A 57,671-nucleotide genomic window follows, 5' to 3' on the forward strand; every position below is an offset into this window, starting at 1 on the left:
GATGTTCCGCGCGCTGCTGCGCCAGCGCCGCGACCCCGAATACTACATCCGCAAGGAACTGCCCCCCACCGCGAAACCCTACCGCGAGGAGTTCCACGACCTTCACATCGCAAGACCGGGAGTATGACCGATGGCTGAATGGATTGCCGTTTGCCCCCTCCACGAGATCGACGAAGAGGACGTTGTCCGCTTCGACCATGACGGCCGGACCTTTGCCGTCTACCGCGCCCCGGACGACAGCGTCTGGGCGACCGACGGGCTGTGCACCCACGAGCACGTCCACCTCGCCGACGGGCTGGTGATGGACGAGACCATCGAATGCCCCAAGCACAACGGCCGCTTCAACTACCAGACCGGCGAGGCCATGCGCGCGCCGGTCTGCGTGAACCTCAATACCTATCCCGCGCGTCTGCGGGACGGGACAGTCGAGATCGAGATTTGACATGCCCGCCAAGAGACTGACCGTCGCCGACATGCGTGCCCTCAAGGGCGAACGCCAGCTGACCATGCTGCGCGTCACCACGATGGAAGAGGCCGAGGCGGCGGACGCCGCGGGCATCGACATCGTCTCGGTTCCGCCCGAGCTGCTGTGCCGACCGGATTACCGGGATGCGGCCCCCACCCTGTTCTCGATGCCCGGCGAGAATTACTACGACATCGGCACCTCCGACGATTTTGTCCGCTGGGCGTTCCGGATGCTGCAGCACGATGCGGATGCGGTCTATTGCTCGGCCTCGCTGAAGACGATCAAGGCGATGGCGGACGAGGCTGTGCCGGTGATCGGCCACGTGGGCCTGATCCCCTCGCGCCGCACCTGGACCGGCGGGTTCAAGGCGGTCGGCAAGACCGCCGACAGCGCGTTCAAGATCTGGGAGGCGGTGCAGGCGCTGGAGGCCGCGGGCGCCATCGGCGCCGAAATCGAGGTTGTCCCGGTCGAAGTCGCGCAAGCGATCTCCGAGCGGACCCCGCTGATCATGCTGTCCATGGGTGCGGGCGCGGGATGTGATGCGCAGTATCTCTTTGCAGAGGACATCCTGGGCGCCCATCGCGGACACATGCCGCGCCATTCGAAGGTCTACCGCGATTTCGCCGGAGAGTTCGAACGGCTCCAGCAGGAGCGGATCGCCGCCTTCAGCGAATACCGCACCGACGTGGAGACGGGGGCCTTCCCGACCGATTCCTATGTCCTCCGGATGGACCCGGACGAGATGACGAAGTTCAGGTCGAAACTCGGCTGACGACCGTGCCGGAGTTGGTCCGGCACGGCCCTGCACGAAGGTTCAGGCCGGGCGCGGCGGGCCTTCGCCCGCGCCGGTCTCTTCGATGGCGACGGCGATCGCCTCCATGTCGCCCGCGTCGAGCCGCATGCTGGCGGCCGGAAGCCAGCCGTCCACCTGCTCGGGCGAGCGGGCCCCGACGATCGTGCCGCTGAGCCCCGGCCAGGCCATGCACCAGCCCAGCGCGATGGCGCCTTGCGAGACCCCGTGCTTTTCGGCGATCGGCTTCAGCGCCTCGGCCAGCGCCAGGTTCGCCGCCAGCGCGTCACCCTGGAAATCGGGGTTTTCGCGCCGCCAGTCGTTCTCGTCCAGCGCGGCCGCGCGCTCGGCGGTGAATGCGCCGGTCAGCAGCCCCGCCTGCATCGGGCTGTAGCAGATCACGCCGGTCTGCCGCATCTCGCACCAGGGCAGGACGGTGTTGCCCGCGGTCCGCTTGATCGCCGAGAACGGCGGCTGCAGGGTCTCCACATGGCCGATCTGCTCGGCCTCGGACAATTGCTCCACCCAGTGGTTCGAGAGGCCGACATGGGCGGCGAGCCCGTCTTCCTTGAGCTTCAGCATCGCGCCCCAGCTCTCCTCAAGCGAGACGTCGTCCGCGGGCCAGTGCAGCTGATAGAGGTCGAGCTGCTCGACCCCGAGCCGACGCAGGGACTCCTCGCATTGCGCCCGGATGTTGGCGGCGATCCTCTGCGGGTTCTTGCCCTCGGAATCCCGGATGATCCCGCCCTTGGTAAAGACATAGGGCCGGTCGTCGGTGCCGTAGGGCTCCAGCGCGGCGCGGATCACCTCTTCGGAATGGCCGTTGCCATAGACCGCGGCGGTGTCGATCCAGTTGATGCCGGCCTCGACGGCGTGGCGGATGGCGGCGATGCTGTCGGCATCGACCTGCGGACCCCACATGTTGCCCCCGATCGCCCAGGCGCCGAAGCCGGTGCGCGTGATGTCCATTCCCGTCCGCCCGAAGGCGCGGGTGGGCAAATCTGTCTGCATGTCGTTCCCTCCTTGCCGGCCCTAGCCGGTGAACCGGAAGGCCGTTCTTGTCTCCTCGCGGATCTCGATTGAAAAGCCGGGCGCCTCGGGCGCAAGGTAGGCCCCATTGGCCACGCGGCACGGATCCGTGAAATGTTCGTGCAGGTGATCGACGTATTCCGTCACCCTTCCGTCACGTGTACCGGAAATCGCGACAAAGTCGATCATGCTCAGGTGTTGCACGTATTCGCACAGGCCGACACCCCCCGCGTGGGGCCAGACCGGCAGTCCGGCCTTGGCCGCCATCAGCTGCACGGCGAGCACTTCGTTCAGACCGCCAAGGCGGCAGGCGTCGACCTGCACCACGTCGATGGCGCCGGCGGCGATGAATTGCTTGAACATCACCCGGTTCTGGCACATCTCGCCGGTGGCGACCTTTACCGGGGCGACCGCCTCGCGGATCGCGCGGTGGCCGAGGATGTCGTCCGGGCTGGTCGGCTCCTCGATGAACCAGGGCTCGGCGAAGGCCAGCTGCCGGACCCAGTCGATGGCCTGATCCACCTCCCAGACCTGGTTTGCGTCGATCATCAGCGTGACCTCGGGCCCCAGCTCCTTGCGGGCGATGGTCAGGCGGCGGATGTCGTCGTCGAGATCCTGGCCGACTTTCATCTTGACGAAGCCGAACCCGTCGGCCTTGGCCTCGCGGCACAGGCGGCGCAGCTTGTCGTCGGGATAGCCCAGCCACCCGGCGGAAGTGGTGTAGCAGGGATACCCCTCTGCCCGCAGCGCCGCGATCCGCGCGGCCTTGCCGGGCGCGGCCTCCTGCAGCAGCTCCAGCGCCTCGCCCCGGTCGAGGTAGTCGGTCATGAAGCGGAAGTCGGGGATCCGCACGATCTCTTCGGGCGGCATCTCTCCGACGAGGCGCCAGACGGGCAGGCCCGCCTCGCGCGCCATCAGGTCCCAGACCGCGTTGACCAGCGCCCCCGCGGCCAGATGGATCACACCTTTTTCCGGGCCGACCCAGCGCAGCTGGCTGTCGCCGGTCACGGCCCGCCAGAAGCCTGCCGGATCGGCCCGGATGTCATCCGTGTCCCGGCCCACCACCTGGCCGCGCAACGCCTCGATCGCGGCAACGCACAGCTCGTTGCCCCGGCCGATGGTGAAGGTCAGGCCGTGGCCTGACTGCCCCCCGTCAGTCTCCAGCCGCAGGTAGGCGGCGGAATAGACCGGGTCGGGGTTCATCGCGTCGGACCCGTCGAGACCGCCCTCGGACGGAAACCGCAGGTCCCAGGTGGACAGGCCGGTGATGCGGCTCATGTATCGGCCACCACGTCCTGGCGCTGCTGGCCCAGCCCCTCGATCCCAAGCTCCACGACCTCGCCCGGCTTGAGGTAGCGCTGAGGCTTCATCCCCATGCCCACGCCGGGCGGGGTGCCGGTGGAGATCACGTCGCCGGGATGCAGCGTCATGAACTGGCTGAGGTAGCTGACAAGGTGCTTGACGCCATAGACCATGGTGGTGGTCGAGCCGTCCTGCATTGTCTCGCCGTTCAGGGTCAGCCACATCTTGAGGTTCTGCGGGTCGGGGACCTCGTCCTTCGTCACCAGCCACGGGCCCAGCTGGCCGAAGTTGTCGCAGCTCTTGCCCTTGGTCCATTGCCCGGCGCGCTCGATCTGGTAGGCGCGCTCGCTGACGTCGTTGGTGACCGCGTAGCCGGCGACATGGTCCATCGCCTCGTCCTCGGTGACGTATTTTGCGGGCTTGCCGATGATCACGCCCAGCTCGACCTCCCAGTCGGTCTTCTCGGAGCCGCGCGGGATCACGATCGGGTCGTTCGGGCCGCAGATCGCCGAGGTGGCCTTCATGAAGATCACCGGCTCGGGCGGCACGTCCATCCCGCTCTCGGCGGCGTGGTCGGCATAGTTGAGGCCGATGCAGATGAACTTGCCGGTGCCCGCGACGCAGGGGCCGAGACGCGGAGTGCCCGCGACAATGGGCAGGGCGTCGATGTCGGCGGCGGCGATGGCGGCCAGCCCCTCGGGGTGCAGCGCGGCGCCCGCGAGGTCGGGCACGATGCCGGTAAGATCGCGGATCGTGGCGTCGGTGTGCAGGATACCGGGCTTTTCGGCGCCCGGTTCGCCATAGCGAAGCAGTTTCATGTCTCTTCCTTCAAATGGTCCAGCCGCCGTCGATACAGACGGCTTGCCCCGTGGTATAGGTCGCGCCTGCAAGATACACGGCGAGATCGGCAATTTCCTCGGCCTCGCCGATGCGCCCCATGGGCTGACGGGCGATAAATTCGGCGCGGGCCCTGTCGTAATCCCCGGTCGCCGAAAGCCGATCGTCCAGCGAGGGCGATTGCACCGTCCCCGGGCAGATCGCGTTGCAGGTCACACCCCCGGCGACATAGTCGGTCGCCACGGATTTCGTCAGGCCCAGCACCGCCGCCTTGGACGCGGAATAGACGAAGCGGTTGGGCACCCCCTTCACGCTGGAGGCGACGCTGCTCATGTTGATGATCGCGCCCCGGCGCCGCTCCAGCATCCCCGGCAGGACGGCGCGGATCATCCGGATCATCGCCTTGAGGTTCAGGTCGAGAGCGAAATCCAACTCTTCGGGCGCGGCCTCCAGGATGGTCCCGCCGTGCACGACGCCCGCGCAGTTGAACAGCACGTCGACCCGGCCGATCTCGGCCACGAGCGCGGTCACCGCGTCGTCCTCCAGAACGTTCAGCCGATGCGTCGGGCAGTCGAGACCGGCCAGGCCCTCCGCGTTGATGTCGGTCGCGTGAACCGTCGCGCCCGCCCGCAGGAACGCCTCGACCGAGGCGCGGCCGATCCCCTGGGCCGCAGCCGTCACCAGCACCACTTGACCCGTCAGGTCGCTCATGCGGCGGCCTCCTTCTTCTTCTGGACGATGTAGATATGTTCGCAGGCCAGCACGACCTCGTCGCGCTGGTTCAGCACCTCGACGGTCTCGAACAAACGCCCCGAGGCCGGCCGCTTGGGGTCATCCTCCTTGCGGGCGGCGGTGACCCGGGTGCGTATCGTGTCACCGATGAAGACCGGCCGGACAAAACGCAGCCGGTCGTAGCCATATGAAAAGGCGAGCGGATTGATCTCGGTCGCGGTCAGGCCGATGCCGATGGCGAAGATCATCGTGCCGTGGGCGATGCGGCCGCCGAACTCGGATTTCGCCATGAACTCGGCATCCATGTGATGCGGAAAGAAATCGCCGGTGTGGCCCGCGTGGACGACGAAATCGGTCTCGGTGATCGTGCGGCCGTAGGTCTCGCGGGTCTCGCCGACGGCGATCTCTTCGAAAGGGCGTGGGCGTTCGGTCATGGGGCCTCCGGGATCGGTGTCATCGGCGCGGCGGAGGAGGCATAGCAGGCCTCGACCAGCGCCATCGTCCGCCAGCCGTCGGCGACCGGGGCGATCAGCGCCTCCTCGCCGCCGGCGGCGCGTTGCAGGTTGTGCATGCGGCCGGTGAAGCTCTCGGTGAACCAGGAACCGGCGAGCGGGACAGCCTGCCAGCCGCCGCCGGTGTTGACCTCCAGCACGTCCGGTTCCCCACGCGGATAGTCGAGGTTGACGCCCAGCTTCATGTAGGCCGCCCCCTTGGTGCCCGCGACGCGCATCTCGCAGGCCTGGTGCGGGCGGCCGAAATCCCAGTCGTGATTGACCGACAGCACGCAGCGCAGGTCCTCGCCGTAGTCCAGGATCGCGGCCGTGCGGGTCTGCGCCACCTCGTGCGACGGGTGGCCGATGGTCTTGGCGTGCACTCCCTTCGGGTCGCCGACCAAGTGGCGGATCAGATCGAGGTAATGGATCGAGTGCATCGCGATCTCGATCCGCGGCAGACCTTCGAGGAACTTCCAGAGCCCCCAGGGCGTGGCCAGCACGCCATGCATCTCGATATCCGTCACCTGCCCCAGCAGACCGCGGTCGATGGCGTCCTTGAGCGCGACGGCCATGGGCGCGAACCGCAGCTGAAAGTTGACCGCGGCCAGCAGCTCCCTTTCCTGGCAGACGCGCATGATCTCCGAAGCGCCGTCAAGATCCGGGCCCATGGGCTTCTGGATCAGCACGGGCGCCCCATGGGGCAGACCGCGCAGCACGCCCGCATGTGCCGCGGGCGGGGTCGCAAGGTCGAAGACCGCGCCCTCGACGGCGACGGCCTCGTCCGCCGAGAGGGCGGGCACCCCGTGCGCCCCAGCCAGGGCACGGGCCTTGTCCGCGTCGGGATCGCAGATCCCCGCGACCTCGTAGCCGCCGGCGGCCCAGGCCGGCAGGTGCGCGTCGCGCACGATGGACCCCGCGCCGAAGATCACGATCGGCCGGCGCACCTTGGGTGCCGGCCAATCCTGCTTCAGGTCAGTCGACATGGAAGACCTCTTCCATTGGCGCCCACCATTCGCCCTCGGCGCGGGTGTCGAGCGGGGCCTGCTTGGGCTCGTTGATCGCCCACCAGCGCTGGGTCTCGGGATCGGCGGCCATCTTCGCCTGGTCGGCCTCCCAGTCGTCGCCGTGATATTCCATGTAGGCGAACATCAGCATTTCGGGCTCGCGCAGGAAGATGGAGTAGTTGCGGATCCCGCAATCGTGGATCTTGGCCAGCACGCCGGACCAGACATCGGCGTGCAGCCTTTTGTATTCCTCCATCTCCTCGGGCTTCAGCCCGATCACCTGTGCCATTCTGATCATCATCCATCCTCCCCGATGCGCGTGGTGAATTCGGCCACCGCGCGGCGGTCGATCTCTTTGTCGTCCCAGTCGATCCCGATGCCCGGTGCCCCGGGCGCCCGCGCCTCGCCGTTCTCGATTGTCAGCCCGGATCCGGTGATCTCGTCAAGCTGAGGAATGTATTCGACCCAGGCACCGTTGCGGACGGCGCAGACGAGGCTCGCGTGCAGCTCCATCAGGAAATGCGGCGCGACGGCCAGACCGTGGCACTCGGCCATATGCGCGACCTTGAGCCAGGGAGTGATCCCGCCGATCCGGCCCGCATCCACCTGGATCACGCTCGCCGCCCCCCGCGCGACATACTCGGCGAAGTGCCGGATGGAATAGAGCGACTCGCCCACCGCGACCGGCATCGGCGCAATGCGGGCAAGCTCCGCGTGGCCCTCGATGTCATCCGCCGCAAGCGGCTCTTCGATCCAGGCGAGGTCGTAATCCGCAAGCGCCAGCGCCCTGCGGCGGGCGGAATCGCGCCGGAAGCCCTGGTTGGCGTCGGTCATGATCTCGTAGGACGGTCCGACCGCATCGCGCAGCGCCCCGATACGGGCGGCATCCTCGGCCGCCGAGGGCTTGCCGATCTTCACCTTGGAGCCGCGAAAGCCCCGTGCCTGCGCGGCGAGCGCATCGTCGACCAGCGCCTCGGCCGGCAGGTGCAGCCAGCCGCCCTCGGTCGTGTAGCAGGGGGCCGAGTCCCGCGCCCCGCCCGCCAACCGCCACAGCGGCAGCCCCGCCCGCCGGCAGCGCAGATCCCACAGCGCGATGTCGATGGCCGCCAGCGCGATCGAGGTGATCGCCCCCACCGTGGTCGCATGGGTCGCGAATTCGAGGTCGTTCCAGATCGCCTCGACCTCCTCGGCCTCGCGGCCGATCAGCCGTGGCACCAAGTGGTCGGACAGCAGACGCATCACAGACGAGCCGCCGGTCCCGATGGTATATGAATACCCCTGACCGACCGCGCCGTCGGTGTCGGTCACGGTGACGATGGGGGTTTCCTGGCTGACAAAGGACTGGATCGCGTCCGTCCGCACCACCTTCGGTGCCAGATCCACCATCCGCAGCCGGACATGTGCGATCCTGGCCATTATTCCGTCCTCAGCGACCGGCCGGTTTCGGCATCGAAGAGATGCGCACGGGACAGGTCCATGTGAAAGCCCAGCACCTCTCCGCGCTTGACGATGCGCGGGTTCAGCATCCGCGCCGTCCAGCCCTTGCCGCCGAAATCGACGAACAGAAGCGTCTCGTTGCCCAGCGGTTCGCTCAGTTTCACGGTCAGGTCGCGGGGTTCGACCGCATCGCCGCCCTCGGTATGGATGCCGTGGCCCTGGGGATAGATGTCGTCGGGGCGCAGGCCCAGCACGACGTTCTGCCCGTCCTGCGCCGCGACGCCCGGCGGTAGCGGCAGCTCGGCCTCGTCCGACAGACGCAGATTGCCGCCCACGACCCGCGCGTCGGCCATGTTCATCGGCGGCGAGCCGATGAAGCCGGCCACGAACTGCGTCGCGGGCCGGTTGAACACCTCGTCCGGAGAGCCGACCTGCTCGATCCGGCCGTCCTTCATGATGACGATCCGGTCGGCCAGGGTCATCGCCTCGACCTGGTCGTGGGTCACGTAGACGATCGTCGACTCAAGCCGCGCGTGCAGCTCCTTGATCTCGGTCCGCATCTGACCACGCAGCTTGGCGTCCAGGTTCGACAGCGGCTCGTCGAACAGGAACACGTCGGGGTCGCGCACGATGGCCCGACCCATGGCGACCCGCTGGCGCTGACCGCCGGACAATTGCGCCGGGCGCCGGTCCAGCAGCGCCTCGATCTCGAGCACGCGGGCCGCCTTGGCGACGGCTTCAGCGATCTCGGCCTTGCCGCGGCCGGCGATCTTGAGGGTGAAGCCCATGTTTTCGCCCACGGTCATGTGCGGGTAGAGCGCGTAGGACTGGAACACCATCGAGATGTTCCGGTCGCGCGGCGGCAGGTCGTTGACCACGCGGTCGCCGATCCGGATGTCGCCCGAGGTGATGTCCTCCAGCCCCGCGATCATCCGCAGGGTCGTGGACTTGCCGCAGCCCGATGGCCCCACCAGCGCCACGAACTCCCCGTCGGCGACGTCGAGGTCGATCCCCTTCACCGCGTGGAAACTGCCGTAATTCTTGTCGAGCCGGGAAAGCGAGAGCGTTGCCATGGTCAGCCTTTGATTGCGCCGGACGTCAGCCCGGAGACGAGGTGTTTCTGCACTGCATAGGTCAGCAGCAGGGCCGGAATGATCATCACGACGGCGAGGGCGCACATGCCCCGCCAGTCAATGGTGAACTCGGCGGTATAGTCGAGCAGCCCCACCGGCAGCGTCTTGCTCGACGTCGAGCGGGTCAGCTGCGAGGCCAGGGCAAACTCGTTCCACGAGGTGAGGAAGGCGAAGATGCCCGCGCTCGCGATGCCGGGGCGGGCCAGCGGGAACTCCACCTGCCAGAACGCCTGCCAGCGCGTGCAGCCGTCGATCTGCGCGGCCTCGGCCAGGTCCTTCGGCACCTGGCGGAAGAAGCCGTCGATCAACCAGATCGTGAACGGCACGTTCAGGGCGGTATAGGCCAGGATCATGCCCGCATGGGTGTCGATCAGCCCGACCCGCGCGTAGAGGAAGAAAAGCGGCAGCGACAGCGCGATGCCCGGCACCGCCCGCGTCAGCATCAACCCCAGGAACCAGCCGCCCTTGAACCGGAACCTGTAGCGGGCGAAGGCGTAGCCACCCGACATCCCGATTGCGAGCGAGATCACCGTCGAGGTGACCGCGATGATCATCGAGTTGCGGAAGTATTGCAGAACCGGGATGCCGCCCTGCCCGATGCCCGAGAACATGTCGCGGTAGGCGTCGAACGACAGCTGGTTGGGGATCCAGACCGGGGGCTTGGCCATGATCTCGACCGTTGGCCGCAGGGAGTTCAGCACGATCCAGAGGCCGGGCAGGCAGATGATCGCCATCGCGATGAACAGCGCGATATTCAGCGCCCAATTCGTGGCGCGTCGTTTCAGGCGGGCGGTCTTGTTTGCGTCCATCACCAATCCGCCGCGACCTGGGCCCGGGCCTTGCCGAGCTGTGCGAAGAAGAAGGCCGTGAAGGCAATCGACAGCAGGATCGCGACATAGGCCATGGCATTGGCCATCCCCATCCGCGCGTCCGAATAGGCGGTGCGCGCGATCAGCGTCCACAGCACCTCCGTCCGGCCGGCGGGGCCGCCGTCGGTCATGATCTTGATGATGTCATAGGCCCGCGCGACGTCCAGCGACCGGATCGTCATCGCGATGAACGCGAAGGGCATCAGGAACGGCCAGGTGACATAGCGGAAGGTCTGCCAGGGGGTGCAGCCGTCGACCCTTGCCGCCTCGATCGGTTCTCGCGGCATCGCCATCAGCCCGGCGAGGATGAAGATCGCGAAGACGGCCGTGGACGACCAGACCTCGGCGGTGGTGATCGCGATGAAGGCCAGCCGGCCGTCGATCAGCCACGGGATCGCCTGGTCGGTGAAGCCCAGCGATTGCAGGGCGTTGTTCACCAGGCCGATGTTGTCGTTGAACATGAACTTGAACTGGAAGCCCACCAGGATCGGCGAGAACATCATCGGAAACATCAGGATGGTCCGCAGCATCCGCTGACCGCGGCTCGCCCGCTCGACCAGCAGCGCGAGGCCCAGGCCCAGCACCATCTCGAGGTTCAGCGCCACCGTCAGCAGCAGCACGGTGCGCCCGAAGGCGACCCAGAAATCCCCGTCGGTGAAGATGCGGCGATAGTTCCGCAGGCCGATGAAGTCATAGATCGTGTCCGGCCGGGTCAGCCGGAACGGCGTAAAGCTCGACCACAGCGACAGCAGCAGGGGCAGCAACACAACCGCTGCAAGCACGATCACGGCCGGAAGCAGCAGCGCGACGTGCGGCGGCAAACGCCAGGCTTTCATCGAAGGCTCCGTTCAGAAAGAGCCGGTGGGCGCCCGTAAGGCGCCCCCCGGCAGGGAGGAAAGGGAGATCAGAGCTCGCCGGCGTCTTCGAGGATCATCGTCGCCTCGTCGGCCGCTTCATCGAGGGCTTCCTGCGGGGTCTTGTCCCCCAGGATCGCCGCCTGAAGCTCCGGGTAGAGCACGTTGGTGATCTCGATCCAGCTCGGCGTCTGCGGCACCGGGAACGCGGTCTCGGCCGCGGTCTGGAAGGCGGCCAGCACTTCGGACCGGTAGGGGTCGTCGGCGGCCTCTTCGATCACATGCGCCCAGACCGACTGCCGGGAGGGCAGCGGGCCGGCGGCGCTCTCGAGCATCTGGCTTTCCTCGTTGGTCAGGAACCAGACCAGCGACGCGGCCGCCTCGGGGTTGGCGCAATCCTCGGTCACGCTGAAGCCGTGGAACCCGGACCAGCCGGAGCGGATGCCGGCGCTGCCGGTCGGTGGCGGCGCGACGCCCACGTTGCCCGCGACCTTGGACGCCTCAGGATCGTTGAAGAAGCCCGCCCAGCCGGGCCAATCGAGGTTGAGCGCGACGGTGCCAGAGGCGAAGCCCTGCCCGAGGTCGTCCCAGAGGTAGTTCGGCACGCCCACGGGCACCGCATCGGCGGCATAGAGGTCGACGAACCAGTTCAGCGCCTCGACCCCGGCCTCGGAGTTGAAGGCAGGCTCGCCCGCGTCGTTGAGGAATTCGCCGCCGTTGGCGATCAGGATCTCGTAGAACCGGCCGGCGATGGCCTCTTCCTTGCCGGCATATTGCGTGCCGTAGAAATTCGGCGCGTCGGCGAAGAACATCGCCTGGTCGGAGACCTGGTCCCAGGTTTCCGGCACCGTCAGCGGATAGCCGTATTCGGCCTCGAACGCGGCGGCCTGCTCGGGGTCCTCGTAGAGGTCCTTCTGGTAATAGAGCGCCGAGACGTCGAACTGCGCCCGCGGCAGCATCACCAGCCGGTCATTGAGCGTGGCCGAGGCGAGGTTGCCCGGAACGAAATCGCTCAGCGCCTCTTCGGGCAGGTATTGCCGCAGGTCGACGTAGATGCCGGGATATTGCGGCGCGAAGGACGAGTGATTCGACCCCACGCACCAGTTCAGCTGACCGGTGGCGATGTCGGACTTGATCTCGCGGTCCAGCTCGAAGTGGTTCTTCTTGCTGATGACGTTGACCGTGGCGCCGGTGGCCTCCTCCCACTCGGCGATGCGGTTGTAGAGCGCCTCGTATTGCTGCCCGCCGATCAGCTTGGCGTCGATGGTCACGCCCTCGAAGCTGCCCGGCAACTCCTGCGCGGCAAGACCTGTCGCGGCAGCGATCAGCGCCGCGCTTGCGGTCGTCAGATATCTCATTGTCGTCCTCCCTGAACTCCGCAAGGACGCCTTCGCGTCCTCACTTGTGGATAATATCTTCATATGCAAATCAACATTGGGGGGCGTGTCAAGGATTTCCGCTGGAAACCGTCGCGGTATTTGCCCATGAAAGATCATCTTCATCGAGGACGACATGGCACAGACCGAAGACCGCTATCGTGCGCCCGCCCTGGACAAGGGCCTCGATATTCTGGAGTTGCTGGCCGGGATCGAGGGGGGTCTGACCCAGGCCGAGATCGCCAAGCGCCTCGGCCGCAGTCCCAATGAGTTCTACCGCATGCTCGACCGTCTCGCGCGGCGCGGCTATGTCGCCCGGGTCGACGGCGACCGCTATGCCCTGACGCTGAAGCTGTTTGGGCTGGCGCAGATGCACGCCCCGCCGCGGCGCCTCGCCTCGCTGGTCACGCCGCTGATGCGTGACCTCGCGGCGCGCACCCGGCAAGCCAACCAGCTCGTGGTGTTCGACCGGGGCCACCCGGTCGTGGTCGCCCAGCAGGAGGCGCCGGGCTACTGGGGCATCTCGATCCGCGTTGGCTCTCATATCGGGCTGTTCGACACCGGGTCGGGCCATGTCCTGCTGGCCTTCGCAAGCCCCGAGCGGCGGCAGGCGATGGTGGCCGAGAACCGCGACACCGGCGCCCCGGCCCGCGACATCCCCCCCGCGCTGGAGGCCCGTTTCGAAAAGATCCGAGCGGAAGGCTTCGAGGCGATGCCCTCGGCGCAGACCGCCGGGGTGACCAACCTCTCCGCCCCCGTGCTGGCCCCGGACGGCGAGGCCATGGCCGCGGTGACGATCCCCTACCTGCCCCTCGTGGACCGGGCCGAGGCGCCCGGCGTCGAAGAGGCCGTGGCCGCCCTGCTCGAAACCACGACGGCCATGTCCGGGGTCACCGGCCATGGGACCGAGGACGAGGGGGCCTAGGACAGGGGGCAAGACCGGGGCGCCAGGCCTCGGGCCAAGATGGGGAGACATTTGCATCTGAATGATTCATTCTCGGGTGAATGCAATTCGGAACCGCCCGGAGGAGGACCAGATGCACCCCGATATCCTCGACACCCACCTTCACCTCATCGACCGTGCGCGGCTCGACTACCCCTGGCTTTCGGACGCCCCGCCGCTCGACCATGACTGGCCGCTTGCCGATTACGCGGCCAAGGCGCGCCGGGTCGGCATTTCGGGGGCGCTGCACATGGAGGTCGACGTCGCCGACGGCCGGATCGAGGATGAGACGAGCTGGATCGAGGATCTGGCCGCCGAGGGCAGCTTTCCGATCCGCGGCATCCTCGCCGCCGCGCGGCCCGAATCCGCCGATTTCCCCGCCTGGCTGGAGCGGACTGCCGAGCGGCCGCTGGTGAAGGGCGTGCGCCGGCCGCTGCACGTGGTGCCCGACGACACTTCCCGGTCGGAGCTTTTTCGCGGCAACATCCGCCGCCTGGCCACCGCCGCGCTGCCCTTCGACATCTGCGTCGCCGCGCGACAATTGCCGCTGGCGATCGAGCTGGCCGACGCGGCCCCCGAGGTAAGCTTTGTCCTCGACCACTGCGGCGTGCCCGATATCGCCGGCGGCGCGTGGGACAGCTGGGCCGGCGATATCGCCCGGCTGGCCGAGCGGCCGAATGTCTGCGCCAAGATCTCCGGCGTGGTGGCCTATGCCGGCACGGATTGGGCCCTGCCGGGGCTGTCGCGCTGGGTCGATCACGTGGCCCGAAGCTTCGGCCCCGATCGTCTCGTGTGGGGCGGGGATTGGCCGGTTTGCACGCTCGGGGGCGGGCTCTGCACCTGGGTCGCGGCCACCCGGGCCATCGTCGCGGACTGGAGCGCCGACGACCGCGCCGCGCTGTTCGCCGGCAACGCCACGCGGATCTGGTCGCTCTGACGGCCGCGGGACCCGGTCAGCCGGCCCCGAAACTTTCGACGAACAGCCGGTCGAGGTCGTCGAGTGCCGCGTCGATCCGGCCGTCCTTCAGCGCGGCGCCGACACGCTCCGACGCCGCTTGCTGGAACGGCATGTAGCCGTCGTGGCGCGGTCGCATCCACGCCATGTCCAGCGTCGCCAGCGTGCCGGAATAGAACCCGCCCGCCTCGGCATCGACCCCCGGCAGCGTCCAGGCACCGCGATGCCCGGCCTGCCCGCCCGCGAAAGGCCAGGGACCTTCCTGCGCCACCGGGCCAGCAGCGTGCCGGGCAAAGGCCACGGCCGCCTCCGGCGCCTTGCAGCGGGCCGAGACGGCAAGCCCCGTTCCGCCCAGCGCACTGCCCCTCGGGCCGGCGCCCTTCGTCGCTTCGGGAATGTCGTGGAACGCGATCCTGTTCGGGCGGGTGCCGGCGATGGCATAGCTCACGTAGCCATAGATCAGGGGGGCGCAGCTCAACCGGTTCCCCTCGGCCATCTCCTCGAGGACGGCGATCGGGTCCTGGTCGTTGCAGACCGGATCGACCGCCCCGGCCAGCGCCGCCAGAAGCTCCAGCGCCCGGACCGCGCCTCTCCGGTCGCAGAACGGGGCGTCGCCATCCACCCGGCAGGGGGTCCCGAGATTGGCGCAGAGCGTGTAGAAACTCATCAGGCTGTGCGGCGGCCGCAGCGGGATCGCCACGCGCCCCTCGCCCGCAAGCCGCAGGACCTCATCCCAGTCTGACGCCGGCCCGCCCAGGTCCGGGCGCACGGCCTGGACCTGGGCCGCCGCATCGACCGGCCAGGCCCATTGCCGACCTTGCCAGGTGTAGCTCTCGAACGATTGCCCCAGCGATCCGGCCGCGATCTCGGGCGCGTCGGGCAGCGGCAGCAGGCAGCCCTCGGCAGTGATCTGGCCGACGTGGGGATGGTCGATGATGATCAGGTCGTATCGCGCGGCGAGCTCCTCGACCGGGTAGCTCTCGAAATCCTGCAGCGAGCGGCGATCCCACGTGATCTCGACCCCGTGTTCGCTGCGCCAGGCCTCGGACAGGGCCACCAGCGGATCCACTCCCCTCGGGTGGTCCCAGGTCATGCCGCGCAGCCGGATCACAGGCCGAACTCCGCCCGGATCGCATCCGAATGCTCGCCGACCTGCGGCGCGGCCCGGCCGCCGCCCGGCCTTTTGCCGTCGATCGTAAGCGGCGAACGCGTGGTCTCGATCACCACGCCGTCGTCCCGCCTTACCGTCTGCAGCATGTCCAGACGGCGGAAGGCATCGGCCCCGGTCAGCCCGTGCCAGTCCAGCACCTCCGAGCACCAGATGTCGGCCGGCTGCAACACGGCCAGCCAGTCCGCCACCGGCCTCTCGGCCACCCGCGCCCCGACCAGCGCCTTGATCTCGTCCCGGGCGCGAAAGGCGTCGGCCGGATCCCGGTCCGCGAGGGCCGGCAGCTCCAGCAGCGCCGCGAGCTTGTCGAGCGGGGTCATCGCGAGCGCCAGATAACCGTCGGCCGCGGCATAGACGCCGTAGGGCGCCCCCAGATAGGCATGGGCCCCGTTGGTGGCTGACCGCGACGGGGTGCGCCGGCCATCGTTGAGCCAGGTGGTCAGCACCTCGAATTGCAGATCGACCAGCGCCTCCAGCAGGCTTGTTTCCACGTGCCGCCCCTTGCCGTCGATCCCGCGCCGGACCAGCGCCGCCAGGATGCCCTGGCTCAGCGCTACGCCGGCGAACATGTCACCCACAGCAAGGCCGAAGGGCACCGGCCCCTGGGTCGCATCGCCCGACAGCCACATCAGCCCCGACCGCGCCTGCGCCAGCAGGTCCTGCCCCGGCAGTTTGACCCAGGCGCCATCAGTGCCGTAGCCCGAGATCGAGCCGTAGATCAGCCGCGGGTTCAACGCGTGCATCGCCTCCCAGCCGATCCCGATCCGCTCCGCGACACCGGGGCGGAAGTTCTGGATCAGGACGTCGGCCTGCCGCACCAGCCGCCCCAGCGCCGCCAGGTCGGCCGGGTCCTTGAGGTCAAGCGCCAGGCTCTCCTTGCCGCGATTGATCGCGTGAAAGATCGTCGAATCGCCCCCCAGCTCGGTATCGGAGAGATACAGCTGGCGGCTGAGGTCTCCCTGCCCCGCCCGCTCGACCTTGATGACCCGCGCCCCGAGATCGGCCAGCCGGAGCGAGCAATATGGGCCGGACAGGAACTGGCTGAGGTCGACCACCAGAAGTCCCTCTAGCGGCCGTTCGGGGGCGGCGTCCTGCGCAGATCGGAGGGTATGCGTGTCGGTCGATGTCATGGCAATTCTTCTGTGAAGGCTCTCATCACATATGAATGATGCGCAAGAGGGCCATCCGTCAAGTCCGCGGGCGAGAATCGCCCGCCGAACCCTGACACCGGGCGCCTGAACGCGGCGCTGATCCTTAGCATTGTTCCGATTTTGTTAGGAACTTGCCGGTAGAAAGCAGTTGGAAAAAGCCACGATCGGTAACCAAGACCCGTGCGAGCCATGCAAAGCCCCCGGACATGCAACATTTCGCGACGAGGATGGCGCGACCGGCCGGATGGCCTGCCCGGTCCCGGCCGGCGCAGGTACGCGATGGGCGGGCCCGTGGCGGCCCCGCCGGTATGGCGTGAACCGCCCCTGACAGGAGCGTTGCTCTGATGTTTTCGCAAGGAATAGGCTCGATCTTTCGCCCGACGGTGATGCTGGCACTGGCGCTGATGGCGATCATCGCGATGATGATCCTGCCCATGCCCGCATGGGTCCTGGACATCGGGCTTGCGGCGTCATTCGCGCTCGCGATCCTGATCTTCACCGTCACCCTGTTCATCGAACGGCCGCTAGACTTCTCGGCCTTTCCGACGATCCTGCTCGCCTCGCTGATGCTGCGGCTGTCGCTGAACGTGTCGTCCACGAAACTGATCATCGGCAACGGCCACACCGGCACGGGCGCGGCGGGCGACGTTATCCAGGGGTTCGCCAATTTCGTCATGGGCGGCAGCGTCTTCCTGGGCCTCGTGGTCTTCTGCGTCCTGCTGATCGTGAACTTCATGGTCATCAACAAGGGCGCGACCCGGATGGCCGAGGTCGGAGCGCGCTTTGCCCTGGACGGGATGCCGGGGCGGCAGCTTGCGATCGACAGCGACATGAATGCCGGCGCCATCGACCACGAGGAGGCCAAGCGCCGGCGCGAAACCGAACTGGCCGAGACCACGTTCTTCGGCTCGCTGGACGGCGCGTCGAAATTCGTGAAAGGCGACGCGATCGCGGGCCTGCTGATCACCCTGCTGAACCTGGTCATGGGCCTCGTGATGGGCACCGTCGTTCACGGCATGCCCCTGGGCCAGGCCTTTGAAACCTATGCGATCCTGACCGTCGGCGACGGCCTGGTCAGCCAGATCCCGGCGGTCATCATCTCCATCGCCTCCGCCCTGCTACTGGCCCGCGGCGGCGCGACCGGAGCGACCGACCTGGCCATCGCCGCCCAGCTTGGCCGGCACCCGGCGGCTCTCGGCACGGTCGGCCTTCTGATGGCGCTGTTCGGCCTGGTTCCCGGCCTGCCGATGTTGCCCTTCCTGCTGGGCGCGGCCGTCCTGTTTTGCAGCGCGTACCTGATCTCCAAGAGCCAGAAGAAGAAGCTCGACGAAGAGGCGGCGGCAAAGCAGCAGTCCAAGCCCGCGGAGAAGGTCAGCTCGTCGCTCGGCGACATGCTGGACCTCGACGATATCCACGTGGAATTCGCCCCCGACCTGGTCGAGATGGTGCTCGACCCAGGGACCGGGCTGGATGCGCGAATCGCCAACATGCGCAACCATGTCGCGACCCAGTTCGGCGTCCTGCTGCCCGAGATCCGGCTGACCGACAACGCGGCCCTGGCGGCGGGCCAGTACATCATCAAGGTCCAGGGGGTGGAGCAGGCCAAGGCGATGCTTCGGCCCGACCAGGCGCTGGCCCTGCTACCCTCGGCCGAGCTCAGCGACATTCCCGGCGAGGACGCCAAGGAGCCGGTCTATGGCGCTCCGGCGCGCTGGATCGACCATTCGGTGCAAGAAGCCGCCGCGCTGGAGGGGCTCACCGTCGTCAACCCCGCCGAAATCCTGGCCACGCACCTGCTGGAGGTCATCAAGTCCAATTTCTCGCGCCTGATGAGCCACAAGGCCCTGCGGCGTCTGCTCGACGAGATGACCAACCTCACCGATACCAACCGGGCCGAGGCAAACAAGCGGATGCTGGACGAGCTCATTCCCGACAAGGTGCCGATGGACGTGCTGCTGACCGTGCTGCGCCTGCTGCTGGAGGAGCGCGTCTCGATCCGCAACCTGCCCCTGATCGTGGAAGCCGCCGCCGAGGGCCGGCAGCTTCACGCGACCGCAGAGGGCATCGCCGAACACGTCCGGCAGCGCCTGGGCTTTCAGCTCGTGGCGGAGTTCAGGCGCGCCGACGGCACCATCCCGCTGATCCAGCTCGCGCCCGAGTGGGAAGAAACGTTCATGACCTACCAGCTGGGCGGCGAACGGGGCGGCGGGGACGTGGCGCTGCCGCCGGACGAGTTCAACCGGCTGGCCGGCGCCATTGCCGCCAAATGCGCCGAAGCCGGTGAGGGCGGGTCCTTCCCGGCGCTCGTCACCTCGATGCGGCGGCGGCGGTTCCTGCGCACGGTCCTGGCGGCGAAAGGGATCCAGAACCCGGTCCTGTCGTTCGAAGAGATCGGCGTCGACGCCCGCCCGTCCCTCGTCGGGCTCGTCGCCGCATGATGTCCGAGCTCGCCAGCGTCCTTCCCATCGCCGAGGCCGGCCTTTGGGGCATCTGGTGGGTGTTTTTACGCGTGGGCGCGATCATGGCGATGCTTCCGGCCTTCGGTGAACAATCGGTGCCGTTGCGGATCCGGCTCGGCCTTGGTGTGGCGTTTACCCTGGTGATCTTTCCCGCGGCCGTGACGCTTTCGACCGGGATGACGAGCGCCCCGAGCTTCGTCGCGACCATATCGGAGCTTCTGGTCGGGCTGATGTTCGGCCTGTTCCTGAGGTTCTTCGTCATGGTCCTGCAGATCGCCGGCACCATCGCCGCCCAGTCGACCTCGCTCAGCCAGATCTTCGGCGGATCCGCGGGGTTCGAGCCGCTGCCGGCCATGGGCCATGTGCTCGTCGTCGCGGGGCTCGCGCTCGCGACGATCCTGGGCCTGCATGTTCATGCGGCGGAATACATGCTGCTGTCCTACCAGCTGGTCCCACCTGGCGTCATCCCGTCAGCCGACGTGGTCGCCGAGATCGGCGTCCAGGAGGTGGGGCGGACCTTTGCGCTGTCCTTCACGCTCGCCGCGCCCTTCGTGATCGCGTCTCTGCTCTACAACGTGACGCTCGGCGTCATCAACCGGGCCATGCCGCAGCTCATGGTGGCCTTCGTCGGCGCCCCGGCGATCACCGCGGGGGGCCTCGCGCTGCTCGCCATCGCGGCGCCGATCCTGCTCGGGCTCTGGAGTGACAAGCTCTTCGCCTTCATGGCCAATCCGTTCGGAGGCCCGCCATGAGCGAGGAAGACGCCAGCGAAAAGTCACACGAGCCGTCTCAGAAAAAGCTAGACGATGCCCGCAAGAAGGGCGACGTCCCCAAATCCGTCGACCTGACGACCGCCGCGGCCTACGGCGGGCTGCTGATCGCGGCGATGGTCTTCGGCGCGACCTCGATCACGGACCTCGGCAGCGCCCTGATGAGCCTGCATGACCGCTCGGCCGAAATCGCCGCGGAGATCTTCGACGGCGGCGCCCCCTTCCAGGGAGAGCTCACCAGACAGGTCGCGGCCAGCATGGCGCCCTGGTTCGGGATCCCCGCGATACTCGCGCTGCTCTCGGTCATCGTCCAGAAGGGGCTGGTCTTTGCGCCGGTCAAGCTGCAGCCCAAGCTTTCGCGGATCTCCCCGATCTCGACGGCAAAGCAGAAATTCGGGCGGAGCGGGCTGTTCGAATTCTTCAAGAGCTTCCTGAAGCTGTCGATCTACTCGGTCGTGCTGTTCATCTTCCTGTCGACCAAACTGCCTCGGATCATGGCGACCATGAGCCTGGAGCCGACCCTTGTCGTCGCCGAATTGTCCAGGCTCACGCTCGAGCTCATGCTGATCGTGCTCGTGGTCGCGATCGCGATCGGCGGGCTCGACGCGCTGTTCCAACATGCCGAGCACATCCGCAAGAATCGGATGAGTCGCAAGGAGATGACCGACGAGCACAAGCAATCGGACGGCGACCCCGCGATGAAGCAGCAGCGCCGGGACCGCGCCGTCCAGATCGCCATGAACCAGATGCTCGCCGACGTGCCGGACGCGAGCATCGTCATCGTCAACCCGACCCACTTCGCGGTCGCCCTGAAATGGGATCGCATGTCGCCGGGTGCGCCGCTCTGTGTCGCGAAGGGGGTGGATGAGGTGGCCCTGACGATCCGCCGGATCGCGGTCGAGAACGGCGTGCCGATCCACTCTGATCCGCCGACGGCCCGCGCACTTTTTGCGGATGTGGAGATCGGGGCCGAGATCCACCCGGACCATTACCGCGCTGTGGCGGCCGCCATTCGGTTCGCCGAGAAGATCAGGCAGAGGGCTGGCCGCACATGACCCATGACCTCAAGAAAATCGCGGTCCTTCGCCGCATCTCGCAGGCCTCCTGGGAGATGGAGCAGGCCCGGTTGGGCGCCCTGAATGCCGAAGAGGCCGCCCTGCGCGAGAAACTGGACAGCCTCGACCGGGGCCGCAAGTCCCGCGCGGCGGAACTCAACGCCGGGCCCGACGCGGCGCGGCTGGCTGGCGCCGACCCGCTCTGGGAGAACTGGATCGACAGCCGCCGGGCCGCGATGATGTCGGAGCTCGCGCGGATCAGGGCAAGAAAAGAGGCCGCCCGGGAAAAATTCGGGCGGGCCTACGGCCGCAAGGAAGCGATCGCCGAGATCGAGGCCCGGGTCCGTGCGCAGAACGCACGGAAACCGCCCTATTCCTGAACGTCCTGCCGGACGATGTCGATCACCAGAACGTCCCGAATCTGCGGCCCGAGCGTCGATTGCGCCGCGTCCCGCAGGGCGGTCCGCAGGACGTTCATGTTGCTGATGCTGGTGAAATTCCCGGCGAAACCGCCGATGTTGGCATGGTTGAACAGGACCTGGAGAAAGGCGTCGCGCAGCTTGGGCTCGTGCGCGAAGACCGCCTCCCGCGTGCCCGCATCGACTTCGACGCTCAGAGACAGCACGACGAGCGCACCGACCTGCCCACCTTCGACCACCGGCACGACGAACTGATTGTTCAGCCTGACATATTCCCGCTCTTCCTCGGCTTGGCCGCCCGAGGAATCCTCGTGCCCCGCGACCTCGGCCGCGGGGGTGTGCGTGATGTCTCCGCAGGGGCCGACGGTGTCAGGCAGCTCCGCCTCCGACGGGGGCTCGGTCGGCTCTGCGGGGGCCAGAAACTTGCCCACGCCAATGCCGGTCCCCGAACCGAGGGCCAGCAGCGCGAGGGGCAGCAGAATAGCTTTCATGTCGAACCTTTCAGAAAGGCAGGAGGGCGTCGGCCACCTGCTGGCCATACCGGGGTTGCTGGACGTCCGAGATCAGGCCGCGCCCGCCGTAGGAGATCCGGGCCGAGGCGATCTTGTCATAGGCGATCTCGTTCTGACGGGTGATGTCCGCGGGGCGGACGAACCCGGAGACGAGCAACTCCCGCAATTCGTGATTCACGCGCACCTCCTGGCTGCCCGAGATCGCGAGGACCCCGTTCGGCAGCACGTCCAGGATCGTCGCGGCGACGCGCAGCTCCAGCCGTTCGTTGCGCCGGACGGAGCCGTCGCCATCGGAGGCGCTGGACGAGGTGATCGACACCGCGTTCTCCAGCCCCGCTCCCTCGGGCAGGCGCGAGGCCTGGCGCTGGGGAAAGCCGAAGAGCTGCGGGATCCCCATCTGCTCGGAGCCTGAGCGCGACCGCGAGGTGGAGTTGGAAATCTCGGCCCGGTCATCAATCTCGATCGCGACCGTGAGGATATCGCCTCGCTCCATTGCGCGCCGGTCGCCCAGCAGCGAGCCACGCTCGCCGGTCCAAAGCGATGCCGGCGCCAGCGGCGCGGCGACGGGGGCCGTGACGTCGCGCAGCGGCAGGCCGTAGGTCATCATCGCGTTGTGCTCGTCGGTGGCACGGGTCGCGGTGATTTCCGGCGGGCGGCCGAGATGTTCGAATTGGGTGCAGGCCGACAGGGCCGCAATGGAAACCAGGATCAACGAACGCATCTGAATATCCTTAATACGAGACATAGGCGGCCCCATCCGGTCCGATTCTGGCGGACACGGTGGTGCGCGAGGAGAGGTTCATGACGCGAATGATCTCACCTGGGCCGGCGCGATCGAGCGCACGCCCCTCGGTCGAGATCACCACGCCGCTCTGGGAATAGATCAACGGAACGACCGCGTTCCGTTCGACCGTTGCCGGCGGCCTGACATCACCGGGGCGGACCGGGCGGCCGGCATAGAGGGCGACCCGCGCTTCCTGGCCGATGAACAGGTCGAGGTCCGCGGCCCCGCCGGCGACGTCCATCGGCTGGATCACGACGTCGCCGGGGCCGATGACCTCCTGGGCGCGGATCGTGCGCGCCGCGACCACCGTCTCTGCGGCGGCGGGCCCGGCGAGAAGAAGGAGGGCGAGCGCGAATTTCATCACCGGATCTGCACCATCGAGCCCATCATCTGGTCCGCCGCGCTGATGACCTTGGAATTGAGCTCATAGCCGCGCTGCGCCTCGATCAGGTCGGTCACCTCCTTCACGGGATCGACCGAGCTGTCCTCGAGATAGCCCTGGCGCAGCACGCCCAGACCTTCCTGCCCCGGCGTCGCGACCAGCGAGGGCCCGGAGGCCTCGGTTTCGACGAAGAGGTTGGACCCGATCGCTTCCAGCCCACGGGGGTTGGTGAAGCCGGCGAGCGTCAGCTGGCCCAGCACCTCGGGCTCGACCCGGTCGGCGAAATAGGCGTAGACCTCGCCCTCCGCGTTGATCGAGATCGAGCGGGCATCGCGCGGAATGACGATTTCCGGTGAGACCGGGTAGCCGTCGGAGGTGACGATCAGCCCCTCGCCCGTCCGTTTGAGACCACCGTCGCGGGTGTAGGCCGCGCGCCCGTCGGGCAGGGTCGCCTCGAAATACCCGTCGCCCTCGATGGCCATGTCGAGATCGCCGCCGGTGGCCGACAGCGCCCCCTGGGACAGCATCATCGCCACCGAGGTCGGCCGCACGCCTAACCCCAGCTGGATGCCGGTCGGAAGGATCGTGCCGTCCGAGGCGTTGATCGTCCCGGGGCGGGCCAGCTGTTGATAGTGCAGGTCGGCGAACTCCGCGCGGCGCGCGTTGAAGCCGGTGGTGTTCATGTTCGCGAGGTTGTTCGAGATGACTTCCACACGCATCTGTTGTGCGGACATCCCCGCGGCGGCGATCTGTAGGGCGCGCATTGGGCTACCTCCTTACCTTGTCATGGATTGCAGGGCCGCACGGATGCGGGAGTCTTCCTTGTCGAGGAAGGACTGGCCGAGCTCGTAGGCCCTCTGCACTTCGATCATCCGGGTGATCTGTTCGATCGGATTCACGTTGGATTCCTCGAGAAAGCCCTGGAGCACCCGGGCCTCGAACGCGGGCTCGACCCCCTCGTCGGCGCGGAACATCACCCCGTGCTCGCGGATCATGGCCTGGGGGTCGATGGGGCGGACCACGCCGATTTCCCCGACGGGCTGGCCGTCGGCGCTGAGCGTGCCGTCCGCCGAGATGCCAAGGCTCGCGACACCCTGCGGCACGAAGACCGGGGCCCCGCCCGGGCCGAGGACCGGATAGCCGTCCGCGGTGACCAGGTCGCCCTGGGCGTTGGGCATGAAATGCCCCGCCCGGGTCAGCCGCTCGCCCTCGGGGGTCTGGACCATGAAGAACCCGTCGCCCTCGATCGCGAGGTCGAAAGTGCCGCCCGTGGCGGTCATCCCGCCCTGGACGAGATCGGTCACGCGGCCGGCGGCCCGGCCCATCGAGACGCTTTCGAACCCCGGGCCGAGTGCTGCGACATATTCCGAGAAGACCACGCCCTCGGCGCGATACCCGGTTGTCGAGGCGTTCGCGATATTGTTCGCCACCACCCGCATCTGGGACATCAGCCCCGATTGCCGGGACAGCGAGGCATAGGTCGCGTTCTCCATCTCAGCCTCCGACGATCATCGGGACGAGGGTGTCCTGGAAATAGGCGCTGATGGTCTGGGTCATGAACCCCATGCTGGCCCAGAAGACCACGATGATCGCGCCCAGCTTCGGCACGAAGGTCAGCGTCATCTCCTGGATGGATGTCAGCGCCTGGAACAGGCCGACGATCAGGCCGGCGGCCAACGCGACCGTCAGGATCGGCATCGAGGTGACGACTGCCACCCACAGCCCTTCGCGCAGGACGTCGTAGAATTCGCCTTCGTTCAGCATCAGACCGGCATCCTCAGGATTTCCTGGTAAGCCTCGACCACCTTGTCGCGAACGGCGACGGCCGTCTCGAGCGCGATCTCGGTCTGGGTCAGGGCCTGCACCAGGGTGTGCGGGTCGGCGTCGGAGGTCATCGCGGCCATCGACGCCTGCTCGCTTTGCTGCAGCGTCTGGTAGAAATCGCTGGCGGCCTGTCCGATCGCGGCGCCCCCTTCCACGCCTTCGGCGGGTGAGGTGGCGGTGCGATTGGCTTCGTATTGGCGGGCGACAAGATTCGTTCTGATATCCATGTCTGGTCTCCTATCTACGCAAGAGGTCCATCAGCGAGGTCGACATCTGCCGGACCTGCTCGAACATCTTGAGGTTTGCCTCGTAGCTGCGCTGCGCCTCGCGGGCGTCAGCGATCTCCACGAGGAGGTTCACGTTGCTTCCGGTGTAGTTGCCGTTTTCATCCGCGAGCGGGTGGCTGGGGTCATGGACCATCGGAAGCTCGCTCCGATCGAGCTGGACCGGACCGGCGACAACCCCGCCCGAGCGCTGTCCGCTCTGCATCTCTTCCTCGAACGAGACGATCTTGCGCCGGTATCCCGGCGTGTCGGCGTTCGAGATGTTCTCGGACACGTGGCGGAGCCGGGCGGACTGCGCCCGCAGGCCGCTTGCGACGACGTCGAGGGTTTGACTGAAATCCGACATGGCGACTCCTATTTCCTGCCGATCGAGATACGGACGACGTCCAGGGCATGTTTGTAGATGGTGAGGGCGCGCCTGTGCTCTCGGGCGACCTCGATCGCCTGCAGCATCTCGTTTTCGAGCGAAACGGAATTTCCGTTGGGCGAGGGCTGGGCCTGCGCCTCTTCGGTCGCGGCGCGGGCGCCGGACCCGGGGTCATGGATATGGCCCGGGCGCGTCGACTTCAGCGCACGCGTCGGATCGGAGCGATACGCCTCCCGGAAGGGGGCGATGCTTTGGGCCTTGTAGCCCGGTGTGTCGGCGTTCGCGAGATTCTGCGCGACCACGACCTGACGCCGGCCCGCGTGGCGGGCCATGGCAGTTGATGTCTGGAAGATTTCCAGGTTCTCGAACATCGGGGCTTCTCCCTCGATTGGCTTCAATCAAGCCTTAAGCCTGATTCCTTAAGAACGAGTGAGTCTGAACAAACGGAGAGCCCGGACCATGGAAGATATCGTCATCGACCGCGTGAAAGAGAGGGTGCGGGACCTTCAGGTTCTCCATCTCATGGGGCGGGTGGCCGCGGTCGGCGGCTCGACGATCGAGGTCAGCGGGTTTGGCACGGGCGTGCGCCTGGGCGACCCGGTCTGCCTGCCATCGCTGGAGGATCGGCGCGGAGAGGTGATCGGTCTCGGCAATGACATGACCACGATTCTGCTGGAGGGCGGAAGCGAGGGCGTCAGCATCCGGACGCCGGTCCGGCTGGATCCGCCGGTGCGGTTCGCACCCGACGATCACTGGATCGGCCGGGTGGTCGACCCGGACGGGCGCCCGTTGGACGGGCTGCCGCTTTTGCCCGGCACCGGCCGGCGCAAGCGGGACCATCCGCCCCCGCCGCCCCACCGCCGCAGACCCATGGGGCAGCGGATGGCCACCGGCCTGGCCGTGTTCGACACGCTTCTGCCGCTTGCCCGTGGGCAGCGGATCGGCCTGTTCGCGGGCTCTGGCGTCGGCAAGTCGACGCTCCTGGGCGACCTCGCGAAAGGGGTGGACGCCGATGTCATCGTGATCGGCCTGGTCGGCGAACGCGGCCGGGAACTGCGGCATTTCGTCGACAAGGTGCTGGGCGAGGAGGGGATGTCGCGGGCGGTCGTCGTGGCCGCGACCTCGGACGCGGCGCCACAGGTGCGGCGCAGATGTGCGCCGGCCGCCATGGCCGTCGCCGAGCATTTCCGCGATCGGGGCAAGCAGGTCCTGCTGCTGATCGACAGCGTGACTCGATTCGCCGAGGCGCACCGGGAGGTGGCCGTCGCCCGGGGCGAGGGCGCGAACCTGCGCGGGTTTCCCGCCTCCACCGGCGGCGCTATCGCCGGCCTGTGCGAACGCGCGGGCCCTGGCGAGGGGGAGGCCGGCGACATCACCGCGATCTTCTCGGTCCTGGTAGCGGGCTCCGACATGGAAGAACCGGTCGCCGACATGCTTCGCGGCGTGCTTGACGGGCATGTCATCCTGGAGCGGCAGATCGCGGAACGCGGCCGGTTCCCGGCGGTGGATCTGCTGCGCTCGGTCTCGCGGTCGCTGCCGGATGTCGCGACGCCGACCGAGAATGCCCTGATCAACGAGGCGCGGAAATTTCTTGGCATCTACGACCGGTCGGAACTGATGATCCAGTCCGGGCTCTACACCAAGGGCAGCGACCCGCAGATCGACGCGGCGGTCGCCTGTCACCCGGATCTCGATTCCTTCATCGCGCGGCGGTCGCCGCAGGGCGTGGACCAGAGCTTTGCCGCCCTGCGCCGGGCCCTGGCCAGCAAGAGCGTCCGGTCCTGACGCGAGGTGTCCGCGTGTCCGGGCGCACCGGTCAGGCCTCCTGCACCAGGTCGGCGGGCGCTTCGAAGAGCGGCCCGACCGGTGTTTCGCTCAACCCGCCGGAGTCGCGTTCGAGCAACAGCACGTCGAGGCCCATGCGCCGCGCGAGGGCCGGCCCCTCGGCGCCGCCCCTGACCATCAGCGCGGTCGCCCAGGCATCCGCGGCCATGCAGCTGCGCGCCACCACGGTGACCGAGGCGGGTGCGCCGGTCAGTGGGCCGCCCCGGGCCGGATCCATGGTGTGCGACAACCGACGGCCGCCAAGCTCGACCCAGTGGCGATAATCGCCGGAGGTCGCGACCGCGGCGTCCTCTAGCGCGAGCATCGCAAGGGCGGCCGAATCCCGGGATCCGGCCGCTCTATCGCGACACTCCGGGGCACCCCGCCGGGCTGGGTGCCCAGCGCCCGCAGCTCTCCATCGATGGCCACCAGGGCGTCGGGCAAGCCGAACGCCTGCGCGACCTCTGCCAGGCGATCCACGCCGTAGCCCTTGGCGATACCAGAGAGGTCGAAGCACCGCGGCGCGAGGCGGCGGGACCGTCCGCCAGCCATGTCGAGCTCCAGCACCTCGTGGGCCGGCCCGTGCGCCGCCTGCAAGGCGGACCGGATCGCCACCGGATCGGCCGCATCCGGGCCGAAGCCCCAGGCCGTCACCGCATCCCCGACCGAGATGTCGAAGGCGCCACCGGAGGCCCGCCCGACCTCGAGCGCAGCCGCCAGCACGACCATCAGCCGCGCGGGCAGGTCGACCCAGACGCCCGGCGCGGTCCGGTTGAGCCGCATCAGGTCGCTCTCGGGGCGCCACGTGGACATCTGCGCGTCGACCTCCGCCACCGCGTCCTGCATCGCGGCCCGGATTGGCCGCACGTCGTGGCCCCGCGGCGCATGGAATGTCGCCTGCCAGCGCGTTCCCATGGTGGGGCCGTTGATCGCGTGGCGGACAGGCTCAGTAGATATCCTCGACATAGCGTCCCTCTGCTTTCAGCCGCGCGGGCGTCAGCCCCGCCGGGGCCAGGATGTCGGCAAGCGCCTCGGCCACGCCCGCGGCCATCCCGCGACCGCCGCAGACCATGACGCGGGCGCCGGCGCGGATCTGCCGCGCAACCTCGGCCGCATTGCCGCGCACGAACCCGGCCAGTGGCCCGATCCCGGTGCCCGCGCCGATCAGGATCAGCGCCCCCCGCCCCCGCCCCGGCTTGAACCCCGGATTGCGGCGCACGAAGGCGGTGACGGTCTCGCCCGGCTCCAGCGCGGTCAGCTGGCCCGAACAGAGGCCGCCGGGGTGCTTCTTGACGACGATCTCGACGAAACCGTCCCCGCGCCCCGAGGCAAGCGAATAGAGACGCGGCACCGCGCCGCCCGCGGGCAGGATCCCGATCAGGTCGCCCGCCGCGAACCGGGCGAAACCCGCGCCTCGCAGCCGCTGCCACAGCCTCGACCCGCCGGGCAAAGGCGCACCAGTCGGGAAAGCTGCGATCGCCGAAGCCCAGGATGGACAGCGGCATTTCGGGCGCCGCCTCCATCGCCTCAAGCCGCTCGAGAAAGCCCCGGGCCGACGCCGGCGCGTCGCCATTGCCGTAGCTCGCGGCGAGGACGATGAACCGCTGCGCACGGGCATAGCGGCCGGGGCCGAAGGCCGACATCGGCGCGGCGTGAACTTTGTGCCCCGCCGCCGTCAGCGCGGCATGCAGCGTGGCGGCAAAGCCCCAAGTGCTGCCGCCTTCGCTGCCGACAAGCAGGATGGTTTCGGCCCGCGCCGCCGGCTGATTGCTCCGGATGCGCGGCCGGCCACGCCGACCTCGGAGCCCGGTGTGCAGCATGTAGACGACATCCCGAACGCGGGGCCAGCCGGCCAGGTCGGCCCAGGCCAGCAGCGCTCCGGTGCCCTGATCGAGATAGCCGGTGCCGCCATCGGTCTTGAGGGTGAAGACATCCGACGCATCTCCGGGATGGGGAAAGGTCAGCTCTCGGAAGTCCGCCACGGGGATATCGGCAAGGGCCGGCATCGCGGCCGGATCGGCGCCGACCCCGCCGCTCACCTCGGCGGGAAACGGGGGCAGTGGGCTGCCCGCCGGGACCAGACCGAAGGTGGCCGCCGACATCCACAGCGCGGTCGCCGCCGAGAGGCCCAGCCCCAAGACCGCGATTCGCGCGATCTCCACATGGATCCGGCCCGCCAGCGGCAAGGGCAATTGGCGGAACCAGTGCCGCCAGCCGCCCGCGCGGCGGGCAACCAGCGCCAAGCCGGAGACCGCCAACACCAGCATCGCCGCCGCGCCGCCCGCCGTGGCAACGCGCCCCCCCCTCGCCCAGAAACAGGGAGCGGTGCAGCGAGGCGAGCCAGCCTTCCAGCCGGTTGGGATCGGCCGGGCCGGTGCCTTGCCCCGTGGTCGGGTCGATCACCGCGGCGCCCGGCGCCCCGTCCTCGACCCAATAGGCGGTGATCCGGCCCGAGGGCGCACGGCGGATCTGGTCCAGGTCCGGATACTCCGCCTGGATGCGCCCGGCGAGGTCGCCGATGCTTTGCCCTGCCGCGGCCTGGTGCGCGGCCAGATGGCCCGCGGCCGGAAAGACCGACAGGGCCGCCCCGCTGAGCGCTGGCACCGTCACCAGGGCCAGCGCCAGCAGGCCGAGCCAGCGATGAACAACGCGGATCATGGGTCAGCCTTGTTGCATGTCATAGGCGAAGGAGGCGACGAAGCGGCGGCCAGCCGTGGGCTGGCCAGCGCCTGCGCGCGTCGAGGGCACCGCGACCTCGTCCGGGCTGTCGCGCTGTCCTCGACGGCCGCGTCGAGATGCAAGGTATAGCCTGCGTCGAAAAGGCTATCAGCAAGGTCCACCGTGACCTCCAGCCTCCGGCCGCCGCCGACGCTGGCCCCGGTGATGCCGCTGACCTGCTCGGTAGAGCGCCCCATGGCGCGATACCAGCCGGTGAGATGCTGGTCGTACCGGCTCTTTCTGCCGGCCATCCAGAGGCTGCCGACATAGGCCCCCGAGGCATCGGTGACATAGAGCGCGAGATCGGCCCCCTCGCCGCGATAGCTGTTCAGCGTGGCGGTCAGCGTGACCGGCCGCGCCATGGCGAGGCCCGGGGCGATCAATGCGGTGGTAAGAGCGAGGGCTGCGAAGGTCTTTTTCATGACATCGGTCTCCTGTGACGTGATGGGACCGGTTTGATGCCGCAGCCTGATGGCTTCCTGGCGGCCGCGCGGTTTTCCCTTCGGCCAGACGTCAGGAAGCGAGGCTGTTCGTCAGTGGCCCTCGTCATCACCGTCAGCGTGCCGGTGGTCCTCGTCGTGCCCGTCGTCCTCGTACTCCAGATCGAGCACCTCCAGCGTCGCGGGATCGAGCGTCACCTCGATCCGGATCCGCCGCACCGTCCAGTTGCGTTCGGCGCTCAGCCGGGCGACAGCCTCGCGGGGCTGCCAGTCGGCCATGGGCACAGGGCAGTCGTCGTCGGCGAGGGCAACCCCTGCGGGAAAAACCGCGAGAAAGCCGAGAATCGTGAAGGCGGTCTTCATGCGCCAAACTCCCTTTGCGGCGATCCCCGCACCCTCTAGCGGGCGAAGCTGCCGGGACGCGGAAGCGCCAATCCCCGCGGCGTCAGCCTCGCGTCAGCCGGCAGGCGCAAGACGGGGCGTCCAGAGGGAGACGAAACCGGCCATGCGCATCTTGCTGATCGAGGATGACACCGTCCCGGGCGCCGCGGTGCGGGACCAGATCGCGAGCGATGGCCATTCGGTGGACTGGGTCACGCGGCTCGACGCGGCGGGCGACGCGATGGCCGGCGCCATTTTCGACCTGGTGCTGCTGGACATGATGCTGCCCGACGGCCGCGGGATCACCTTCCTCAAGGCGCTGCGGGCGCGGGGGGACGTCACGCCGGTCATCATCCTGACCGCGCTCGACCAGGTCTCGGACCGGATCGACGGGCTGAACGCCGGAGCGGACGATTACCCGGTCAAGCCCTTCGATCTCTCCGAGCTTTCGGCGCGGATCGGCACTGTCGCGCGGCGCTACTCGGGCAATCCCAACCCGATCTTCACCCATGGCCCCCTTGCAATCGACCTTGCCGCCCGCAGCATTCGCCGCGACGACAAGCCGGTCCAGCTGACGGCCCGCGAATGGGCGCTATCCAAGGCGTTCCTGTCCCGTCCCGGGCAGCTGCTGTCCAAGGCGCAGCTGGAGGACAAGCTCTATGCCTTCGCCTCGGAGGTCGAGAGCAACACGATCGAGGTCCATGTCAGCCGCCTGCGCAAGAAACTGGGGGCCAAGGTCATCGAGACCGAACGCGGCATGGGCTACCGGTTGGGCACGCCATGTGGCTGCCGCGCAGCCTTCAGGCCCGGCTTGGCCTGTCGCTCGGTGCGCTGCTGACGCTGCTCTGGATTGCCGCGGCGACGGTCACGGCGGTCAACCTGCGCGAGGAGATGGACGAGATATTCGACGCAGCCCTGCGGGAGGCCGCGCATCGGCTCCTGCCCCTCGCTGTCGTGGACATCCTGGGGCGCGAGGACGAGGGCATCGTCCAGCGCCTGGGGCGCGGCCGCGATCACGACGAGCTGTTCTCCTTCGTCGTGCGCGACGACCGGGGACGGCTGCTGTTCCAGTCTCATTCGGCGGATCCGACGGTCTTTCCCGACGACGACGGGCGCGGCTTCCGACAGACCGCCACCCACAGGTCTTACAACGACGAAGCGGTGCGGGGCAGCATCCGGATCACCGTGGCCGAGCCGCTGGCGCACCGCAGCGAGGTGGCCCGCGAAATCCAGGCCGGGCTGGGGCTGCCGCTGCTGTTCGTGATCCCCATCGCCCTGTTGCTGATCGTGCTGGTGGTGCGGGCCAGCTTCGGGCCATTTCGGCGCTATCGGGAGCGGCTGGAGCGACGCGACGCGCGCGATCTCTCGCCGGTTCCCGCCACTGGCCTTCCGGCCGAGGTCGCCCCGATCGCGGCCACCCTGAACGGGCTGCTGGCCCGGCTGAATGGCGCCTTCGACGCCGAGCGCACCTTTGCGGCAAATGCCGCCCACGAAGTGCGCACGCCGCTGGCCGGCGCCATCGCCCAGGCGCAGCGGCTGCAAACCGAGACCGCGAACATCGCCGCACGAACCCGCGCCGCCGACATCGAAACCACGCTGAAACGTCTGACCCAGCTGTCGGAACGGCTGGTGCATCTGGCGCGGGCCGAGGGCGGCCGCCTGCGGATGGACGACAGCGCCGACCTCTGGCCCGTGGCGCGGTTCCTGATCGACGAGCTGTCGCACCGCGTCGGGCCCGACCGGATCGCCCTGTCGCTTCCCGACCGGCCGGTGATGTCCGACCTCGACACCGACGCCTTCGGCATCCTGTGCCGCACCCTGGTGGCGCAGGGCACCCTCTGCGTGGCGAATGACGGCCCCGTCGTCCCGCCCGGAACGCTCGACCGCCCGACCGCGCGGTTTGAACGCGGCGACAGCACATCCAACGGCAGCGGGCTGGGCCTTGCGATCGTCGCCTCGATCGCGGAGCGGATCGGAAGCCCCCTGCACCTGATGTCGCCCCGCTCGGGCGGGAGCTCGGGGTTAGAGGCGACCGTCTCGCTGCCGGTCGAGGGGCAGCGCCACCCGGGCCCGTGAATAGACCGGCGCGCTCAGCGCTCGGGCAGGTCCCAGTCGCTCTCCGGGTGCGCCTTCCGGCGGCGCAGGCGCAGGGCCAGCCCGACCGAGACGCCCACGCCGATGGCGATGGTCAGGTCCGCGAACACCGTGAGCACCAGCGTCAGCCCCAGCAGCACCCGGTCAGACGGCCGGGCCCGCATGTAGCCGCGCCATTTCTGCGGCTCGCTCATGTTCCAGGCGGTCAGGATCAGCAGCCCCGCCAGCGCCGGCATCGCCAGATAGCCCGCGACCGGGGCCGCCAGCAGCATGACCAGCAGGATGGTCAGCGCGTGCACGATGCCCGCGACCGGCGTCCGCCCCCCGGCCCGCACGTTCGTGGCGGTCCGCGCGATGGCCCCGGTCGCGGGCAGGCCGCCGAACAGGGCAGAGCCCATGTTGGCGAACCCCTGAGCCACGACCTCGGCATTGGGCCGGTGGTGGCCGTCGATCATCTTGTCGGCCACCATCGCCGACAGCAGCGATTCGATGCTGGCCAGGAAGGCGATCACGATGGCCGACGGCAGCAGGTCGACCAGCCGCGCGAGGCTGACGTCCGGAAAGGCCGGTATGCTCAGCGTGGATGGCAGCGGGCCGAAGCGCGACAGGATCGTGTCGACCTCGAACCCGGCCAGCGCGACGACGGCGGAGGACACGCCGATGGCTACGACCAACCCCGGGAACCGCGGCGCGAGACGCCTCAGGACGACGATCATCGCCATGGTGGCAAGGCCGATGCCCAGGGCCTGCGGGCTGACGCTCTGCCGCGCCGCCCAGAGCGCCTCGAGCTTGGCGAGGAACTCCGCCGGCGGGTCCGCGATCGTCATCCCGAAGAAGTCCTGAAGCTGGCTGGTCGCGATGATGATCCCGATCCCGATGGTGAAGCCGTTGATCACCGGTTCGGGCACGTAGGCGACAAGGTTTCCCGCCCGCAGATAGCCCGCGGCGAGCATGAAGATCCCCGCCATGAAGGTCGCCAGCACCAGCCCGTCATAGCCATGCTCGGCGATGACCCCGAAGACGACGACGATGAACGCCCCCGTGGGCCCGCCGATCTGGACCCGGCTGCCGCCGAGCAGAGAGATCAGGAAGCCCGCGACGATCGCGGTGACCAGCCCCTTCTCAGGCGGCGCCCCCGAGGCGATGGCGATGGCGAGGCTGAGCGGCAGGGCCACCATCGCGACCGTCACGCCGGCAACCAGGTCGCCGGTGAACTGCCGCCGATCGTAGGTGGGCAGGGTGCTGAGAATCTTGGGCTTCATGAGATGCTCTTTCACTCCGCGGGCGAGGCGAGGTCAACCGAGAGGGCGCACCCCGGGCGCCGCCAGACCGAACGCGCCGTGCGCCGGGCCGGTCAATCGCCGGTCTCGTCCCCCGCGCCGAACATCACGTCGCAGCGGTTCCCGGCGGTGAACGCGCCGTCGCCATTGTCGAGCCGGACCCGCAGGCCGAAGCTGCGCGAGGCCGCGTCGATCACCGGATCGACCGCATCGACCAGACCGGCGCGCCGGACGCCCGCGCCCTCTAGCGACATGACCTCAACCGTATCCCCTTGGGCCACGGTGCCGTGGACGTCGGACGGCAACAGGACCTCGGCATGAAGCTCCGAGACCGTCACGATATCCAGCAGCGGCTCGTCCGCCGCGGCATATTCGCCGGGGTCCACGTGGCGCATCAGGACATGGCCGGAGACCGGCGCCCGGATCGTGCGCAGGGCGACGTTGGCGGCGGCGGCCTCGGCCTCCAGCCGGGCGGCGATCTGGGCGTCATGGGCCTCGGCCAGTTCGCTGCGGGCGACCTCGACCTCCGACACGATCTCGTCGAGCTGGTTCTGCGAGGCGACGCCCCGGTCGCTGAGCGATTGCATCTGCGCCAGCCGGCGTTCGGCATCGGCGAGCTGCGCGTCGCGGGCCAGGATCGCGGCGCCGCTTTCGGCGCGCTGGCGGGCGGCGGCGAGCTGGGCCTCGACCACGCCTGCTTCGAGCCGGCCGATCACCTCGCCTGCCGTCACGCGGTCGCCACGATCCACCGTCAGCTCTGCCAGCAGGCCCGAGACCGGCGGCGCGATCTCGATCTCGTTGATCGGGCGCAGGACGCAGCTGATGATCTGCTGGGCGGTCGCGGGCAGGGGCGCCAGCGAAAGCAGCAGGCACAGGATGCGCGTCATTCGAGTCCTCCGGCAAAGGCCATCATGTCATCAAGCCCGTCTTCCATTCGGTTCAGGTCGGCGCGCTGGCGCCGGTGCAGCGCCTCGACCATCGCCTGTGCGCGGCGGAAATCGGCCAGGCGCGGGCGGGGCGGCGGGGCCTTGCCCAGGATCGGATCCTGGGCCGAGAGCAGCACCTCGTAAAGCCCCGCGTCGCCCTGCCGCGCACAGCGGCCGATCAGCTGGCGGTCGATGCGGCCGGAATCGTGCCGCTCGGTCGCCAGCACCGTCAGTCCGCCCGCCGCCCGCGCGGCCGCGTCCAGCCGGATGTCGGCGCCGCGCCCGGCCATGTTGGTGGCGACGGTGATGGCGCCGGCGCGACCGGCCGCGGCGATGATCTCGGCCTCTTCGGCATCCTGCCGGGCCGACAGCACCCGGTGCGGCAGCTTGCGGCGGGCCAGCGCGGTGGCGGCGGCCTCGGCGGCCTCGACCGTCCGGGTGCCGATCAGGACCGGGCGCCCCTCGGCGCGATGCCCCTCGGCGGCGCGGGCCACGGCCTCCCACTTGGCGGCGAGGTCGGGCAGGATCCGGGTGCCGGCCATGCGCCTGCGCGAGGGCCGGTGCGTCGGCACCGGCATGACCGTGAGGCCATAGGTCCCCCGCAGCTCCGCGCGCGCCTCGATCAGCGTGCCCGACAGGCCCGACAGCCGCATGTAGCGCCGAAAGAACCGCTGAAAGGTCAGGCGCCCGAGGGTGGCGCGTTCCTCGCCGGGGGGCAGGCCCTCCTTGATCTCGACCATCTGGTGCAGGCCCTCGCTCCAGGTGCGGTCGGGCATCACGCGGCCGGTGTTCTCGTCCACGATCTCGACCTTGTCGTCGCGCAGGATATAGTGCGAATCCCGCTGCAGGATGTGCAGCGCATAGAGCGCCCGCTCGGCCAGTTCCCGCGACCGGCGGCGACCGGACCAGACGCCGCCCAGGTCCTCGGCGATGGCCGCGACGACCTCCTCGCCATCGGGGGTCAGGCGCACCGGGCTTTCGGTGCCGGGCGCCAGGACATACTCGGTGTCCGGATCCAGACGCCTGGCCAGCGCCACGGCCTGGCCAGCGACGCGCCCCAATTCGGAGGCGCCGCCGGGCGCGGAGATTACCAGCGGGGTCCGCGCCTCGTCGATCAACACGCTGTCGGCCTCGTCGATGATCGCCGACCACAGGCCGCGCTGGATCGGCGCCTCGGCCGCGCCGAAGGCGGCGTCGAGCTTCAACCCCAGGGCGGTCGCGTCGCCGAAGGCGATCCGGTCGCGCAGATGGTCGAAGGCGATCTCCTTCGATGAGGCATAGACGATGTCGCAGGCATAGACCTCGCGCCGGTCCGGCGGCGTGGCCTCGGGATCGATCCCGCCGCAGCTCAGCCCCAGACGGTCGAACAGGGCGCGGCCCTCCTCGAGGTCGCGCAGGGCCAGGTAGTCGTTGGCGGTAATCACGTGGACGGGCCAACCCTCGGCGGCCTGCAGCGCGGCGGCCATGGCGGTCACGAGGGTCTTGCCCTCGCCGGTCGCCATCTCCACCCCGGTGCGGTCCGACAGGGCGGTCGCGGCGACCAGCTGCACCGGGTGGGGCAACAGCCCGGTGGTGCGATGGGTGACCTCGCGCAGGATCGCGAGCCGCCGGGGCCGCAGTTTTGCCACGGTCCGGCTCTTGCGGCCCAGCCGGTGCCAATCCGCGAGAAGCGTCGCGTCGTCCAGATCGGCGACCTCGGGATGCAGGCGCAGGGCGGCGCGGGCCTCGGCCCAGGCGCGCCTGCGGCGCAGGCCGGTGGCAATCGGGGCGAAGGTGCCCCGCGCCTGGGCCCCGAGGTCAAAGCCGGGCCGTCGGGGCGCGGCCTTGCGCACGTGATCGGGGATCGGCGGCAGGCGGCGCAGCAAGCTCACAGCGCCAGTCTTTCCAGGAAGGTCTGCCGGATCATCCGCCACAGGCGCGGCGCCAGCGGGCTGCGGCCGTGATCGAACCGCACCCAGACCAGCGCGCCGATCGCGGTCTCGCCATAGGTCACGCCGCCGTCGATCTCGGCCAGGTGAAACGGCTGGGCGGTGCGGCGCCCGTCCTCGTCCGATGGATCGAGCACAAGCGGCCCGCCCGCCGGTTGCGACAGGGCGGGAAACTCCAGCCGCCGGGTGGCCTCGGGGGCGATGGTGCGCAGGTGCCCGACCCGCCCGTCGAAGCCCCGCCCCGGCAGGTGGACCGATACCTCGGCAGGCGACAGCGCGACCAGGTCGATGCGGTTCGCCGGCACCGCGACCCGGATCTGCGCGGGGCTGTCCTCTGGCACGAGGATGCCGACCTCCATCCCCTTCGCCAGCCGGCGGCCGGGGACCAGGATGTCGGAGCGGGCGAGGAACTGCCCCGACGCCCCCGCGCTCAGCGCGAGCCCGGCCAGATCGACCCCAAGCCCGGCCTGCTCTTCAATCAGGTAGCCGATCTCGGCGCGGGTGGCGGCGGCCTCGTCCATGCCGGTGCTGCGCACCTCGTAATCGGCCAGCCGGGCGCGGGCGGTGGCGATCCGCGCGTCGATCACCTCGAGCTCGGTCGTGGCGAGCGGCGCGACCAGGTCGGCCAGGGCCTGGCCCGGCTCCACATGGTCGCCGGCCTGGGCGCGGATATGCAGGATCTCGGCCTCGACCGGGGCCGAGACGCGGGCCGCATCCGGTGCGGTCACCACCCCGGGCGCCACGGTGCCGTGCGGCACGGGGATCAGCAGCAGCGCCGCCGCCGGCAGCCCCCCGATCAGCGCCGAGACCAGAACCGCCCGCCCCCGCCTGGAGGCGACCCGCGGTTCGGTGGCCACATGCCAGACCCCCTTGACCAGCGGCAGAACGATGGTCGTGGCCACCGACCACAGGGCAAGCGCCAGCCCGATCACCCGGTATTCCGAAGCGACGAACAGCGCGATCGTCATCGTCAGGAAGATCCGGTAGGCGTAGGAGGCCGGGTGATAGGGGATGAACCAGGCGGTCTCGGTCCGACTGCGGGCGGGGGAGTCCCAATTGGTCAGGCCAAAGCCCAAACGGTGCAGCATAGCCGACCACCAGGCCTGGCTGCGCCCGGCGAGGTTTTGCACGCCGATGGCATCCGACAGCATGAAATAGGCATCGAACCGCAACAGCGGGTTGCCGTTGAAAAGGAGCGTCGAGACGCCGGCGATCAGCAGCATGTTGAAGGCCAGCGCGCTGACCATCCCGGTCTCGGCGCCCAGCCAGACATACATCGCTCCCGCCGCCAGCAGCGTCTCGGCCATCATCCCCGCCCCGCCCACGAGAATCCGCGCCCCGCGGGACCGGAACGCCGCGGCGGCAGAGGCATCGACATAGGGCGCGGGCAGGAACACCAGGAACATGATCCCGAATTCGCGCACCTCGCCCCCCCAGTGGCGCACGGCCCAGCCATGGGCCATCTCGTGCAGCGCCTTGGCGAAGGGAAAGACCAGCGCCGCGATCAGCAGATTGTCCAGCGCCAGCGCCCGGTCGAGCACCGCACCGCTCAGCCGGTCCCAGTTGGCCAGCGTCTCCACCGCGAGCCAGGTGACGCAGGCCAGCCACAGCAGGAACCCCGGCACGCTGAAGACGGGCCGCACGAACGGATAGGTCGCCTGGATCAGCGCGTTCGGATCGAACAGCGGCACCTTGATGAACAGCGGACTCTTGAGCCGTTGCAGCATCTTCTGGCGGCTGACGCGGCGGGCGCGGTGGCCGAACTCCGTCAGGGTCGGGGCGGCGCCGGAATTGAGCGCATCGGCCTGGTGCAACTGGCCGAGCAGCCGGATCGTCTCGTCCTGGCCGGGCGCGTCATCGCCGAAACGGTCGAGCACCCGGCGCCAGATCGCGTCGAGGGTCTGGCGCCCGTCGCAGGCCCCGATGATGGCATAGCTCGCGGCGTCCAGACGGAAGTGCTTGTTGGCCTCGGGGGCCGACAGGATGTGCCAGACCTCGCCCTGCTCCAGCCTGCGGGCCACGGTGACCCCGGGGCGCAGGCGCGGCGCCAGCCCCGCCATCTTGTACCAATAGGGCGAAAAGAGCGGACTGTCCCCCTCGGCGGCGCTCATCCGCGGCCCCTCGCGCGGCCGGGGCCGGGGCCGGGGCGGCACCGGGGGACGGGCGGCCGCGGGGTCATGGCCACATGCTCCAGAGCCGCAGGCGCAGGCTTTCCAGGAACGGGCGGCCCCAGGTCATCACCCAAAGGTCGGTGCCGGTGGTGATCTTGCCGACCCCCTCCATCCCCAGGCCAAGGTCCGCGGGCACCTCTCCGGTCAGCCGGGCCAGGGCGCGGAAGGTGTTCTCGCCGTCGCGGGCCTCGGTCAGGGGGGTCAGGCGGGTCACCTCGAACGTCAGCGGCCGTTCCGGCATGGCGGCCAGGCGCAGCGTGCCGGTCTGACCCCGCCGGACCCGATCAACGCCCGCGTCGGGAACATGCAGGGTCAGGCTGCGCTGTTCGCGCGGCGCGAGGGTGAGAAGCTCCTCCCCCCGCCCAACGGGTGCGCCGACAAGCCCCTCGGTCGCATCCAGCGTCACCACCCCGTCATAGGGGGCCCGCAGGCGCCCGGCCTCCAGCTGCGCCTCGGTCAGGGCGATCTCCGCGTCGACCTCGGCGATCTCTGCGCTGAGGACTGATAGCTCGGCGCGGTTGTTGTTCGCGATCGCGGCGTCCCGCTCGATCTCCTTCTGGCGGCGCGTCGCCTCCTGCCGCAACAGGTCGAGCGACAGGTCCCGGTCGTCGAGCCGCGCCAGAAGCTGCCCCGCCTGCACCACGTCCCCCGCCCGCACCAGCCGTTCGGCGAGAAAGCCGTCGAAGGGAACCGACACGATCACCCGGTCATCCGAGGTGATCTCGGCATCCGCCGTCACCCGCGCCGGCGCCGTGACCGTGGCCGCCGCAAAGATCAGCCCGGCCAGCACCAGAGCGGCCAGTTTCCAGCCCAGCGCCTTGGGCCCGATCAGCGTCGCAAGGCCCGCGACGCTTCCCTCCCAGGCCCGGGTGATCCAGAGCCGGTCTTCCCGCCGTTTCAGCTCCAGCAGCGGGGCGAGCGCATCGCCCGCGATATCGAGCACCGGGAGCGCGGCCTCGCCCGCCTCGGGGGCGGCGAACTCGGCGACGATGGCGCCCCAGGGCCGCTCCACATCGCCGATGGGCAGGGCGACGACGGACCCCGAGCCGGTCTCGTGCGCCAGCGCCTCCAGCTGGCGGCGCGACAGGGGGCGGGCGTCGGCGCCGGCCGGCCAGACCAGCGCCTCGGTCTGGTCCAGCGCCTCGTCCGCGGCGGCGGTCAGCAGGTCCAGCGCCCGGGTGCGGCCCTTGAAATCGGCGGTATGGGACAGCGCCTCGACCCGCGCCCCGCGGCGGCGGTTGCGGGCGATGGCGACCCGATCGGCGCCGAGGGCCACCGCCAGATCCGTCGCCGCCGCGCGGGCGCAATCGCGATAGCCGTCGGTTTCCAGCGACCGGACCAGCAGTTTCAGCGCGTCCGAGGCGCCGCCGTCGAGCGAGATCTGGGTGGGGCTCTCGACCGCCCCGGCGCGCAGGCGCAGCAGATGCGCCTCGACCCCGGCCAGCCCCCATTGCAGGCGGCGCAGGGCGGCGGCGCGCTCTGCATCGGTCCCGGCGTCGATCTCGGCGGCGGCGACAGCGGCGGTGCCGTCGATCCGCGAGGCGAGCGCGATGGCGGCCCGGCCGGGGCCCGCCGCCCGGACGGAAGGTTTGCCGGTCTCGGCCACGGCCGCAGCGGCCATGCGCACGGGCTCCGTCGGGTGCCAGTCGGAGGGGGCCCGGCCCTGGGGCCGCAGCACGCCGTCCGCCTCGCGGATCAGAAGAAGGATAGTGGCGCCCTCGCCAAGCTCCCGCGCCTGGGTCACGCACCATCCCATGGCGAACAGCGCATGTTCCGAAACCGACGTGCCCGCCGGCGAGACCGCGTCAGGTTTCGAGCTTGCCAAACCGGGCTTCATATTCCTTGACCCGCCTTTCGAGCAGAATGGACAGGCGCTTGGCGGCGAAGGGCGACAGCACGATCCGGTCTGACAGCCGCACGACGAGTTCGTCGGAGCCCTGGGCATTCCAGGTCTGGTTCGCGCCGAACAGCAGGGTCATCTCCTCGCGCGTCGCCAGCACGTTGACGACATTGGCGAAAGAGCTGGACATGTTGCTGTCGTCCCAGACGACCTTCGGCCCGGCCCCCAGTTGCGCCTGGGGCGGAGGCTCGGGCGCGTCCGAGGCCTTGCTCTGGCTGGCGGTCTGTTTGCCGGTCTTGTCATTCATGATGTTGTCCGTTTCCTGAACCTGTCGTGAACCGCGCGACCGCCGAAGCTCAGCTCCATTCGATCGCAACCTCAACCTGACCCGGCAGCGGCCCGTCTGCAAGCACCGCGTCCGGGCGACCCTCGTCCACAAGCATCAGGGTCTCGGCGACCTGGAAGCTGCCGCCGGGCAAGACCGCCCCATCGACGTTGTAGACCCGCAGCGTCACCTCGGTCCAAAGCCCGGCGATGATGCTGTCGAGATCGAAGGCCAGACGCGCCGAGCCCCGCCCTGCGGGGATCACCGCCTCGCCGAACTCGCGGATCTCGCCATCCGCCTCGAGGCTGAAGCTGACGGTCACCGCCTCGGTCGCCGGCGCGGTCAGGTCGAGCTCGAACGCGACCTGCTCGCCGTCGCCCTCGGGGCTCGGCTCCACGCTGCCGCCCGAGATGGAGAGCCTCGGGGCGGGCGTCCACTCGATCTCGGAGGCCCAGAGCACGTGATAGGCCGGCGCACTTTCCGCCCCACGAGCATCGACGGCGATCAGCGAGACGACCTGCTCGCCCGAGGCGTCGTAGACGTGGCTGATCACGTTGCGGGTGCCGTCTATCTCGTTCACCGCGCCGTCGCCCCAATCGATGCGCCAGGTCTCGATCGCATCCCCGTCCGCATCGGTCGCCTCCGGGGTCAGCGAGACCTCGGCGCCGACGGTCGCGGTTTCGGGGCCGGTCAGGGTGGCCTCCGGCGGGGTATTCTCCGCCGGCTCGGACGCGAAGGCGGCAAAGCTGCTGAACGCGGCGAAGGCCGCGGCGGGCGCTGCCACGTCGATCCGCACCTGGGTGCTGCTGGAGAGGCCGCGGGCGTCGGTTGCCCGCACCTGCGCGGTGAACCTGCCTTCGGACAGGGCCGGGACATCCCAGCTGAGGACCCCGCCCTCCGAGACCACGAGCCCCGGCGCGTCGGTTGTCAGCACCTCGAAGGTCAGCGCGTCGCCGTCGGGGTCGGTCACCCGGTCGGTGAGGTCCAGCGTCAAAAGCTCGCCGCCCGTGGCCGAATTGGCCGGGCGCCATTCCCAATCGGGCTTGGCGTTGTCGACGTTGATGGTGACGATGGTGCTGCCGCTCAGGCCGAAGCCGTCGGTGGCCCGCACCCGGGCCGTGAACTGGCCCTCGGTCGCCGGCGGAATATCCCAGCTGAGGACCCCGCCCTCCGAGACCACGAGCCCCGGCGCGTCGGTCGTCAGCACCTCGAAGGTCAGCGCGTCGCCGTCGGGGTCGGTCACCCGGTCGGTGAGGTCCAGCGTCAAAAGCTCGCCGGCCGTGGCCGAATTGGCCGGGCGCCATTCCCAATCGGGCTTGGCGTTGTCGACGTTGATCCGGAAGATCGTGCTGGCGCTCAGACCGGCGGGATCCATCGCCTGCACCCGCGCCCAGAACTGGCCCTCGGTCCCGGCCGGGATATCCCAGCTGAAGACGCCGTCCGGGGAAATCGTCATCCCCGCGGCGTTCCAGGTCAGCAGACCAAAGGTCAGGGTATCGCCGTCGGGATCGGTCACCCGGTCCGTGAGGTCCAAGGCAAAGAGCCCGTCGGAATTGGCCTGGACGGCCGGCGACCAGTCCCAGACGGGCCCGGCATTGTCGACGTTGATCCGGATGATGGCGCTGCTTTGCAGGCCGAAGGCATCCGTCGCCCGCACCCGGGCCGAGAATTGGCCCTCGGTTCCCGCCGGGATATCCCAGCTGAGCACGCCGTCTTCGGACACCGTGATCCCGGCCACGTCGGAGGACAGCACCTCGAAGGTCAGGTCGTCGCCCTCCGGATCGGTCACCCGGTCGGTCAGGTCCAGTGTCAGAAGCTCGCCCGCATTGGACTGGACGGCGGGGCGCCATTCCCATGCGGGCTTGGCATTCTCGTCGCGCACCTCGACGGCGAGGTCTGCGGGGTCGCTCTCGCCCCCTTGCGCGTCGATCGCGGCAAGGATGACGGTGACCGGCCCGGGCGCTGCATAGCTGTGGCTGAGGCTGAGGCTTTCGAGGGTGCCGGCCAGGGTTTCGACCGTGCCGTCACCCCAGTCGATCCGCCAGTCGACGATGTCATCGCCGCCCGGATCCGTCGCGCTCGGGAACACCGTCAGCGTCTCGCCGGTCAGCACAGCGCTCGGCCCGGCAAGGCTTGCGACCGGGGCGCCGTTCCGCACCTCGAGAGAGAAAGTCTCGTCGTCGAACAAGAGCGCATCGCGGCCATCGATGGCGCGGACCTGGATGTCCTCGCTCCGGTTCGGGCCGGTGGCGGTATAGGTCAGAAGGCCGGTGTCGGGATCGACAGAGGCGCCGGCCGGCCCCAGGACCAGCGACCAGACGATGTCATCGTCCTCGGCATCGCTGACGAGCCCCGAGAGGTCCAGGCTCAGGGATTCGCCCTGGGTCAGGACCTGGTCCGAAATGACCTCGATCACCGGGGCCGTGTTGCCGGGGCTGACGTTCAGCGTGACGGTCGCGGCCAGCGAGGTCAGCACGTTGCCCGGGGTGCCCGCCGGATCGCCGGTGTCCGTCACCGTGAAGGTCAGCGTCTCGGCCCCGTTGGTCCCGGCCGGTGCGAGGTATTCGAACACAAGGTCGCTGACCCGGGTCAGCGTGCCCACCGAAGGCGCGGTCACGATCTGCGCGACCAGATCGCCGCTCGCCGTCTCGATGTCGGTGCCCGAGAGCACCAACGTCTGCAGCACGCCCCCCGTCACGGCGACGGTTTGCGCCAGCGCCACGGGGCGGTCGTTGACCGGCGTCACCACGACGGAAACCTGGCCGGTGGTGCTCGCGCTGCGGCTGTCGGTGACCGAGTAGGTGAAGGAGTCCGCCTGGGTGCTGTCCGGATCGGGACGATAGGTGACCGTCCCGGCCTCGGCGTCGAAGCTTTCCAGCGCACCGAAGGACGGCGGCACGGTGATCGCGTAGGTCAGCGCGTCGTCGTTCGCGTCGCTGCCCGCGAGCGTGATCGCGACAGATCCATCCTCGAGCACCTCGGCCGAGACCGGGCCGGCCACCGGCGGTGTGTTCGCCAGGACAATGTCGAACTCCGCCTCGGTCGACCGGGCCGGGGAGCCGTCGTCGGTGGCCTGCACGGTGACGGTAACGGTGCGGTCAGCGCCCGCGCCGGTCCAGGCGAACACCCCAAGCGGGGTCAGGCTGGCACCCGCGGGTCCAGAGACCAGCTCCCACGTCACGGCATCGTCCTCGCCGTCGCTGACGAGCGGCGCGAGGTCCAGGCTCAGAGCCTCGCCCTGGGTCAGATCCTGATCGGGGATCGCCTCGATCACCGGGGCGGTGTTGCCGGGGCTGACGTTCAGCGTGACGGTCGCGGCCAGCGAGGTCAGCACGTTGCCCGGGGTGCCCGCCGGATCGCCGGTGTCCGTCACCGTGAAGGTCAGCGTCTCGGCCCCGTTGGTCCCGGCCGGTGCGAGGTATTCGAACACAAGGTCGCTGACCCGGGTCAGCGTGCCCACCGAAGGCGCGGTCACGATCTGCGCGACCAGATCGCCGCTCGCCGTCTCGATGTCGGTGCCCGAGAGCACCAACGTCTGCAGCACGCCGCCCGTCACGGCGACGGTTTGCGCCAGCGCCACGGGGCGGTCGTTGACCGGCACCACCGAGATCGAAACGGTCGCCGAGGCCGTGCCCAGCTTGCCGTCATCCACCGAGAAGCTGAACGTGTCGCTGCTGGTGCTGTCCTGGGTCGGGCGGTAGGTCACCACGCCGGTGGAGGGATCGAAATTAGCCAGCGTGCCGAAGGCCGGCTGACTGGTGATCGCGAAGGTCAGCGTGTCTTCGTCGTCGTCCGAGGCCTGCAGCGTGATCTCGACAGTGCCGTCCTCGGTCACCTGGACCGCCGACGAGACCGCCACCGGCAGGGTGTTGGTCGAGCGGTCGACCTCGAAGGTGCGGATGAAGTCGCCGCCCTCGTTGCCGTCGCCATCGCCGTCGAGCCGATTACCCGCGGTGTCGTAGATCGCGAGCGTGCCCGACAGCGTCAGGCGCCAGTTTCCGTCGGCCAACGGGTCGGCGAAGCTGAGCGTCAGGTCAGTCTCGGGGAAGGAATAGGCCGGCTGCAGGGCAACCAGCACGTCGTCGCTGGTGTCGAAGATACCGTCGAGGCCCGCCCCGCGCAGCTCGTAGTTGGCGGCGCTGCGGGCCGACACGAGCTCCAGCGCCTCACTGGTGACGACGGTCAGCGCGGTGAAGGCGTCCGCAGTGGTGCCGGCCTCCGGCGGAAGCTGCGGGATCGACAGCACAACGGGCGGCGTCACGTCCCCGGAATCGCCCTGGAATTCAAAGGCCCCGATGTCGTAGTAGATCAGGCCGTCCTGCGGGGTCAGGGTCCGGATGTCGCCGTCGGACGGGCTGCCGCCGTTAAGGTCGGAATAGACGAAGGTGTCGCCGTTGCCGGCCGACAGGCCGATCCGGGCGCGCGGGTCCACGTTGCCCGCCCCGTAGTCGAAGGCGACCGAGCCGTCGTCGAACAGGGTGACCGAGAAGTTCACATCGTTGGCAGACGCGAGACCCTGGGTCTGCCCCTGCCAGCGGAAGCGGACCCAGCTGCCGTCGCCGGCCTCTTCGCGGAACACGTCGCCGTTGGTGACGGCCGTGGTCATGTTGGTCCAGAACGGCGCGATGATCGGCCGGGCGAGGAAATTCTCCTCGGTGTTGGAATAGGCCGGAGACTGCCTTCCGAACTGCAGATAGCCGTCGGAGACCACGCGCACCTCGGTGTAGTCGGTGCCCTGGTAGTGGAATGTGAACGGCAAGGCCTGGTCGGAGAAATACTGGCTGGACCGCAGCGAGATGGGCACACCGCTATAGGCGAAGGTGCCGGTCCCGCTCGACTCCACGAAAAGATCATAGCCGTCGCCGGTATTGGGCGTCGTCGGGTCGTCGGACCGGGGGCGGTCGAAGTAGTCGCGCAGCAGGGCGCCGAAAGCCGTGCCCGCGTCGATCGCCGCAGAGCCTGCGTCGAGGTTGAAGTTGTCGTCGGCCCCGCCGCCCAGGTTGGTGTCGAGCCCGCCCAGCACGTTGTCGGCGCCGTCGATGTCGAGGAAGTCCGGCGCGGCCTGGACGCTCGAGGATCCCTCGCCCGAGACCCCTTGCCAATCGGCGAGGTCCGTGGCCGCGGTGCCGGCCCAGTCGCCCACCGACGCCTGCACCGTTCCCCGGTGGAACAGGTTGAAATCGCTGTCGAACGTGCCGCCCGCGGCGGCTGCCGATACCGAGATGATATCGCCCTGATCCGATTGCAGGATATTGTTGCGAAGGGTGATGTCGGTCGCGAACGCGTTGTTCAGGGACAGGGCGTTGCCGACAGATTGATAGATCGTGTTGCCGACGAAGTCGGCACCCGTCCGCCCCGAGAAGACAACCGCCGCATTGGTGTTGTCATAGATCAGGTTCTGCCGGAAATCGTATAGTGCCGAGCTGCTGGTGTAGGTGCTGACACCGGTCGCATTGGAATAGATCTGGTTGCGCAGGAAAGTGCCGCCCCGGCCATAGACCCCGGTATCGTTCGAGAAGATCCGATTGTTCTCGATGGATCCGCCAAGGTTGTAGATGCCCGTCGTCCCGCCGTGGACAACGTTGCCGACCGCCGAGCCGTAGGCGACATAGATGTTGGTGGCCGCGTTGCCATAGACCTCGCTATCGACGATCCGCCCATCGGTGTCGTTGATCGAGACCCCGTCGCCCGCGTTGTCGCGGATCACCGCATCGCGGATGGTGACGCTCACCCCGGAACTAAGGCTCGGGACGTAGACCGCCGCCCCGGTCGAGCGGCTGCCCGAAACCTCGAACCCTTCGGCGACGCTCGTGCCGCTGCCGCCGACCTCGAGCGCCCGGCCGTTGTCGAAGAACTGTCCGCCGGTCAGGGTGAGGTTGGTGACCGCGCTGTCGATGGCATAGGTGTTGCTGTTGGACAAGCCGGTGTTGCTGACGACGAGATCCCGCAACGACAGGTCGCTGTTCCCGGCCAGGGCATAGATCCCCTGGTACTGCATGTCCGTCAGGGTCAGGTCGGACAGGGTGACGCGGTCGCTGGCCGCGCTCGTCTCCATCACGAAGCCGCGGTAACCGCCGACCAGGCTGAAGTCCGACATGCTGATGTCGGTGGCGCCCCGGAACTGGAAGCCGTCGCTGCCCGCGTCGTTGGACAGCCGGGTAAAGACCGTGGCCCCCTGCCCGGCGCCGCGGATCGTGATCGGGTTGCCCTCTGCCCCCGAATCCTCGGCATCCAGGAAGATGTCGGTCGGGATCACGTAGGACCCCGCGTCGATCCAGATCCGGTCGCCGGCCTCGAGGTCGTAGGCGCGGATCAGTGCGCCGAGATCGGCCATGGGATCGGCCGCCGACTTGCCCGAGTTGCTGTTGTCGCCGATGGCGGTGGTGTAGATGTCGCCGACGAGGCTGTCGTCGTTGACGTAGAAATCGCGCCCGCCATTGGCGATCCGGAACCCGGAATCCGAGGTGTCGGACAGCACGCCGTTGGCATCCGTCACGCGGATCAGGGCGGTCTCTCCCGCGGTTTCGGGGGTGGCGATCCAGTCGACCGTGCCCAGCCCGGCGCGGTTCACGGTCACGCCGCCGGCCACCGGCGTCCAGCTCGTGCCGCCATCCGTGGAGACCTCCATGTCGAACCGCGGGGTGCCCGAGGCGGCGGGCACTTCGCGCAGCAGTTCCAGCCCGGACAACAGCGGGTAGCCGCTGGAGCTGTCGGCCATGAACTCCACCACGATCTCGCCATCCACGGCGGCGATGCCGGAAACGTCGAAGCTGGTGGCGACATAAGTGCCGTCCGTCGCGTCGTAGAAGGTCCGGTTGCTGGCCATCTCGACGCCGTTGACGAAGACGTCGAACGAGGCCGGGGTCGAGCTGCCTGCGATGCCGTGGACGCGCAGGGCGAAGGTGCCGTCGGCGGCGGGCAGGGTGTAGCGCAGAGGTGTGCCGGACGACGGGATCCGGACGGCCCAGTCGTAGATCTCGACCGGCACCTCGGGGCGATCCGTCCCGACATAGTTGGTGCCGACACTCCTGAGAATGCCCGAGCCGCTGCGGAAGGCGTCGGAGGATTGCCAGTGGACCCCGTCCGGCGCCGTGATCTCGACAGAGCGGGCCGACAGGGACAACACCGCCTGGTCGCGCAGGAAGCCGTAGGTGCGGAAGGTCAGCGGATAGGACGTGCCGGCCTGGAATTTCTCGCCCCGGTTCGGCGAGAGCACCTGGATGGTCTGGGCCGCCGAGGTCTGCGCATCGGCGGTGTTGCCGAAGGCGCCGATGTTCACGCGGCCGCCGTTGGTGTCGGGCTCCAGCGTGTGGATCGACCCGGGGTCGCCCGCATCCACGCCGGGCCCGGCGGCCATCAGACGGAAATCGCCCCCGGCCGCGTCGACGAACATCGCCGGCGCCTCGATCGAATGGCCGTCGAGGCCGGTGGCGTAGTGGAACGCCTCGCGCCCGGCATAGACCTGCCCATCCCAGAGGCCGACGGTCGCCGTTCCGCTCAGATCGAACTGGTTGTAGTCCGACCGGACGCCCAGTTGCGCCTCTGGCGTCAGGCTGAGCGCCGCGCCCGCGGACATCTGCACCAGGTTGTTGCGCAGGACGGAATCCGGCGTGGAGCCGTAGATCTCTATCCCGATCTCGCCAGCCGCGCCCATGACGATGGTATTGTTCTCGACCAGGTGGTCATCGCCTTCGCTGATCGAGATGGCTTTGCGGATCGCGTCGCCGTGGATCACGTTGTTGCGGATCGTCGCGGAATCGCCGTTGGAGGGCCGCAGCGCGATGCCGAAAGCGGAGCCGCTGACGTCATTCCCGGCGATCACGGTGCTGCTGGCGCGGCCGCTGTAGATCCCCACATCGGTGTTGTCGACGAAGGTATTGTTGAACACCCGGGCGCCGATATACGCGTCGACACCGACCCGGTTGCCGGTAAAGACGCTGTCGCTCAGGCTGCCGTAATAGCTCTGGACCGCGAAGCCCTGGTTGCCGGTGGCCGCGATCCCGGTGGCGGTCACGTCGTAGAGATAGGCCGCGGTCGAATTCACGCCGCCCAGGTTGCCGTCGATGACGAGGTCGGACGCCGTCCCCCCGTACATGAAAAGCGATCTGCTGGTGTTGTCGACAAAGTGCGTGCCGGTGATGACGGCATCGGCTGCGGCGCTGCTGAACTGGACCCCGTTCCTGTTCTCGCGGACCTCGCCGCCCTCCATCACGATGCGGTCACCGCCGAAATACGCCGCGTTGCCGGTGGTGAGCGCAGAATTGCGCAGGGTCAGGTCGCGGAACAGGCCGTCATGGCTGTCGGTGCTGACCTCGACCGCCTCGTGGTCCGTGTCGTGCACCGTCACATTGTCGAGCACGGTGAAGTCCGACCCGCTCAGGATCGCGAAGCCACGGTATGCGTTGGTCACGGTCACGTTGCTGATGCGGATGTAGTCGGCCCCGAGGATCTGGAACCCGTCCGCGCCGGTGGTGCGCGAGGTGCGGTCGAATATCGCCTCGGACCCCTCGACCGTGGGGCCAATCACCTCGACGAACTGGCTGGCGTCGCCGGAATCGTCGGCAGTGAACGTCGTGTCCCGGGTCAGCAGGTAGACACCGCTGTCGACAAAGACGCGGTCGCCGGCCTCGAGGTCGTAGGTGTCCAGCAGGTTCGCCAGCGTCGCCATCGGCGCATCGGCCGATTTGCCGGTGTTGGCATCGTCGCCCACCGCGGTGGTGTACTGGTCGCCGGTCAGGCTGCCGTCGTTGATGAAGAAGTCGCGGCCGTTGTTGCCGATCAGGATCGCGCCGCTGATCTCGCCCTCGGCACCGGTCTGTTCAGAGACCGCGCGCAGCCGGGTGGAAGTGTCGGCAAAGGCTTCTGCCGGGGTCCAGTCGAACTGGGCGGCGCCGAACCGGTCGAGCGCGATGCCGGAGCCGACGCTTGTCCAGGTCACGCCGCCGTCGGTCGAGGCTTCGACCGCCACGGTCGCCGCGGGGTCGCCGCCCGGCACGGTCTCCTGCACTTCGAGGGCCGCGATGGCCGGGTTGTAGCTGCCCGGCGCCTCGATCCGGATGGACAGGCCATCCCCGCCGGTCACAGTCACCTGCATGGCGACGGTGCCGACGACACTGCGGGCGCCGGTAAGACCGAAGAAGCTGAAATCGGTCAGCACCTCGGCGCCATCCGCGGTCACCGTGATCCGGTCGGACAGATTGTCCGAATATGCGGTGGACCAGCCGTGCAGCCGCAGCGTGTAGGTGCCGTCCGCCAGCTCTGGCAGGGTCAGCGTCATGTCATCGCCGCGCAGATAACTCGCATAGAGACCGTCCGCCCCGAGCATCGGCGAGGTGAGCGTCAAGCCAGACAGGGTCGCCGTGGAGCTTGAGGCCCCCGAAAGGCCGACGAGGAATCCGTCGCTCCAGGCGCCCTTTCCGGGCTCCTGCACGGCGGTGGCGGTTGCCCGTGCGCCAAGGTTCACGTTCAGGACCGGCCTGATATCGCGCAGCCCATCGGTGCGGATGGCGACGCTGGTGACCTCGCCGACCTCGATCTTGTCGAACCGCGTCGGCGACAGCACCTGCAGAAGCTCGGCCGGCGAGAGCGCGGCCTGCGCCGTGCCGCCCAGGGCGCCGATATCGGAACGGCCGCCGTTCGGCGCGCCCTCGGCGTAATAGGGCCGCACGAGGTCGGCGCCGTCGCGCGCGGGCCCGTTCGGATCGATCGAGAAATCGTCGTCGGTCGCGCCGCTGCCCGGCAGCGCCTCGATCCGGATCGCATCGGCCAGGAACGGACGGCTGTCCTGGCCGTAGGCCTGGACCGTCAGCGTGTCGCCGGTGATCCTGACAAGCCCCAGGTCGCGCCACGGCACGCCTTCGCCGGCAATGGCGGTGGACGGATCGCCATACTGGCTCACACGCTCGCGGCTGACGATCACATCGCCGTCAAGCACGTCGAATACCGTGGCGCGGCTGGAGGCGCTGTCGCCGTCCCAGGTTGCCCAGACCCGGTAGATCGCGGTCGGGTCGAGCCCGTCGAACGTCCATTCGGCCAGCCCGCCGGGTTCGATCCGCGCCTGGGTTCCGTCCGGCTGTCCGGCCAGGTTGCGGCCCTTGTCGTCGAGCGTGATGACCCCGGTCTGGAAATAGCCCGGGCCGCCGTCGGCGTTGTCGATGGTCTGGGTCGCCAGGATCGTCGTGCTGTCCCAGCCCGGAAGATCGTCCGCCCCGTCTGGATCGGTGAACCCGGGATCGCCGAGCCGGGAGGAGATGTCGCGGCCGGTGACATAGAACCACTCGGTCAGGCCCGGGGCCACGACGGCGTCCCAGGTGCCCAGACGCGCCCCCGCGGTCAGGTGGTAAAGGTTGAAATCCGAGGCGAACCCGGCCTGGGAATCCGCCGCGATCGCAAAGACGTCGCCCCCCTCCATCGCGAAGATGTTGGAATTCACGTTCATGTCGACGACGGAATCCGCGGTGATCGCCGTCCCGCCCGTCAGGCTGAACGTGTTGTTGGCGATCAGGACGTTGCGCTCGCCGTCGACGTTCAGGCCAATGGTGGTATCGCCGTAGATCAGGTTGTTCTCTACCACGACACCGCCGCCGCCGGAGAGATTCACGCGGACGTTCGACCCGCTGTTGTCGAAAATCCGCGATCCAGTCAGCCGGGTATCGAGATAATTGCCGGTAAGGTAGGCGCCGGTGGTATTGCCGAATGTCTCTATGCCGGACGCATGTGTGCCGCGATCGACCACGATCCCGACAGAGTTGTTGTAGAATTGGCCGCCGATCACGCGCGCGTTGATCGCCGCCGTCACACCTTCGCCGCTGACATGGTTGTAGGACGTCGCGTTGATCAAAGTCCCCTGGCCGACATAGATCCCGTATTGGGAATTGTCGTGCGCGATCACGTTGGACAGGACGTTCTCGCCGTAGACATAGATCCCGTAGGTGTTGTCGAAATAGCGTCCGTTCTCGACCACCAGCCCGTCATAGGAGCTGCGGATGCCGTAGGAGTTCTGCGAGAACAGGCCGTCGCGCACGGTGACGTCGGCATCGCCCTCAAGCTCGACCCCGCGCGAGGCCAGGTCGACCACCAGGCCCTCGAGCAGGATGCCCGAAGCGCCGGCCTGAACCGCAACGCCGGTGTCAGAGGGATCGTGGATCGTGATCCCGTCAAGGGTCAGCCCCTCGGCGGTGTCGCGCACCCGCACGGTATCGTCGCCGCTGACGAGGGTCAGATCCTCGATCGTGATCCAGTCGCCGATCACGTCGAAGACATAGGCCCCGGCCGAGGTGTTGCCCCGGTCGAACCGCGCAACGGCGCCGGCCACGTCGGGCCCGCGGATGATGAACCGCTCGCCGGCCGCATCACCTGTGCCCGAGACGGTGTCGTCGAGCCGGATGTTCGCCGTCAGGCTGTAGACGCCGGTGTCGACCAGCACGATGTCGCCCGCCCCCAGGTCATAGGTCTCGAGCAACTGCCGCAGGCTGTCGATCGGCGTCCCCGCCGTCAGGCCGTCATTCGTCGCGCTGCCCGCCGCGGTGGCATAGACATCGCCCACGGTGCTGGAATCGTTGACGTAGTAGACATTGATCGGGGCCGCGACCTGGAACGAGTCCGATATCCCCTCGAGCCCGGCCACATCGTCGGAGGAGACCCGGATCCGGTAGCTGTCCAGCGGCTGCGCCACGGGGACGGCCCAGATGTAGCTGCCGTCGTTGGCCTCTCCGGTCGCGATGTCGACGAAAGCCCCGCCATTCTGCGACACGGAAATGGTGACGTCGCCGGGCACGCCTGCGGCACGCCAGTCGATCTCGACCGTGTCGCCCTGCTGCACCGTCTCGCCGTCGCGCGGCGCGGTGGTCAGGATGAACTGGGCCGGGCTTTCCGAGGCCTGGACCGTCCCGCCATAGGCGCCGAGGTTGCGGTATCCACCGTTCTCGACCGGCTCGTCCGCGACGACCGCGGCAAGGTCTGCTCGGTCGATGGCGATGGACTGGCTGCCTCCGGCGATCCGGGTGGAGGCCAGGAACACCGGCAGACCGGTCGTCCCGTCCAGCACCGGCGCCAGCGCGGCGGTCATTTCCTGCCCGGTCAGGCTGGAGAGGTGGAAATTGTCGTCACGCCCGTCCGAGGCGCCGGCGCTGACGTAGCCGACAACCCCGTCCGCGCCCGCCGGATCGACGAAGCCCGGATCGCCGACGATGCTCTCGGCGTCGAGGAAGCTTGCGATCTGCCAATCCGCGAGGGTCGCCCGGTTCGCGGATTGCCAGACCCCAAGGTTGGCCCCGTTCAGCGTCTGGAACAGATTGAAATCGGAATCGAAAGAGCCCTGGGCGTTCGGATGCATCCGCACGCCCAGCGCGCCCGCGCCATCCGCCACGATGATGTTGTCGCGCAGGACGGTGTTGCGATCCCCGCTCTCGAGGTCGACGGCGATGCCGGAGCCGCTCTGCACGAAGGTGTTGGAGCGGATCGTGGTCGCGCCGCTCGCCCCCGTCCGGAAGGCGGCGGTCGAGTTCGCATAGACCAGGTTGTTGAGGACGCTGAGCGCCGAGAAGGTGTTGACGTCAATCCCCACGACGCTGTCGTAGATGACGTTCCCGCCGATGGTGCCGCTGCGGCCGGTGAGGATGCCGTACTCGCGGTTGGCATAGATCCGGTTGTTTAGGATGTCCGAACCGACGCTGTTGGTATAGATCCCCCGGTCGGAGCCGGTCACCACGTTCGACACGGCATCCGCGCTTCCGCTGATCAGGATCCCGTAGGCGGAGGACACCGAGAGGCCCGAGCTCAGAACCGTCGATCCAGCGACCAGAGAGCTGCCGTTGGCCGAGATCCCGGTCGACTGGATGTTCGACACGATGATGCCGAGCGCCTGTGAAAGGTCCTCGTCACCCACGGTGAACAGGCCGGTAGAATTCGACAGGTAAACACCGTTGCGCGCATCATCCACAGTCGTGCGTGTCAGCGCACCGCCGCCGGTCACCTGCAGGTAGATGCCGTAGTCGTCGACGTTCTGGATATCGAGACCGTCGATCCGGGCAATACTGCCCCGCGCCTCGACCGCATCGTCGCCGATGTTGCGGAACACCGAGTTGTCGAGATGGTCGACGCTGCCCGCAACATAAAGGCCGTCACGGCCGGTGTTGCTGATGTCGAGCCCGTCGATGGTGATCCCGGACTGGCCGCTCTCGATCCGGATGCCGTCGCGCAGGGTGTTCGACACCGTCAGCCCGTCGATGGTCAGGTTCTGGGAATCGTTGCGCACCCAGAGGCCGTAATCCGCATCGGCGATCGAGAGGTTCGTCAGGGTGACGAAATCGGCGTCGTAAAGCTCGATCCCGTGATGGCCGGACTGCGCCCCCAGCACCGGGCGCAGCAGCGTCTCGCCGGTCGCGGCGCCGATCATCTGGAAGCCTTCGTCCAGCCCCAGGCCGAAATCGAAGGTGCCCGAGATGACCATGTCGGACAGAAGCGGGTATTCCCCAGTATCCACGCGCAGGATCGCCCCGGCCCCGAGGTCGTAGGCCCGCAGCAGGTTGATCGGCGAGGATTTCGGCGCATCGGCCAGCTTGCCCGTGGCCCGGTTGCTGCCGGTCACGCCGGGGGTGAATTCGTCGTCCACGTTGCTGGAATCGTCGACCCAGAACTCTGTGCCGTCCTCGGGAATCGTGAAGGTCTCGACCGAGCGGTCGAAGACCTCGGGGCTATCCGCAAGGCTGACCTGGATGCGCAGGCCGTAGGTGCCGAAGTCGATGCCGCTGGTGTCGGGAATCCAGATGTGCTCGCCGTCGTTCGGCGTCGTGGCGATGGTCGTGACCAGCTCTGGCCCCGAGGGGCCGTCCTGCCAGAGCGTGATCGACACCGGAGAGCCGGCGGTGTTGCCGAAGCTGTCCCAGCGGATGGAAAGCGGCTCGGTCTTTTCCCAATCGGTATAGAGGTCGGGGAAGACGAGCCGCAGGCGCGGATCCTGCATCGTGCCGCCGGCGATCCGGGCGCTTTCGGGCACGGCACCCACATCGGTGCCCACCCGCGCGGCGGTCATCACCGCGAAGGCCGCGTCGAGCCTGGCCTGGTTTGTGCCGGTGCCGTCGCGCGCCGCCTCGAACCGGAAGGTGATCTGCCGGGCGCCGGCCGGGATCTCGACCCGCTCGGCCAGCCGCTCCCAGCGGTCGCCGGGGTTGCTGCTGTCGATCCGCACGGGGCTGCCGACCTGCGCGCCGCCCGCGTCGAGGAAGGTCAGCGTGATGGAGCCCGCGTCGGCGAAGGGGCCGGTGCCGTCCGACCGCAGCCGCCCGCCGAAGATCAGGTCCACCTGCCCGGTGTCGATGTCGGCCGCGCTGAAGCTGGCAAGGTCCAGCGCCACGGTCTGCTCGGCGAAACCGAGAGCCGCGTTGCCCGGCTGGAAATGTCCGCCGTTCCGGAAACCGCCGGTCGCGGCGACCGACCCGGTCGCGTTCACGGTCCAGCCGGTTCCGCCAGTCTCGAAGCCGGGGTTGCCCAGCAGGTTGTCCACGAAACCGGCGCGGTCGGCCAGGGTCGCGGGGTCGCCCGCTTCGGCCCCGACCGAGGTGATCCGCTGCCCCGCCAGCGTCGGCAGGATCGACAGATCGCCGCCCGCGCGGTCGGCGAAGACCGGGCGCGATAGCATCGGGTTGATGACCGTGGTGCCGGTGGAATGCAGATCGAACCGCGCGAGGTCCATCTGCCAGTCGAGGATGTCGTCGAAATCCCTGGTCCAGTAGACCAGATGCCCCGATCCTTCGGCGTGCAGCAGGTTCCAGTCGCTGAAGAACCCGGTCTGCGCCGTGTTCGCGACGTTGATCGCATAGCCGCCCGCGACCTCGATCACCGAGCTCAGGACCTCGACCTCGCTGGCCGCGCCCGCAAGGCGGACACCGTCGCCGGTGGGCGTCTGGATCGTGACGCCCTCGATCTGCACGCCCGAGACGCCGTCCACCAGGATCGCCTCGGTGCCCGTGCGCACGAAGACCGACCGCAGGATCTCCTGCCCGGCGGTGGCGACCACGCCGCGGCCGCTGTCCATCACCGTCAGGTGCAGGATCCGCCCGGAGAAGCCCGAGACACCCGTGGCGCTGTCGTGGATCAGGACGCCCGAGGCCAGGTCGTCGCCACCGATCTTGCCGGTGCCGCTGACGCCGGTGGTGCCGCCGGTCACATCGGTATTGACCAGCAGTGCGTCGGTCAGCGAGACGCCGAGGGCCTCGCCGATGACGGTGTTCCGCCCGCTCGCGCCGAAGGCCGCGGCAGGGCTGGCGACGCTGGTGGTCACGCCCGTCATGCCGGTGATGAGGTTGCCCGAAATCTGCGCCCCGGCGTTGTAGGCCAGGCCCAAGCCGGTGCCCGCGATCTCGTTGTCGCGGATCATGCCTGTCGCGACCGCGTCGATGGTCAGCGCCGTGGTGCCCTCCAGAAGGTTGCCCTCGATCAGCCCGTCCACGGCGGTCGCGATGACGGTGCCGCCGAGGAAGGCGTTGGCGCGGGCCAGAAGATCCGTCTGCCCGCCGAGCTGCACCGCGCCGGAGGCCGTCACACGCTCGATCCCGATGCCGTCGCCGCCGGTGAGGGTCATCTGGCCAAGTGTCAGGTCGCTCAGCCGCAGGCCGTCGGCGCCGGTCGCGGCCAGCGACCCCAGGTCGAGGCCCTGAACCGTCACGCCGGATCCGGTGACGGCCACGCCGCCGGTCACCGTCACGCCCGGGCCCGCGCCGACCAGGGCCACGCCATCCGAGGCGATGGTCAGGCCGCCGCCATAGGTCCCCGCCGCGAGAACCACCGTGGTTCCGGGCGCACCGGAACTGAGCGCGGCCTGCGCGGCCGCGAGGCTTGCCGCCACGACACGCGTCGCGGGTTCGGTGCCGGCCAGGGTCACCAGGCCGCGGTAGGCCTCTCCCGCGCCCCCCGGCCCGCCGGTCATGAAGCCGACGAAAGCGGTGCCGGTGCCGTCGACCGCAAGGTCGAGCCCGGCCAGATCGTCCTGCTGCAGGCCCGCCCCGGGGCTGAGCGCGTCGCCCGGGATACGCTCGACGAACACGCCGCCCTGCAGGATCCGGTGCTCGATCTCGACCGGATGGGTCGTGTCGCCGGCCCGGACCGATTGCCAGACCAGGTGCAACGCGCCACCGCCTGTGGCCAGGTCCGGCGCCGAGGCGACCTCGCCCGGCATGCTCAGACCGGAGGAACGGTTCGTCCAGCTTGTGCCGTTCCAGCTGCGCACCGCGATATCGTCGCGCTCTCCGGTGGCGTCGTTGATCTCGGTATAGGCGAGGTAGAGCGTGCTGCCGATCCAGGCAACCGAGGGGTCGCTGGCGGTATCGGTTGTGACGCCGGCGACGGTGCT

The 57,671-nt window shown here is 68.8% G+C and carries 44 protein-coding genes and 2 pseudogenes (1 of these 46 running past the window's edge); 11 read left to right on the forward strand and 35 right to left on the reverse strand.

Going from position 1 to position 57,671, the window contains the following annotated elements; translation table 11 throughout:
• Positions 1 to 130: 130 nt before the first annotated feature.
• Positions 131 to 442: a MocE family 2Fe-2S type ferredoxin gene (locus ROA7023_RS14320; RefSeq protein WP_085879724.1), complete on the forward strand. Its 312-nt coding sequence runs from the start codon at positions 131 to 133 to the stop codon at positions 440 to 442.
• A gap of 1 nt (position 443) precedes the next feature.
• Positions 444 to 1,238, forward strand: a complete 795-nt coding sequence (locus tag ROA7023_RS14325) for a 3-methyl-2-oxobutanoate hydroxymethyltransferase (protein WP_085879725.1) — start codon at positions 444 to 446, stop codon at positions 1,236 to 1,238.
• A 42-nt stretch (positions 1,239 to 1,280) separates the two neighbouring features.
• Here the strand turns inward: ROA7023_RS14325 and ROA7023_RS14330 are convergent, their stop codons facing one another.
• From ROA7023_RS14330 to ROA7023_RS14385, 12 genes are all read right to left on the reverse strand, one after another.
• Positions 1,281 to 2,267: an aldo/keto reductase gene (locus ROA7023_RS14330; protein ID WP_085879726.1), complete on the reverse strand. Its 987-nt coding sequence runs from the start codon at positions 2,265 to 2,267 to the stop codon at positions 1,281 to 1,283.
• Positions 2,268 to 2,288: 21 nt separating this feature from the next.
• A complete protein-coding gene (locus ROA7023_RS14335; RefSeq protein ID WP_085879727.1) occupies positions 2,289 to 3,563 on the reverse strand; it encodes an L-fuconate dehydratase in 1,275 nt (424 codons plus the stop codon).
• Positions 3,560 to 4,405 (reverse strand): fumarylacetoacetate hydrolase family protein, encoded by an 846-nt coding sequence (locus tag ROA7023_RS14340; RefSeq protein WP_085879728.1) that lies wholly within the window; start codon positions 4,403 to 4,405, stop codon positions 3,560 to 3,562. The genes ROA7023_RS14335 and ROA7023_RS14340 overlap by 4 nt, the downstream gene beginning before the upstream one ends.
• A gap of 10 nt (positions 4,406 to 4,415) precedes the next feature.
• Positions 4,416 to 5,135: an SDR family oxidoreductase gene (locus ROA7023_RS14345; RefSeq protein ID WP_085879729.1), complete on the reverse strand. Its 720-nt coding sequence runs from the start codon at positions 5,133 to 5,135 to the stop codon at positions 4,416 to 4,418.
• On the reverse strand, positions 5,132 to 5,590 hold the full coding sequence (locus ROA7023_RS14350; RefSeq protein ID WP_085879730.1) for a MaoC/PaaZ C-terminal domain-containing protein: 459 nt from the start codon (positions 5,588 to 5,590) through the stop codon (positions 5,132 to 5,134). Before ROA7023_RS14350 ends, ROA7023_RS14345 begins: the two co-directional genes overlap by 4 nt.
• Positions 5,587 to 6,633: a Gfo/Idh/MocA family protein gene (locus tag ROA7023_RS14355; protein WP_085879731.1), complete on the reverse strand. Its 1,047-nt coding sequence runs from the start codon at positions 6,631 to 6,633 to the stop codon at positions 5,587 to 5,589. The genes ROA7023_RS14350 and ROA7023_RS14355 overlap by 4 nt, the downstream gene beginning before the upstream one ends.
• The gene (locus ROA7023_RS14360) at positions 6,623 to 6,955 is read right to left on the reverse strand and encodes an L-rhamnose mutarotase (protein WP_234992241.1); all 333 of its coding nucleotides are present in this window, start codon (positions 6,953 to 6,955) and stop codon (positions 6,623 to 6,625) included. Before ROA7023_RS14360 ends, ROA7023_RS14355 begins: the two co-directional genes overlap by 11 nt.
• Entirely contained in the window at positions 6,952 to 8,070 is a 1,119-nt protein-coding gene (locus ROA7023_RS14365) for a mandelate racemase/muconate lactonizing enzyme family protein (protein ID WP_085879733.1), read from the reverse strand. Before ROA7023_RS14365 ends, ROA7023_RS14360 begins: the two co-directional genes overlap by 4 nt.
• On the reverse strand, positions 8,070 to 9,164 hold the full coding sequence (locus ROA7023_RS14370) for an ABC transporter ATP-binding protein (protein ID WP_085879734.1): 1,095 nt from the start codon (positions 9,162 to 9,164) through the stop codon (positions 8,070 to 8,072). The genes ROA7023_RS14365 and ROA7023_RS14370 overlap by 1 nt, the downstream gene beginning before the upstream one ends.
• 2 nt (positions 9,165 to 9,166) lie before the next feature.
• Entirely contained in the window at positions 9,167 to 10,033 is an 867-nt protein-coding gene (locus tag ROA7023_RS14375; protein WP_085879735.1) for a carbohydrate ABC transporter permease, read from the reverse strand.
• The gene (locus ROA7023_RS14380; RefSeq protein WP_085879736.1) at positions 10,033 to 10,929 is read right to left on the reverse strand and encodes a carbohydrate ABC transporter permease; all 897 of its coding nucleotides are present in this window, start codon (positions 10,927 to 10,929) and stop codon (positions 10,033 to 10,035) included. Before ROA7023_RS14380 ends, ROA7023_RS14375 begins: the two co-directional genes overlap by 1 nt.
• 68 nt (positions 10,930 to 10,997) lie before the next feature.
• Entirely contained in the window at positions 10,998 to 12,305 is a 1,308-nt protein-coding gene (locus ROA7023_RS14385) for an ABC transporter substrate-binding protein (protein ID WP_085879737.1), read from the reverse strand.
• Between the two features lie 154 nt (positions 12,306 to 12,459).
• Here ROA7023_RS14385 and ROA7023_RS14390 point away from each other — a divergent pair, with 154 nt between their 5' ends.
• Entirely contained in the window at positions 12,460 to 13,248 is a 789-nt protein-coding gene (locus ROA7023_RS14390; RefSeq protein WP_085879738.1) for an IclR family transcriptional regulator, read from the forward strand.
• Positions 13,249 to 13,360: 112 nt separating this feature from the next.
• Entirely contained in the window at positions 13,361 to 14,203 is an 843-nt protein-coding gene (locus tag ROA7023_RS14395; protein WP_085879739.1) for an amidohydrolase family protein, read from the forward strand.
• A 16-nt stretch (positions 14,204 to 14,219) separates the two neighbouring features.
• On the opposite strand, the gene ROA7023_RS14400 is transcribed toward ROA7023_RS14395, so the two are convergent.
• On the reverse strand, positions 14,220 to 15,332 hold the full coding sequence (locus ROA7023_RS14400; RefSeq protein WP_200812524.1) for an extracellular solute-binding protein: 1,113 nt from the start codon (positions 15,330 to 15,332) through the stop codon (positions 14,220 to 14,222).
• A complete protein-coding gene (locus ROA7023_RS14405) occupies positions 15,329 to 16,519 on the reverse strand; it encodes a CaiB/BaiF CoA transferase family protein (RefSeq protein WP_085879740.1) in 1,191 nt (396 codons plus the stop codon). Before ROA7023_RS14405 ends, ROA7023_RS14400 begins: the two co-directional genes overlap by 4 nt.
• Before the next feature lie 365 nt (positions 16,520 to 16,884).
• Between ROA7023_RS14405 and flhA the strand changes: the two genes are divergently transcribed.
• From flhA to ROA7023_RS14425, 4 genes are read left to right on the forward strand one after another with little or no spacing between them, the layout of a single operon-like run.
• Positions 16,885 to 18,978: a flagellar biosynthesis protein FlhA gene (gene flhA, locus ROA7023_RS14410; RefSeq protein WP_085879741.1), complete on the forward strand. Its 2,094-nt coding sequence runs from the start codon at positions 16,885 to 16,887 to the stop codon at positions 18,976 to 18,978.
• Complete coding sequence (locus ROA7023_RS14415) at positions 18,975 to 19,751, forward strand: flagellar biosynthetic protein FliR (RefSeq protein WP_085879742.1); 777 nt, start codon at positions 18,975 to 18,977, stop codon at positions 19,749 to 19,751. Before flhA ends, ROA7023_RS14415 begins: the two co-directional genes overlap by 4 nt.
• The gene (locus tag ROA7023_RS14420; protein ID WP_085879743.1) at positions 19,748 to 20,824 is read left to right on the forward strand and encodes an EscU/YscU/HrcU family type III secretion system export apparatus switch protein; all 1,077 of its coding nucleotides are present in this window, start codon (positions 19,748 to 19,750) and stop codon (positions 20,822 to 20,824) included. The genes ROA7023_RS14415 and ROA7023_RS14420 overlap by 4 nt, the downstream gene beginning before the upstream one ends.
• Entirely contained in the window at positions 20,821 to 21,204 is a 384-nt protein-coding gene (locus ROA7023_RS14425; protein ID WP_085879744.1) for a hypothetical protein, read from the forward strand. Before ROA7023_RS14420 ends, ROA7023_RS14425 begins: the two co-directional genes overlap by 4 nt.
• Here ROA7023_RS14425 and ROA7023_RS14430 read toward each other — a convergent pair.
• From ROA7023_RS14430 to ROA7023_RS14470, 9 genes are read right to left on the reverse strand one after another with little or no spacing between them, the layout of a single operon-like run.
• Positions 21,195 to 21,734: a flagellar basal body-associated FliL family protein gene (locus ROA7023_RS14430; protein WP_085879745.1), complete on the reverse strand. Its 540-nt coding sequence runs from the start codon at positions 21,732 to 21,734 to the stop codon at positions 21,195 to 21,197. The two genes, ROA7023_RS14425 and ROA7023_RS14430, sit on opposite strands and share 10 nt — an antisense overlap.
• Before the next feature lie 10 nt (positions 21,735 to 21,744).
• Positions 21,745 to 22,476, reverse strand: a complete 732-nt coding sequence (gene flgH, locus ROA7023_RS14435) for a flagellar basal body L-ring protein FlgH (protein ID WP_085879746.1) — start codon at positions 22,474 to 22,476, stop codon at positions 21,745 to 21,747.
• Positions 22,477 to 22,486: 10 nt separating this feature from the next.
• A complete protein-coding gene (flgA, locus tag ROA7023_RS14440) occupies positions 22,487 to 22,900 on the reverse strand; it encodes a flagellar basal body P-ring formation chaperone FlgA (protein ID WP_085879747.1) in 414 nt (137 codons plus the stop codon).
• Complete coding sequence (gene flgG, locus ROA7023_RS14445; RefSeq protein WP_085879748.1) at positions 22,900 to 23,685, reverse strand: flagellar basal-body rod protein FlgG; 786 nt, start codon at positions 23,683 to 23,685, stop codon at positions 22,900 to 22,902. The genes flgA and flgG overlap by 1 nt, the downstream gene beginning before the upstream one ends.
• A 12-nt stretch (positions 23,686 to 23,697) precedes the next feature.
• Entirely contained in the window at positions 23,698 to 24,414 is a 717-nt protein-coding gene (locus ROA7023_RS14450; RefSeq protein WP_085879749.1) for a flagellar hook-basal body complex protein, read from the reverse strand.
• Position 24,415: 1 nt separating this feature from the next.
• Positions 24,416 to 24,685 carry a flagellar biosynthetic protein FliQ gene (locus ROA7023_RS14455; protein WP_085879750.1) on the reverse strand — a complete coding sequence of 90 codons (270 nt, stop codon included), beginning with the start codon at positions 24,683 to 24,685 and terminating at the stop codon, positions 24,416 to 24,418.
• Positions 24,685 to 24,972 (reverse strand): flagellar hook-basal body complex protein FliE, encoded by a 288-nt coding sequence (gene fliE / locus ROA7023_RS14460; RefSeq protein ID WP_085879751.1) that lies wholly within the window; start codon positions 24,970 to 24,972, stop codon positions 24,685 to 24,687. The genes ROA7023_RS14455 and fliE overlap by 1 nt, the downstream gene beginning before the upstream one ends.
• A gap of 10 nt (positions 24,973 to 24,982) precedes the next feature.
• Complete coding sequence (flgC, locus tag ROA7023_RS14465) at positions 24,983 to 25,375, reverse strand: flagellar basal body rod protein FlgC (RefSeq protein WP_085879752.1); 393 nt, start codon at positions 25,373 to 25,375, stop codon at positions 24,983 to 24,985.
• An 8-nt stretch (positions 25,376 to 25,383) separates the two neighbouring features.
• Entirely contained in the window at positions 25,384 to 25,767 is a 384-nt protein-coding gene (locus tag ROA7023_RS14470; RefSeq protein ID WP_085879753.1) for a FlgB family protein, read from the reverse strand.
• An 88-nt stretch (positions 25,768 to 25,855) separates the two neighbouring features.
• Here ROA7023_RS14470 and ROA7023_RS14475 point away from each other — a divergent pair, with 88 nt between their 5' ends.
• Positions 25,856 to 27,181: a FliI/YscN family ATPase gene (locus ROA7023_RS14475; RefSeq protein WP_085879754.1), complete on the forward strand. Its 1,326-nt coding sequence runs from the start codon at positions 25,856 to 25,858 to the stop codon at positions 27,179 to 27,181.
• 31 nt (positions 27,182 to 27,212) lie between these two features.
• Here ROA7023_RS14475 and ROA7023_RS25570 read toward each other — a convergent pair whose 3' ends face one another.
• From ROA7023_RS25570 to ROA7023_RS14495, 5 genes and pseudogenes are all read right to left on the reverse strand, one after another.
• The gene (locus tag ROA7023_RS25570) at positions 27,213 to 27,545 is read right to left on the reverse strand and encodes an FAD:protein FMN transferase (protein WP_306372496.1); all 333 of its coding nucleotides are present in this window, start codon (positions 27,543 to 27,545) and stop codon (positions 27,213 to 27,215) included.
• The gene (locus ROA7023_RS14480; RefSeq protein WP_306372497.1) at positions 27,533 to 28,186 is read right to left on the reverse strand and encodes an FAD:protein FMN transferase; all 654 of its coding nucleotides are present in this window, start codon (positions 28,184 to 28,186) and stop codon (positions 27,533 to 27,535) included. The genes ROA7023_RS25570 and ROA7023_RS14480 overlap by 13 nt, the downstream gene beginning before the upstream one ends.
• Positions 28,167 to 29,878: pseudogene (locus ROA7023_RS25690) on the reverse strand (PepSY domain-containing protein). Before ROA7023_RS25690 ends, ROA7023_RS14480 begins: the two are co-directional and overlap by 20 nt.
• A gap of 3 nt (positions 29,879 to 29,881) precedes the next feature.
• Positions 29,882 to 30,360 (reverse strand): annotated as a pseudogene (locus ROA7023_RS14490) (DUF2271 domain-containing protein).
• Between the two features lie 111 nt (positions 30,361 to 30,471).
• Positions 30,472 to 30,741: a PepSY domain-containing protein gene (locus ROA7023_RS14495; RefSeq protein WP_085879755.1), complete on the reverse strand. Its 270-nt coding sequence runs from the start codon at positions 30,739 to 30,741 to the stop codon at positions 30,472 to 30,474.
• A 142-nt stretch (positions 30,742 to 30,883) separates the two neighbouring features.
• On the opposite strand from ROA7023_RS14495, the gene ROA7023_RS14500 reads away from it, so the two are divergent.
• Both ROA7023_RS14500 and ROA7023_RS14505 read left to right on the forward strand, forming a co-directional pair.
• Positions 30,884 to 31,597, forward strand: a complete 714-nt coding sequence (locus ROA7023_RS14500) for a response regulator transcription factor (protein WP_085879756.1) — start codon at positions 30,884 to 30,886, stop codon at positions 31,595 to 31,597.
• Complete coding sequence (locus tag ROA7023_RS14505; protein ID WP_085879757.1) at positions 31,540 to 32,835, forward strand: histidine kinase dimerization/phospho-acceptor domain-containing protein; 1,296 nt, start codon at positions 31,540 to 31,542, stop codon at positions 32,833 to 32,835. The genes ROA7023_RS14500 and ROA7023_RS14505 overlap by 58 nt, the downstream gene beginning before the upstream one ends.
• 14 nt (positions 32,836 to 32,849) lie before the next feature.
• Here ROA7023_RS14505 and ROA7023_RS14510 read toward each other — a convergent pair whose 3' ends face one another.
• From ROA7023_RS14510 to ROA7023_RS14540, 7 genes are all read right to left on the reverse strand, one after another.
• On the reverse strand, positions 32,850 to 34,115 hold the full coding sequence (locus ROA7023_RS14510; protein WP_085879758.1) for a SulP family inorganic anion transporter: 1,266 nt from the start codon (positions 34,113 to 34,115) through the stop codon (positions 32,850 to 32,852).
• 92 nt (positions 34,116 to 34,207) lie between these two features.
• Positions 34,208 to 35,020, reverse strand: a complete 813-nt coding sequence (locus ROA7023_RS14515) for an efflux RND transporter periplasmic adaptor subunit (protein WP_085879759.1) — start codon at positions 35,018 to 35,020, stop codon at positions 34,208 to 34,210.
• On the reverse strand, positions 35,017 to 36,930 hold the full coding sequence (locus ROA7023_RS14520) for a preprotein translocase subunit SecA (protein ID WP_159458527.1): 1,914 nt from the start codon (positions 36,928 to 36,930) through the stop codon (positions 35,017 to 35,019). Before ROA7023_RS14520 ends, ROA7023_RS14515 begins: the two co-directional genes overlap by 4 nt.
• The gene (locus ROA7023_RS14525; protein ID WP_085879761.1) at positions 36,927 to 39,098 is read right to left on the reverse strand and encodes a PqqD family peptide modification chaperone; all 2,172 of its coding nucleotides are present in this window, start codon (positions 39,096 to 39,098) and stop codon (positions 36,927 to 36,929) included. Before ROA7023_RS14525 ends, ROA7023_RS14520 begins: the two co-directional genes overlap by 4 nt.
• 64 nt (positions 39,099 to 39,162) lie before the next feature.
• Entirely contained in the window at positions 39,163 to 40,995 is a 1,833-nt protein-coding gene (locus ROA7023_RS14530) for an RND family efflux transporter (RefSeq protein ID WP_085879762.1), read from the reverse strand.
• A complete protein-coding gene (locus ROA7023_RS14535) occupies positions 40,964 to 41,305 on the reverse strand; it encodes a DUF3467 domain-containing protein (RefSeq protein WP_085879763.1) in 342 nt (113 codons plus the stop codon). The genes ROA7023_RS14530 and ROA7023_RS14535 overlap by 32 nt, the downstream gene beginning before the upstream one ends.
• Positions 41,306 to 41,354: 49 nt before the next feature.
• Positions 41,355 to 57,671, reverse strand: partial view of a right-handed parallel beta-helix repeat-containing protein gene (locus tag ROA7023_RS14540; protein ID WP_085879764.1) — the 3' portion only. 11,694 nt of this gene lie beyond the right edge of the window; only the last 16,317 of its 28,011 coding nucleotides appear in the window; its start codon lies beyond the right edge, outside the window; it ends in the stop codon at positions 41,355 to 41,357.

Origin of the sequence: Roseisalinus antarcticus, assembly GCF_900172355.1 — a bacterium.
Taxonomy (GTDB): Bacteria; Pseudomonadota; Alphaproteobacteria; order Rhodobacterales; family Rhodobacteraceae; genus Oceanicola; species Oceanicola antarcticus_A.

Excerpts from the sequence above, each read along its gene's own strand:
- ROA7023_RS14320 (WP_085879724.1), top strand. The coding sequence starts at position 131 with ATGGCTGAATGGATTGCCGTTTGCCCCCTCCACGAGATCGACGAAGAG.
- ROA7023_RS14325 (WP_085879725.1), top strand. The coding sequence starts at position 444 with ATGCCCGCCAAGAGACTGACCGTCGCCGACATGCGTGCCCTCAAGGGC.
- ROA7023_RS14330 (WP_085879726.1), bottom strand. The coding sequence starts at position 2,267 with ATGCAGACAGATTTGCCCACCCGCGCCTTCGGGCGGACGGGAATGGAC.
- ROA7023_RS14335 (WP_085879727.1), bottom strand. The coding sequence starts at position 3,563 with ATGAGCCGCATCACCGGCCTGTCCACCTGGGACCTGCGGTTTCCGTCC.
- ROA7023_RS14340 (WP_085879728.1), bottom strand. The coding sequence starts at position 4,405 with ATGAAACTGCTTCGCTATGGCGAACCGGGCGCCGAAAAGCCCGGTATC.
- ROA7023_RS14345 (WP_085879729.1), bottom strand. The coding sequence starts at position 5,135 with ATGAGCGACCTGACGGGTCAAGTGGTGCTGGTGACGGCTGCGGCCCAG.
- ROA7023_RS14350 (WP_085879730.1), bottom strand. The coding sequence starts at position 5,590 with ATGACCGAACGCCCACGCCCTTTCGAAGAGATCGCCGTCGGCGAGACC.
- ROA7023_RS14355 (WP_085879731.1), bottom strand. The coding sequence starts at position 6,633 with ATGTCGACTGACCTGAAGCAGGATTGGCCGGCACCCAAGGTGCGCCGG.
- ROA7023_RS14360 (WP_234992241.1), bottom strand. The coding sequence starts at position 6,955 with ATGATGATCAGAATGGCACAGGTGATCGGGCTGAAGCCCGAGGAGATG.
- ROA7023_RS14365 (WP_085879733.1), bottom strand. The coding sequence starts at position 8,070 with ATGGCCAGGATCGCACATGTCCGGCTGCGGATGGTGGATCTGGCACCG.
- ROA7023_RS14370 (WP_085879734.1), bottom strand. The coding sequence starts at position 9,164 with ATGGCAACGCTCTCGCTTTCCCGGCTCGACAAGAATTACGGCAGTTTC.
- ROA7023_RS14375 (WP_085879735.1), bottom strand. The coding sequence starts at position 10,033 with ATGGACGCAAACAAGACCGCCCGCCTGAAACGACGCGCCACGAATTGG.
- ROA7023_RS14380 (WP_085879736.1), bottom strand. The coding sequence starts at position 10,929 with ATGAAAGCCTGGCGTTTGCCGCCGCACGTCGCGCTGCTGCTTCCGGCC.
- ROA7023_RS14385 (WP_085879737.1), bottom strand. The coding sequence starts at position 12,305 with ATGAGATATCTGACGACCGCAAGCGCGGCGCTGATCGCTGCCGCGACA.
- ROA7023_RS14390 (WP_085879738.1), top strand. The coding sequence starts at position 12,460 with ATGGCACAGACCGAAGACCGCTATCGTGCGCCCGCCCTGGACAAGGGC.
- ROA7023_RS14395 (WP_085879739.1), top strand. The coding sequence starts at position 13,361 with ATGCACCCCGATATCCTCGACACCCACCTTCACCTCATCGACCGTGCG.
- ROA7023_RS14405 (WP_085879740.1), bottom strand. The coding sequence starts at position 16,519 with ATGACATCGACCGACACGCATACCCTCCGATCTGCGCAGGACGCCGCC.
- flhA (WP_085879741.1), top strand. The coding sequence starts at position 16,885 with ATGTTTTCGCAAGGAATAGGCTCGATCTTTCGCCCGACGGTGATGCTG.
- ROA7023_RS14415 (WP_085879742.1), top strand. The coding sequence starts at position 18,975 with ATGATGTCCGAGCTCGCCAGCGTCCTTCCCATCGCCGAGGCCGGCCTT.
- ROA7023_RS14420 (WP_085879743.1), top strand. The coding sequence starts at position 19,748 with ATGAGCGAGGAAGACGCCAGCGAAAAGTCACACGAGCCGTCTCAGAAA.
- ROA7023_RS14425 (WP_085879744.1), top strand. The coding sequence starts at position 20,821 with ATGACCCATGACCTCAAGAAAATCGCGGTCCTTCGCCGCATCTCGCAG.
- ROA7023_RS14430 (WP_085879745.1), bottom strand. The coding sequence starts at position 21,734 with ATGAAAGCTATTCTGCTGCCCCTCGCGCTGCTGGCCCTCGGTTCGGGG.
- flgH (WP_085879746.1), bottom strand. The coding sequence starts at position 22,476 with ATGCGTTCGTTGATCCTGGTTTCCATTGCGGCCCTGTCGGCCTGCACC.
- flgA (WP_085879747.1), bottom strand. The coding sequence starts at position 22,900 with ATGAAATTCGCGCTCGCCCTCCTTCTTCTCGCCGGGCCCGCCGCCGCA.
- flgG (WP_085879748.1), bottom strand. The coding sequence starts at position 23,685 with ATGCGCGCCCTACAGATCGCCGCCGCGGGGATGTCCGCACAACAGATG.
- ROA7023_RS14450 (WP_085879749.1), bottom strand. The coding sequence starts at position 24,414 with ATGGAGAACGCGACCTATGCCTCGCTGTCCCGGCAATCGGGGCTGATG.
- ROA7023_RS14455 (WP_085879750.1), bottom strand. The coding sequence starts at position 24,685 with ATGCTGAACGAAGGCGAATTCTACGACGTCCTGCGCGAAGGGCTGTGG.
- fliE (WP_085879751.1), bottom strand. The coding sequence starts at position 24,972 with ATGGATATCAGAACGAATCTTGTCGCCCGCCAATACGAAGCCAATCGC.
- flgC (WP_085879752.1), bottom strand. The coding sequence starts at position 25,375 with ATGTCGGATTTCAGTCAAACCCTCGACGTCGTCGCAAGCGGCCTGCGG.
- ROA7023_RS14470 (WP_085879753.1), bottom strand. The coding sequence starts at position 25,767 with ATGTTCGAGAACCTGGAAATCTTCCAGACATCAACTGCCATGGCCCGC.
- ROA7023_RS14475 (WP_085879754.1), top strand. The coding sequence starts at position 25,856 with ATGGAAGATATCGTCATCGACCGCGTGAAAGAGAGGGTGCGGGACCTT.
- ROA7023_RS25570 (WP_306372496.1), bottom strand. The coding sequence starts at position 27,545 with ATGCTCGCGCTAGAGGACGCCGCGGTCGCGACCTCCGGCGATTATCGC.
- ROA7023_RS14480 (WP_306372497.1), bottom strand. The coding sequence starts at position 28,186 with ATGTCGAGGATATCTACTGAGCCTGTCCGCCACGCGATCAACGGCCCC.
- ROA7023_RS14495 (WP_085879755.1), bottom strand. The coding sequence starts at position 30,741 with ATGAAGACCGCCTTCACGATTCTCGGCTTTCTCGCGGTTTTTCCCGCA.
- ROA7023_RS14500 (WP_085879756.1), top strand. The coding sequence starts at position 30,884 with ATGCGCATCTTGCTGATCGAGGATGACACCGTCCCGGGCGCCGCGGTG.
- ROA7023_RS14505 (WP_085879757.1), top strand. The coding sequence starts at position 31,540 with ATGTGGCTGCCGCGCAGCCTTCAGGCCCGGCTTGGCCTGTCGCTCGGT.
- ROA7023_RS14510 (WP_085879758.1), bottom strand. The coding sequence starts at position 34,115 with ATGAAGCCCAAGATTCTCAGCACCCTGCCCACCTACGATCGGCGGCAG.
- ROA7023_RS14515 (WP_085879759.1), bottom strand. The coding sequence starts at position 35,020 with ATGACGCGCATCCTGTGCCTGCTGCTTTCGCTGGCGCCCCTGCCCGCG.
- ROA7023_RS14525 (WP_085879761.1), bottom strand. The coding sequence starts at position 39,098 with ATGAGCGCCGCCGAGGGGGACAGTCCGCTCTTTTCGCCCTATTGGTAC.
- ROA7023_RS14530 (WP_085879762.1), bottom strand. The coding sequence starts at position 40,995 with ATGAAGCCCGGTTTGGCAAGCTCGAAACCTGACGCGGTCTCGCCGGCG.
- ROA7023_RS14535 (WP_085879763.1), bottom strand. The coding sequence starts at position 41,305 with ATGAATGACAAGACCGGCAAACAGACCGCCAGCCAGAGCAAGGCCTCG.